Here is a 57346-nt window from a genome sequence, read left to right on the forward strand (position 1 = left end):
CGCTACGAGGCCCACCACCGCGTCTCCATCACGGACGAGGCGCTGGTCCAGGCCGCGACGCTGGCGGACCGGTACATCTCGGACCGCTTCCTGCCGGACAAGGCGATCGACCTGATCGACGAGGCCGGTTCCCGGATGCGCATCCGCCGGATGACCGCGCCGCCGGACCTCCGCGAGTTCGACGAGAAGATCGCGGGCGTGCGCCGCGACAAGGAGTCGGCGATCGACTCCCAGGACTTCGAGAAGGCGGCCTCTCTCCGCGACAAGGAGAAGCAGCTGCTCGCCGCGAAGGCCAAGCGCGAGAAGGAGTGGAAGGCCGGCGACATGGACGTCGTCGCCGAGGTCGACGGCGAGCTGATCGCCGAGGTCCTGGCCACGGCCACGGGCATCCCGGTCTTCAAGCTGACCGAGGAGGAGTCCTCGCGTCTGCTGCGCATGGAGGACGAGCTGCACAAGCGCGTCATCGGCCAGAAGGACGCCATCAAGGCGCTCTCGCAGGCCATCCGGCGTACCCGTGCCGGCCTGAAGGACCCGAAGCGCCCCGGCGGTTCGTTCATCTTCGCGGGCCCGTCCGGTGTCGGTAAGACCGAGCTGTCCAAGACGCTCGCCGAATTCCTCTTCGGCGACGAGGACGCACTGATCTCCCTCGACATGTCGGAGTTCAGCGAGAAGCACACGGTCTCCCGCCTCTTCGGCTCGCCCCCCGGCTACGTGGGGTACGAGGAGGGTGGTCAGCTGACCGAGAAGGTGCGCCGCAAGCCGTTCTCCGTCGTCCTCTTCGACGAGGTCGAGAAGGCCCACCCGGACATCTTCAACTCGCTGCTCCAGATTCTGGAAGACGGTCGCCTGACCGACTCCCAGGGCCGGGTCGTGGACTTCAAGAACACGGTCATCGTGATGACCTCCAATCTGGGTTCGCACAAGATCCAGAGCATGGAAGACAGCGACCCGGCCCTGGTGAAGCTGGCCGTGATGGCCGAGGTGCGTACGCACTTCCGTCCGGAATTCATCAACCGGGTCGACGAGATCGTGGTCTTCCACGCGCTGGACGCCAAGAACATCGGCGCCATCGCCAGGATCCAGCTGCGCATCCTGGAGCAGCGCCTGGCCAGGCTGGAGATCGGCTTGCAGATCAGCGAGGCGGGCTTGCAGAAGATCGCCGAGGCTGGTTTCGATCCGGTGTATGGCGCGCGTCCGCTCAAGCGTGCCATCCAGCAGGAGATCGAGAACCCCTTGTCCAAGGACATCCTGGCCGGCAAGTTCGGTCCCAAGGATGTGGTGCATGTGGACGTGCGCAATGGCCAGTTGAGCTTCGACAAGCAATAACTGACGGAGCTGTGGTCATCGACGGTGGAGGCGCGATTGCGCTTCCACCGTTTTTTTTCGTCCGGTGTTCATGTTCTGCGTGATTATCGTGTAACTGGACAATGGGACGGATCATTGTCATACAACTAATTTAGTTGATCAAATGTTCATGAATCCTGTCCTGGCGGCCTGCTCCGGGAGATGTTTCATGCATTGCATTGCAAAAATGATTCCCCAAGCAGTGTGAATGTGATATTTACATCCACCCAGGTAGGTGTGCCAAACAGAAAAGAACAGAGGTGCATCATGGACAGGGGGCTGCGGCCCACGCAGTGATCGCCAGGATGCCAATGCGTCCGGGCAGCAAGGATTTCATGCTCAGATTTGGAAACGCTGGCAGCAATGGTGGCAGCAATGAAGGAAGGGGGCGATCCTGAAGCAATCGTCCTTGCAACGGCTGTTCATCCTGCCGTTTATCTTCCTGATGGCCTGCCTGGTGCTGACCATAGGCTGGTTCCTCTACCGTGCCGGTGACGACGCCACCGAGGTATTGGCGCGCAATGCGCTGACCGAGGTGATGGGGCGGGTGAGCCAGTCCATCGATCACCAGACCATGGGTGCGCGTGAAAGCCTCAATGTGGTGGCGCCACCGCCGATTCCTCCGGTGGAGTCCGGGCAGGCCCCGGCGGTGCTGCCGTTCCCGACCGATCGCAAGCAGCTGGAAGAGCGGCTGTGGCTTGCCAACTCCTTGTCCTCCGATCCCAGCTACGTCTATTTCGGCGGCGTCGACGGCAGCTTTATCGGGGTCAAGCAGGAAGGGCCGACTGCCTTCATGTACAGCGTGCGCGAGCCGGAGGGCCAGAACTACGTCTACCAGCTGCGCGGACCCGGCACCGAGATGAAGCTCATCGCCACCCAGGACTACGAGCCGCGCCAGCGCCCCTGGTATCTCCAGACCGTGCAGCAGGGACATGAAACCTGGTCGTCGGTCTATGCCGACTTCCGGCTCAAGCATGTGCTGGGGATCAATCTCTCCAAGCCCATCTACGACGCCGACGGCAAGCTCATGGGCGTGGCCAACAGCAGTATCGGTTTGCAGCCGCTCAACGCGTTGTTGCGTCAATTGCCGCTGAGCGCGCATGGCGTGGCCTTCGTGACCGAGCTCAAGGGCGACATGATCGCCAGTTCGGTGGAGGAAGACCTGTTCCAGTTCACCGGCCAGCCGCCGGCGCTGCAGCGCTTCAATGCCAGCCAGAACCCATCGCCGCTGGTGCGGCAGGCCTTCGAGGAAGTCCGGCGCCACCTGGCGGCGCATCGCCCGGAACCGGGCAAGCTGGTGTTGCTGGGCGCGCGCCAGGAAGGCAGCAAGATCGAGGTGGCCTTCCGCCTGCATCATGATGAGGCCGGGCTGGACTGGCTGGCTATCAGCGCGGCGCCGCGCTCGGATTTCCTGGGGTCGGTCACCAGTGGCATCTACCAGACGCTGTTGCTGGGCTTGCTGGCGGTATTGCTGACCTTCGTGATCGGCTTCCTGCTGCTGCGCTGGGTGCTGCGCGATATCCGCAAGCTGACTGCGGCGGCCAAGAGCATCGGCAATGGCAGCCCCTTCCCGACGCTCAACATCGACCGCAACGACGAGATCGGCCAGCTGGCGCAGAGTTTCCAGGAAATGGAGCGCAACCTGCGCACCGATCGTCTCACCAACGTGCTCAATCGCGACTCCCTGATTGCGCAGATCGATTTCCGCCGGAGCAATGCCTCCGAATCCAACCCTTTGCAGTTTGCCCTGCTGTTCGTCGACCTGGATCGCTTCAAGTCGGTCAACGACGAATATGGTCATGACGAAGGGGATCGCGTTCTCATCGCCGTGGCCGAGCGCCTGCAGCACACCTTGCGTCATGACGACTCGGTGGCCCGCTTTGGTGGTGATGAGTTCGTGGTTTACCTGCACGGGGTGAGCGATGTCGAGGTGGCCCGCGGCATCGCCGACAAGATCCGCCATGCCGTCAACAAGCCCATCGACGGGCGTGATGGCAACCAGTACGTGATCGATGCCTCCTTCGGCATCTCGCTCTATCCCGATGACGGGCTGGATGTGGAGACCCTCTTGCGGGTGGCGGACTCGCGCATGTTCGACCAGAAGCGCTTGCACCGCATCCTCTCGGTCTGATGGCAACGCGCCGTGCCGCGCCGCCCCTGCTGCTGCTGCTGCTGCGGCCGGTGAGGGCTAGTCCTTGCGCAGGATCTTGTCGATGGCGGCAGTCTGGGCCACGATTTCCTGCAGGTCCTGGTTGAGCAGGCTGGTGCGGCGACGCAGGTTGTCCCAGCCCGACCAGGCGCTGGCTTCGGCCGACAGCGGTTCCTCGGGTAGCGGGCCGACCAGTTCGATCTTGCCTGACAAGGCCTTTTCTTCCGGCGCCGGTGGCGACACGGTGACGGCACCACCGCGCTTCCTGGGTTTGGGGGCCAGCAGGCGCTGTGCCTCGGCCAGGTGCTGGCTGGCTTCCAGATAGGTCTCTTCGATGATGCGGGCCACCGGCGCTTGCGGCAGGTTCTCCTGGTGCCGGCGCAGCATCAGCCGCAGCGCGGCGATATGGGCCGCCACCAGGTAGTTCTGCACGATGAAGCGGTTCAGCTCGCGCACGGCACGTTGCTTGGTGGCCGGCTCGTCCATCATGCGCACCAGTGCCGAAATCAGTGCCGCCAGGCTGTCCATGAAGCCCTTGCGGCAGACCCGATAGAAGAAATCATCCTTGACCTTGCCCTCCAGCATGTCGCGGCTGGCCGTGAGATAGCGCTGGCTGGCCTTGAGCACGTTGCGCAGCAGCTTGGGCAGGTCGCGGTATTCCCAGGCCGGCAGCACATAGCTGAAGACGGTAGCGATGAGCACGCCGATGATGGTGTCGATCAGGCGCTCGCCGATGACGCCCTGGTGGCCGGCCGGCACCAGCAGGTTCAGCAGCATGAGGATCTGGATCGAGGCGGCGATGGCAGTATAGCGGTACTTCACATAGGTGAAGGCGGGCGCGGCCACGCTGGCGGCGAACAAGACGGCCAGCTGGCCGGCCGGGTTATGGACGAAATGCAGGATCAGCATCGTCACCACGCAGCCGATGATGGTGCCGATGAGACGATCGGCCATGCGCTGCTTGGTAGCGCTGAAATTGGGCTTGAGGATGATGACGATGGTCAGCACGATCCAGTAGCCGTGCGCCATGTAGGGGAGATGGTTGGAAATCCAGAGACCGGTGGTCACCGCCAGCGCCACCCGGATGGCGAAGCGGAAGATCGGCGACTGCCAGCGCAGGTTCACCAGCAGCATGTTGAACTTGAACTTCTGCTGGGTCAGGAAGGGGGTCATGTCCGAGCCCGGCAGGATCGGTAGCGGATCGACCGGATTGCGGGTGGCCTGGTGCACCTGGCCGATGAACTCGATGATGTCGCGGATCTTGTTGTAGGTCACGCGCAAGAGCGTCAACGCTTCCGGGGAGGCCTGGCGCGGGCCGGGCAGGGCCAGTTCCTGCATCTCGAACTGTACGGCACGCAGCTCGGCCTTGTAGTTGACGGTGGCTTCGGAGGCCTTCTTGCGGGTGACCGCATAGGCGATCGATTCGATGTCCAGGGCGGCCTTGTAGGCCAGGTCGCGCAGGAAGATCATCACGTCGCTGTCGCCGAAGTCCTTGCGCAGCATGGCATAGTCGGCGTGGGTAGAGAGCACCTGCTCATAGAGTTCCAGCATCGACAGGTGGACCTGTACCAGCAGGCCATCCTGCTTGGTATGCAGGTCGCGCAGGATCAGGTCACGCGAGGCTTGCTGCTTGTCGGCCACCACGATCTGCTGGCGCACCAGCTGGTTGAACTGGCCGGCCAGGTCGTGCCGCACATCATAGAAGTCGGCCTTGATGCGCAGGTAGCGGGCCAGCTCGAAGAGCGCCTCGGCCAGCACCTGCTGCTTGATGCGGCGACGCAGGAACCACGACACCGCCATCGAATAGGCCAGGTAACCCAGGCCGCCACCCAGGAACAGGCCGGCGTGCAGGAAGGCGTCGGCAATGGGGACCTGGTTTTCCATCGACAGGGTCATCACCATGAGCGCCGCGAATTGCAGCGGCATGGTCTTCTTGCCGTAGACCACCATCATGCTGGCAAAGAAGCTCACCACCACCATCATCGCATTGACCAGCCAGGGAACCGGCGCGCACAGGCTGATGACCAGCATCACCACCGTACAGAGCAGCACGCCGGCCAGCATCTCGTTGAACTTGTGGCGCAGCGGGCTGGGCAGGTCCATCAGGCTGGTGCACAGCGCACCCAGGAACACCGTCATGGTGGTGGGCATGTCGGCCACGTTGAAGACCAGCATGGTCAGGCCAACTACCCCGATCGCGATCCGCACCCCTGTATAGAAATAATGACTGAATAGGAAAGTGCGGATGTCCAGGGCGTAATGCATGAAGACGGTGCGGCGTTGAATCGCCGGTTGGATTAGGTTGGCGCTTATTCTGTCCCTTATTCGAGGATTAAACAACCGCGCGCCGGTGCCGGCTTCAAAACAAACAAGCTGAACGAAAAAGCCACGATCGGCGCCGGTGGCCGACCCGGCGTGGCAAGGGAAAGGGGCAGGACCCGCAGGAACTCGCTGAAAAATTCAGCGTGAAGTCTTTTCACCTGACGATTTTTTACGATGCGCAATCTGCGTTTCGTATCGTGAAAAGTGCGAGTGCGCTGCATCAAAATTGTTTTTCATTCTCTGGATTTTTGTTTCGCATCGCAAAAATAGAGTCGTAAGTTACTGATTTTATTGGTATAAAAAATTTACTTTTATCTTATATAAGACATTGTTGCTCTGCGCATCGAGGCCTACTATGAAGTCATGGAATTCGACATTGAACGCGGGTTTCAACACTTCACCATTGACCACAAAGGAGATCGACATGAGCACACGTGAACAGCAAATCCAGGCCCTCGAACGTGACTGGGCAGAGAATCCGCGCTGGAAGGGCATCAAGCGCAACTACAGCGCCGCCGACGTGGTCCGCCTGCGTGGTTCGCTGCAGATCGAGCACACCCTGGCCAAGCGCGGCGCCGACAAGCTGTGGAACCTCGTGCACAACGAACCCTTCGTCAACGCCCTGGGCGCGCTGACCGGCAACCAGGCCATGCAGCAAGTCAAGGCCGGCCTGAAGGCGATCTACCTGTCCGGCTGGCAAGTCGCCGGCGATGCCAACATGGCCGGTGAAATGTATCCCGACCAGTCGCTGTACCCGGCCAATTCGGTGCCGATGGTGGTCAAGCGCATCAACAACACCTTCGCCCGCGCCGACCAGATCCAGTGGTCCGAAGGCCGTGACGATATCGACTTCTTCGCGCCCATCGTGGCCGATGCCGAAGCCGGTTTCGGTGGCGTCCTGAACGCCTTCGAACTGATGAAGTCCATGATCGAAGCGGGCGCCGCCGGCGTGCACTTCGAAGACCAGCTGGCGTCCGTGAAGAAGTGCGGTCACATGGGCGGCAAGGTGCTGGTGCCGACCCGTGAAGCCTGTGAAAAGCTCAACGCGGCACGCCTGGCGGCCGACGTGATGGGTACCAAGACCCTGGTGATCGCCCGTACCGATGCCGAAGCAGCTGACCTCTTGACCTCCGATGTGGACGCCAACGACAAGCCCTTCCTGTCCGGTGAGCGCACTGTCGAAGGCTTCTTCAAGACCCACCCGGGCATCGACCAGGCGATCTCGCGTGGCCTGGCCTATGCGGAATATGCCGACATGGTCTGGTGCGAAACCGGCAAGCCCGACCTGGCCTTTGCCAAGACCTTCGCCGAAGCCATCCACGCCAAGTTCCCGGGCAAGCTGCTGGCCTACAACTGCTCGCCGTCGTTCAACTGGAAGAAGAACCTGGATGACGCCACCATTGCCAAGTTCCAGCGCGAGCTGGGCGCGATGGGCTACAAGTTCCAGTTCATCACGCTGGCTGGCTTCCACGCGCTGAACTACTCGATGTTCAACCTGGCCCACGGCTATGCCCGCAACCAGATGTCGGCCTTCGTGGAACTGCAGGAAGCCGAATTCGCGGCCGCCACCAAGGGCTTCACCGCCGTGAAGCACCAGCGCGAAGTCGGTACCGGCTACTTCGACGCCGTGACCCAGGCCATCCAGCAAGGTCAGTCGTCGACCACCGCGCTGCATGGCTCGACCGAAGACGAACAGTTCTTCGACGACAAGGCCAAGAAGGCTGCTTGATATCGTCGTACCGGATGTGTGTGTGATGTGACGCCGGCCCGCATCCTTGCGCGGGCCGGTGGGGGTGATCCCCCGACTTGCGACCGTACCTCAAAAGGGTACGGTTTTTTTTTGACCGGTCGGCTTAGCGCGTCTGGATGCGGCCGTCGCGCAGTTCGAAGACGGTCTGGCCCAGGGCGTCGACATCGGCCGGATCGTGGGTGATGAGCAGCATCGGCACTTGCAGGCGGGTTTGCAGCTGGGCCAGTTCGTCGCGCATGCGTTCGCGCAGCGACAGATCCAGTGCCGAGAAGGGTTCATCGAGCAGCAGGATGTCGGGTTCGGCTACCAGTGCCCGCGCCAGTGCCACGCGTTGTCGCTGCCCGCCCGAGATCTGGGCCGGATGGCTGTGGGCGATGGCTTGCAGTTCGAAGGCTTGCAGCCATCTGGCGACGGCCGGATGGTCGGCCGGGCGGCGCATGTTGAAGCAGCCGCGTGCCAGGCCGAAGGCGATGTTCTGGGCCACCGTCAGGTGCGGGAAGAGCGCGTAGTCCTGGAACAGGTAGGCGACATTGCGCTCCTGCACGCGCAGGTCGATGCCTTGGTCGGCATCGAAGAGGGTGCGGCCATTGAGGCGGATGTGGCCGGCGTCGGGCGTCATCAGCCCGGCGATGGCTTTGAGCGTGAGGCTCTTGCCCGAGCCGGAAGGGCCGTAGAGCACGATGCGCTGGCTGTCGGAGGCGAAGGCGATGTCGAGATCGAAGACGCGATCACCGGCGCGCAGCTGCTTCTGGATCTGGAGTTCGACGCTCACGGGCGGTACGGATAGGGAAGGCAAGATTCTGTGCAGTCTAACGGATCTGGAGCCGGCTGCGATCCGGTACCAGCCGACCGGCCAGCATCAGCAGTACCACGCAGGTGATCGAGGTGATCACCACCAGCAATGTGGCTGCGCCATCGTCGCCGGCCTGCACGGCTTCATAGATCGCCACCGACAGGGTTTGCGTGCGCCCGGGCAGGTTGCCGGCCACCATCAGGGTGGCGCCGAATTCGCCCAGTGCGCGGGCAAAAGCCAGCAGCACGCCGGCCATGATGCCGCGGGTGGCCAGCGGCAGGCTCACGCGAAAGAACACGCCTGCTTCGGACACGCCCAGCACCCGGGCGGCGTTTTCCAGTTGATGATCGACACTTTCAAATGCCGCCCGCGCGGCCTTGAGTACCAGCGGGAAGGCCACCACGGTCGAGGCCATCACCGCGCCTTGCCAGGTGAAGACCAGCTGGATGCCCATGCTCTCCAGCCAGGCGCCGAAGGTACCGCGACGACCGAACAAGACCAGCAGGTAGTAACCCATCACGGTGGGGGGCAACACCAGCGGCAGGGTCAGCACGGAGTCGATGAAGTCACGCAGCGGCGAGCGCCAGCGTGACAGGCCGTAGGCTGCCGCCACACCCAGTATCAGGTTCAGGAGGGTCGCCAGGCCGGCGACCTTCAGTGACAGCAGCAGGGGCGTCCAGACCGGGTGCATGGTCAGGCAGTGCGCCGGTTCAGGGCTTCAGGAAGCCGTAGCGCGCCAGTACGCCCTGGCCGGTCGGGGAGAGTACGTAGGCCAGGAACTGGTCGGCCAGCTCCTTTTGCTGCGTGCCCGTGGTGATGGCGATGGGGTAGGTGGCCGGCGTATCGGAGGGGATGCGTACGGCGACCTTGACCTTCTCTGGCATGACGGCGGCATCGGTGGCGAAGACGAAGCCGGCATCGACTTCACCACGCGCCACGTAGTCCAGGCTGGTGCGTACGTTCTCGGCCATCACGCCCTTGGCCTGGACCTGGCTCCATAGGCCAGCCTGTTCCAGCGCGGTCTTGGTGTAGCGGCCGAAGGGCACCGAGGCCGGGTTGCCCAGGGCGATGCGCTTGTAGTCGGGGCGGGTCAGCTCGTTGAGGCTGGCCGGTTGCAGCTTGGCGTCATGCGGCACGATCAGCACGATCTGGTTGGCCGCGAAGTTCTTGCGCGAGGCTGCGGTCACGGCCTTTTCGCTGACGGCCTTGTCCATGGCGGTCTGGTCGGCCGAGGCGAACACGTCGGCTGGCGCACCGCGCACGATCTGTTGCATCAGGATGTCGGAGGCGCCGAAGTTGGTGATCACTTTCACGCCTGGATGCTGCTGCTCGAAGGACTGCGCCAGCTCCTTGAAGGCATTGGTCAGGCTGGCGGCGGCCGAGACCACCAGGTCGGTGGCCTGGGCGGTACCGGCGGAAAACACCAGCGTGGCGGCGAAGGCGGCACCGAGGGCAGCTTTCAGGCGGGATTTCTTCAACATCGATGATCCTTGCGAGCGAGGGGGGGGAAGTGAACCGTCGAAATATACGCAAGGATATAACGAGCGTCAACCAAGCAGCGTCAACCGCGTGCACGAGTCTGGCCGCTGCCGGGCGGCCCTTGTACAATCACGCGCATGAACGATTCCAAGACCCTACGCGTGCGCGTGATGCAGGGCGAGACCATCGCCTTCGGCCCGGGGAAGGCCGATCTCTTGCAAGCCATCGTGCAGACCGGCTCGATCTCGGGTGCTGCGCGCGAGATGCAGATGTCCTATCGCCGCGCCTGGCTGCTGGTCGAGGAAATGAACCGTTGCTTCGCCAGTCCGCTGGTGGCGACCGCCACGGGCGGTGCGCGCGGTGGCGGAGCGGTCGTGACCGAGCTGGGGCAGGAAGTGCTGGCGCGCTACCGGCGCATGCAGAAGAAGGCCGCCGCCAGCATCGCTGCCGACCTGGGTCACCTGCGCTCGCTGATGGCCAGCGCCGAGTAGAACAAGAGAGCAAGACAAGAGAGCAAGAGGACCCGACGTCGATCATGCATGAACTCTGGATCAAATACCGCCTGCGGGTACTCAATGCCTGCCGCGTGTCGGAACATCATTCCATGCTCCTGTGGGGGGCGCTGGCCGGCTTCGTCGGCGCGCTGGCCACGATCGCCTTCCGTGAATGCATTGCGGTGCTGCAGATCTGGCTGACCGGCCACGATGGCAGCTTCGTCGATATCGCCAAGGGACTGCCCTGGTACGTGCGCGTGCTGTTGCCGACCTGCGGTGGCGTGGTGGCCGGCCTGTTCCTGGTGTGGGCCAAACGCACGCCGGCCGGCAATGGCGGTGACTACATGGAGGCGGTGGCCATCGGCGATGGCGCCATTCCGGTACGCAACACGCTCTTGCGCAGCATCTCGTCGCTGGCCACCATCGCCTCGGGTGGCTCGATAGGACGGGAAGGACCGATGGTGCAGCTGTCGGCCCTGTGTGCATCGCTGGTGGGCAAGTTCTCGCACTTTCCTGCGTCGCGCCTGCGCCTGCTGGTGGCGTGCGGTGCGGCAGCGGGGATCACCTCGGCCTACAACGCGCCGATCGCGGGGGCCTTCTTCATCACCGAGATCGTGCTCGGCTCGCTGGTCATGGAAAGCTTCGGCCCCATCGTGGTGGCCTCGGTGGTGGCCAATATCACCATGCGCGAGCTGCCGGGGTATCGGGCCTCCTACGAGATGCCTTATTTTCCCGAGATCGCCGGCTGGGAAGTCCTGCTGTTCCTGGTGCTGGGTGTGCTGGCCGGGGTCCTGGCGCCGCAGTTCCTGCGCGTGCTGGAACTGGGCAAGCTGGCCTTCGGCAAGCTCCGGCTGCCGCTGCCGGTGCGCCTGGGCGTGGGGGGCGTGCTGGTTGGCCTGATCTCGGTGCAGGTGCCCGAGGTCTGGGGTAACGGCTACAGTCTGGTCAATTCGCTGCTGCATACCACCTGGGTCTGGCAGGCTGTGCTGACGGTGCTGGTCATCAAGGTGCTGGCGACCTCGATCACGGTCGGCTCCGGCGCCGTGGGCGGGATCTTCACGCCCGTGCTGTTCGTCGGGGCTGCCATCGGCTACCTGTTTGGCGATGCGGCGCAGGCCGTGCTGCCCATCCATATGTCGCAGCCCTTCGCCTATGCCATGGTGGGCATGGGGGCTTTCCTGGCGGCGGCGTCCTATGCGCCACTGATGGCCATCCTGATGATCTTCGAGATGACATTGAGCTACCAGGTGGTGTTGCCGCTGATGCTGTCCTGCGTGGTGGCCTATGTGGTGGCGCGGGGCGTCAATGGCAGTTCCATGTACGAGATCACCCGCAAGCGCCATCGCGACAACGAAGAACGCCTGCGCCTGCGCGGCACCCACATGAGCGAGCTGATCCGGCCGGCCGAGACGGTCTTGCCGGAAAACGCCAGCCTGGAAGAGGTCAGTGCGCTGTTCCTCAAGTACCCGGTCAAGTATGTCTACATCATCGACGGCCAGCAGCGCTACCTGGGCGTGGTCGCGCTGCAGGACATCACGTCCTGGCTGCTCGACAAGAAGGAGCCGGCCGGGCGTGTGGCTCGCGATTTCCTGCGTCCGCATTTCCTGCATGAGGTCACGCCGGACATGTCGCTGGGCGAAGCCCTGCAATTGTTCCTCGATCACCAGGGCGAGCGCTTGCCTGTGATCGCCCATGCGGAGGATCCGCGCCTGCTCGGCGTGGTCTTCAAGACATCATTGCTGGATGCCTATTTCCGCCTGGATCGTGCTGGCGGTTGAGTAAGCAGGCTGGAGGAGGGTGCCCAGCTCGCATATCATTGCGGCGACGGCCTTCTCGCGCAGTGGGCATGGCTGCCGGGAAGATGGATCAATTCTTTGTAACAAAGCCGGACTAGTCGGACAACTGCTCATTTATCCTTGTTAGAATGCCGAACGTTTTCATCTCATCGGATACCGGTATGCCGCATCTTGTCGGTTCATCCAGTCATCCCACGTCCAACCCCATCCAAGAAGTGAACTTCCCATGCTGAGTTATCGCCACGCTTTTCACGCCGGCAACCACGCCGATGTCCTGAAGCATATGGTGATCATCCAGTTGATGCACTATCTCGGGCAGAAAGACACTGCCTACATGGTCATCGACACCCACGCCGGCGCTGGCGTCTATGCGCTCGACGGGGATTACGCCAGCAAGAACGCCGAATACGATACCGGCATCGCCAAGCTGTGGGACCGCAAGGACCTGCCGCCGGCGGTGCAGGAATATGTTGACCTGGTCAAGTCGCTCAACCCCAGCGGCAAGATGCGCTACTACCCCGGTTCGCCCTACTGCGCCGAGAAGGTCATGCGCGAGCAGGACAGGCTGCGCCTGTTCGAGTTGCATCCCAGCGAAGTGAAGGTGCTGGCAGACAATTTCCGCAAGCTGGAGGCGCACGCCGCTGCCCAGGGCCAGCGTCCGTCGGCGCGTGGCAAGCGCGTCATGATTACTCGTGGTGACGGTTTCCAGGGACTGAAGGCCCTGCTGCCGCCGCCATCGCGTCGTGCCCTGGTGCTCATCGACCCTCCCTATGAAGACAAGCGCGACTATGCCCACGTGGCCCAGGTGCTGGCCGACGCACTCACGCGATTCCCGACCGGCATGTATGCCGTTTGGTACCCGGTCTTGCATCGCAACGAATCGCGCCAGCTGCCTGAGCGTCTCAAGCGCCTGGGCGCCAAGAGCTGGCTCAACGTCACCCTGGCTATCCACGGCCCGGCGCCCGATGGTTTCGGACTGCACAATAGCGGCATGTTCATCCTCAATCCGCCCTGGACGCTGGAGCCCATGCTGCGCGAATTGATGCCTTACCTGGTCGAGGTGCTGGGCGTGGACGACAGCGCCGAATTCGTGCTGGAGTCCGGGGAAATGTAATGACAGGTTATACTTGCGTTGTGATTATTCGTGAATTTCTGAATTCGACGCGATCGGATCTGCCCGACTCCATGCCAAATCGGCATACAATAGGGGCATTGCTATCCGTCAATATTCAATGCAACGCTTGGGGTCATCAATAGAACAACCATGTCTGATCAGTCATCCGACCTCATCCCCCCGACGCACCATGCCCTGGATTTCTTCCTGGCCCGCCAGCCCATCCTGAGCCGCGAGCAAGAACTGATCGGTTACGAACTGCTGTTCCGCAGTGCTGCCTTCGGGCCGGCCAATGTGAAGGATGACGTGACGGCCACGGCGGCCGTCATCGCCCATGCTTCCGAGCTGGGCCTGTCCAACGTGATCGGCAATCTGCAGGGCTTCATCAATGTCGATGCCGCTGTGCTGATGAGCGACTTCATCTATTTCCTGCCGGCCGACAAGGTGGTGCTGGAGATCCTGGAGACGGTCAAGGTCACGCCCGAGCTGGTGGCGCGCGTGCGCGAGCTGGTCAAGTCCGGCTATGTGTTTGCGCTGGACGATGTGGTGGCCGAGTCGGAAGAGATCGAAGAGCTGCTGCCCCTGGTCAAGATCATCAAGATCGACGTGCTGGAAGTTGATCCCAGCAAGCTGCTCAAGCTGTCCGTGCATTTCAAGCGCGCACAGAAGGAGCTGCTGGCCGAGAAGGTCGAGACCCTGCAGCAATTCAATGATTGCGTCACCTTCGGTTTCGACTATTTCCAGGGCTACTACTTCGCCAAGCCGATGATCCTCCAGGGCAAGAAGCTGGAGGCCTCGAAGATGGCCATCATGCACCTGCTGACGCTGTTGGTGCGCAATGTCGACAATGGCGAGATCGTCCGCTTCATCAAGCGCGACGTGGCCCTGAGCCTGACCCTGCTGCGCCTGGTCAACACACCCGTCTACGGCTTCCAGAAATTCATCGATTCGCTGGGCCAGGCCCTGATCGTCCTGGGGCGTCGGCAATTGAAGCGCTGGTTGCAGATCCTGCTGTTTGCCAATACCGAAAAGGGTGGGGCCGACGGCATGTCGCCGCTGATGATCCTGGCGGCCACGCGCGGCAAGATGCTGGAGCTGATCGCCGCCAAGCTGCGGCCGGGACGGCGCAAGATGTCGGAGATGGCCTTCACGGTGGGCATCATGTCCCTGGTCGATGCGCTCTTCGGCATGAGCATGGACAGCGTGCTGCGCCAGATCACCGTGAGTACCGAGATCCGCGAGGCGCTGCTGCGTCGTACCGGGTTCTATGGGCTGGCCCTGAAGCTGGTCGAATGTACCGAGCAGCGCGAGCAGGACCAGGCACAGATCCAGGCACTGCTGGATGAGCTGCAGTTGTCGGCCGATGATTTCTTCGATGCCGAAAAACATGCCTTCGAATGGGGCAACAGCATCTCCAGCAACCATGTCGGCCAGCCGTCGCCCATGCTGATGTCGGCGCCGCCGGGTGGCTACGTCGATGAGGATGACGACGATTGAGCCGTGGCGGTCCTGCCGGGACCGGCCTGCATCCTGACTCCTGCAAAGGCTGCCGTATTCAACGGCAGCCTTTTCATTTTGGTGGCGCCTGTTTGCGCATGCGGGCGGCCAGGCGCCTGAACAGTCGCATCATGCGCGTCCAGGGCGACGGCGCTTGCGCCGCAAAGCGTGTGCGGAAGCGCGCCAGCAGCGACCGCATGGACTGCAACAGCCGTTGCACCTGCCGCCAGCCGGCGCTGGCATGCAGTTGCGCGGTGACGCGATCCTTCCAGTCCAGCAGCTTGTCGTGATAGCGCCGGAACCAGTCCAGCGACAGCAGGCTGCGACGGGTGAGGGCATAGATGCGCGCCACCAGGGCCGTGCCCAGCACCTTGGCGACCAGCACGATGACCAGGCCCAGGGTCGGGTGACCGTGCGTGATCGAGAACAGCGCCAGCACCTTGACCGGCAGCAGCAATACGGTCGGCGCCAGGAAGATGGCCAGTGCCGCATAGGGCGAGAGCTGCTCGACCCAGCGCTGCAGTCGCACCAGCAAGGGCCACGACGGGATATGCGCCAGCACCGCCTGGGTGACATCCCAGAGCCATTCTTCCAGCATCAGCAGCAGGGCGGCGGTATAGATCAGCGGTGCCAGCAGTCGTCGCCGCCAGCGGGCGGAGCGCCGTGGCGGTGGTGAAGATGAAGTCATCTAGGCCTTCACACCTGGCGCGCCTTGATCAGCGAGAGCCAGCGGTCGCCCCACTTGATATCGCTCATGCAGGAGGCATAGCCGGTCACGGTGCGGGCGGCGCGTTCCAGCAACTGGATGTCGGCTTCGTGCTGGCGCGCCACATGCGGGTCTTCCAGGAACAGCACGCGACGGCACTGCTGCTCCAGGATCAGCTCGGCGATCTGGGCGTCGCCACCCAGTGGGCCGGAGAGGAAGGGCTTGACCCAGTGGCGGCCGGCCTCGCCCTTGATCTTCATGGCCAGCTGGTTGAGCAGGCCGCCGGTGGTGCCGGTGGCGCAGCGGAAGGCGAACTTGTCGAGCACGTCGAAATGCTTCTCGGCCAGTTCCAGCATGCGCGACTTCATGGCGTCGTGGGCAATCAGGGCGATGCCTTCCTGGTCGAGCTTGAAGCGGTCATCGAGGAAGGCGTCGGGCGTGGCGCCGTTGGCGATGGCTTCCAGCTCGAACCATTCCTGGGCGCCGGCCAGGGTGGAGAGGAAGGGCTTGCCGTGGATCACGCACTGGCGTTTCAAGGCCACCGCCTCAGGGAAGGTGGAGGAGGGATCGACCGGGTCGATCAGGTAGATCACGGCGTCCAGGGTGCGCTCCGGATCCTCATCCACGGTGCGCGAGACCAGCTTCATCAGGCCGCCATGCCGACCATAGGGGAAGCGCACCAGATGCGGATAGCCGGGCAGCAGGTTCATCTGGCCGATGGCGTCGAGGGTGCGGCCGACCACGATCAGCTCGGGTTGCAGGCTTTCGATGCGATGGCGCGAGCCGGTCAGCAACTGGACCAGCGCCGAATCGGCGGCATCCTGGTGGGCACGGTTGGCGATGAGGCCGATGCGATAGCGGGGGGCGATGGAGGACATGGGGTCGCAGGATCAGTGAAAAAAGCCGCGAAGGGGCCGGAATGGCGATTATCGCCGAGTGCGCGGCAAAGGGCGAGTGTTGTCCCGTGTTGGATGTGAGTCGAGCCCGCTACCGAGCCCGGTACAGTGAGGGTGCGATTAATCCCCGCAACTGTACCGTCGCGGCTGCCAGCATGCGGCTACAATAAGGGCCGACCCGAATACGCCGCCCGGCGGCAAGCAACCCGGACCCACTCCAGCATGAACAAGGCTTTCGTAAAAGAATCCGATGGCGGTGACGACGATGACGACATCGCCTTGCCAGCCATTCCCGCAGGCAGCAAGAACTACATGACCCCGCAGGGGCATCAGCGCATCAAGGATGAACTGCTGCACCTGATCGACGAGGAGCGCCCGGAAGTGGTGCGCGTGGTGTCCTGGGCGGCCTCCAATGGCGACCGCTCCGAGAATGGCGACTACCTCTACGGCAAGAAACGCCTGCGCGAGATCGATCGCCGCATCCGCTTCCTCACCAAGCGCCTCGACAACGCCGAGGTGGTCGACCCGTCCGTGCATCATGGCAGCGACCAGGTCTTCTTCGGTGCCACGGTGACCTATGAAAACCAGCGCGGCGAGTCGCATACGGTCACCATCGTCGGCATCGACGAGCTCGATCCGCTCAAGGGGCGCATCAGCTGGATCTCGCCGGTGGCGCGCGCGCTGACCAAGTCGCGCGAGGGCGACGAGGTGGTCCTGCAGACGCCGTCCGGACTGGAGCAGCTGACCATCCTCGATGTGAGCTATCCCGCCCCGCAATAAGCGAGTCCACAGACAAGAATGCGCAGCCGGCATGCATTTCGCATGTGGTATGCGCATCATGGCCACCGGCCTGCCGAATCCAAACCATCCACGAGAAAACGCCATGTCCATCGTTTTTGCCAGCCTGAATCATCCGCAGCGCGTCGTCCTGGCGGCCGAGGTGCATTCGCGCCCCTTCCTGCAACTGACCCGCTCGGAGACGCTCACGCACCTGGCCGTCTATGTCCGCGAAGACGGCAACGGCAGTCGCCACGCCAGCACCCAGCATGCCTTGCTGGACGACCTGTGCGCCCATTTCGGCGTGGTCGCGCCGGGCGCCGAGGCCAAGCACTTCTACCATGACTTCGGGCGCTTTCGCCTGAAGTGGGAGTGCCATACCGAGTTCGCCACCTATACCTTCGCCCAGGCCCACGAGGAGTCACTGTCGACCGCCGACGCCTTCGCCCGCGCACCGCTGTCGCATATCCCGCAGCAATGGCTGCTGTCGTTGCAGGGCAAGCTGATGGTGGCTGCGCACGTGGTGGTGGAGCCGGGGGACGACGATCCGGCGGGCACCGCACGCCAGTTGCAGCGCATCTTCGAGGGCAAGCTGATGAGTTCCAGCAAGGTGCTGCAGGGTGGCGAGATCTGGACCGATTTCCAGATCCAGTCGGATGGTTTCTCGCGCTTCGTGGTGCGTGATATCGGCCTGCGCGAACTGCAGGGCGGGCGCCTGGCGCAGCGCATCCTGGAGATCGAGACCTATCGCATGATGGCCCTGCTGGGCTTGCCGCATGCCCAGCAGTCCGGCCCCTTGCTCAACGAGATCGAGGGTGACCTGGCGGCGCTGACGGCGGCCATGGTGCAGTCCGAGCAATCCCCCGGCGGCACCCCCGAAGAGCAGGCCGAGGACGAGCGCATCCTGCGCAAGATCACCGGGCTGGCGGCGCGCATCGAAAAGCTGTCGCTGGAGAACAGCTATCGGTTTTCAGCCTCGCAAGCCTATTTCCGTCTGGTGCAGGCACGTATCGAAGAGTTGCGCGAGCAGCGCATCGAAGGCGTGCCCACTATCGGCGAGTTCATGGAGCGTCGGCTGGCGCCGGCCATGAATACCTGCCAGGCCATCGCCCGTCGCCAGGAGGCGCTGGCCGAGCGGATCGCCCATACCAACGACCTGCTGCGCACCCGGGTGGGCATCGTGCAGGAGCAGCAGAACCGCCAGATCCTGGAATCGATGAATGCCCGCGCCGCCCAGCAACTGAAGCTGCAACAGGCGGTGGAGGGGCTGTCGGTGGCGGCCATCTCGTACTACGTGATCGGGCTGATCGGCTACGCCGGCAAGGCCGCCAAGGCGGCCGGGCTACCGATCAATCCGGATCTGGCTACGGGCCTGGTGGTGCCGGTAGTGGCGGCCTGCGTGTGGCTGGGCTTGCGGCGCATGCACAAGGGGCTGGGCCACCATTGAAGCGCAAAGACAAACGGGGCGCACCGCGGATGGCGGCGCGCCCCGTTGCAGCTGCCTGCCCGTGATCGGGGCAGGCCACTGAATGGCAGTGCGGAGATCAGACGGTCGCGTTGATCTTGGCTTCGGCGTTGGCCAGGGCTTGCTTGGCAGCCTCTTCGCCCATGGATACGCCCTCGGCGATGACCAGTTCGACATCGGTGATGCCGATGAAGCCCAGCGCGCTCTTGAGGTACTTGCCCTGGAAGTCCAGCGCTTCCATCGGGCCTTCGGAATACTTGCCGCCGCGCGAGAGGATGATGATGGCCTTCTTGCCGCTGACCAGGCCGACCGGGCCGGTTTCGGTGTACTTGAAGGTGCGGCCGGCACGGAACACGTGGTCGATCCAGGCCTTCAGGGTGGAAGGCGGTGCGAAGTTGTACATCGGCACGCCGATGACGATGGTGTCGGCGGCCAGCAGTTCATCCACCAGGGCGTCGGATTGCTTGATCAGGTCGGCTTGCTCGGCATTGCGGGCGTCGGCCGGGGTGAAGTAGGCGCCCAGCAGGGATTCGCTCAGGTGGGGCAGAGTGTTGGCAGCCAGGTCGCGGTGCACGATCTTGCCGCCGGGGTTCTTGGCCTGCCACTGGGTGGCGAAGGAAGCGGTCAGCTGGCGCGAGATGGAACCGCCGCTGCGGGCGCTGGAATCGATATGCAACAAGGTGCTCATGGTCTGTCCTTTTGGTTGTTCGGTGGGCATCGTCGCGAGGGGACGATTGCGGTGGAAAGAACAATACCCAGTTTTCATTTCTTCCAATAGATGCGAGAATCGTATTTCACTGATCCATTTTTGTTGGTAATGATGATCGTGAAAAGAAATGACAGGAAATGAAGGGTAATGACCATGCTTGACCTGAATGATATCTGGCTCTTCGTCCATGTGGTGCGCGCCGGCAGTTTTGCTGCCGCCGGCCGCAAGCTGTCCATGCCACCCAATACCATCAGCCGCCGCCTGCAGGCGCTGGAAGCCGGCATGGGGGTGCGCCTGCTGCAGCGTTCCACGCGCCAGCTCAACATGACTGCCGCCGGGCGCGAGTTCTTCGAGCGCTGCGCGCCGGGCCTGGAGGACATCGAGCACGCCAGCGCCAGTCTGACCGAAAGCCGGGGCGAGCCTTCCGGCAGCCTGCGGGTGACGGCGCCGGTGGACTTCTTCGATAACTTCTCCATCGAGTGGATGCACGAGTTCATGTCGCTCTACCCCAAGGTACAGCTGGAGTTCGTGCTCAGCGATGGTCGCGCCGATCTCATCGCCGAGGGCATCGACCTGGCCTTCCGTGGTGGCGTGCTGCCCGATTCCAGCCTGGTGGCCAGGAAGCTGGTGGAGAGTCATCGCGGCCTGGTGGCCAGTCCGCGCTACCTGGAGCGGCATGGCACGCCACGGACCCTGTCGGACCTGATCGGCCATGCCTGCCTGGCCGCTTCACAAGCGCCGCAGCATACCACCTGGAAGCTGGAGGGGCCGGAAGGGCCGGAAAGCGTGCGCGTCAATCCGCGCCTGTGCGTCAACACGGCCCAGGGACAGTTGCGGGCGGCGCGCGCGGGTCTAGGGGTGGCGCTGCTGCCGACCATGCTGGCCTCGGAAGACTTGCGTAACGGTACCCTGGTCCACATCCTGCCGGACTACCAGCGCGACGCCATGGGCCTGTATGCGGTCTATGTCCATCGTCGCCAGTTGCCCAGCGCGGTCTCGGCGCTGATCGAATTCTTCGCCGACAAGCTGGAGCGCGGCATCGCCGACAAGGGGGCGCAGGTATGCCAGGAGCATCTGGCGCGCGAACTGGCGGCCAAGGAAACCAAGGCACTGGCCGAGCGCAAGCAGGGTGTTGGAGAAAGAGGCCGGCAGCGCGAGAAAGTGTCGGCCTGAGGCCATCGGTGACTGCGCTGCGCATCGCCCCGGAAAACAAACGCCCGCATGATGCGGGCGTTTGTTATTGACGACTGGCAGATACGCCGATCAACCCCGTTCGCGCAGGATGCGGGCGACGCTGTCGATCTTGCGGATGCCACGCATGGTGCGCGCCAGGTGCACGCGATCCTCGACCTGGATGGTGAAGCGCAGATACTTCATCGAGGCATTGCCGCCTTCGTCATCCATGCTCACCGAGACGATATTGGCATCGGACTCGCCGATCTCGGCCGCGATGCGCGCCAGGGTGCCGCGCTCGTTGTGGATCAGGATGGTGATGCGGCAATCGAAGCGACGGTTCAGGTCGTGGCCCCAGGCCAGCTCGATCCAGCGGTCTGGCTCCTTCTCGTGCAGGCGCTTGGCGGTCTCGCATTCCTGGGTATGCACGATCAGGGTCTGGTCGGGCTTGAGGTAGCCGGTCAGGCGGTCGCCCGGGATCGGCATACAGCATGGCGACAGCTGGGCCGACGCTCCTTCGCTGCCGGTGATGACCACCGGATCGGGCTTGTTGGGCAGCATGTGGCCTTCGGGATCGAGCTGCGGCACGCTCAGCCCGGTATCCATCATGGTCATGATGTGACGCGCCACCAGCGGGGCCATGCGGGTGCCGATGCCGATCTCCGCATACAGGTCTTCCATGGTCTTGGCGCTGGACTCGTTGAGCAGGCGCTCGACGATGTGCGAGGGCAGTTCCGGCTCGATACCCAGGGTGTGCAGGGCATTGCCCAGCAGGCGCCGTCCCACTGCTTGCGATTCGATCCGGTTGGCCGTGCGCAGGCGATGGCGGATCGCCGAGCGTGCCTTGCCGGTGCGCACATAGCCCAGCCAGTTGGGGCTGGGGCGCGAGGTTGGCGAGGTGATGATCTCGACGATGTCGCCGTTGTGCAACTCCGAGCGCAGCGGCGCGGGCTCGTGGTTGATGATGGCCGAGGTGGTCTGGTCGCCGATGTCGGTGTGGATGCTGTAGGCAAAATCCAGCGCCGTGGCGCCGCGCGGCAGGGCGATGATCTTGGACTTGGGCGTGAACACGTAGACCGAATCGGGGAACAGGTCGACCTTGACATGCTCCAGGAACTCGGCCGAATCGCCGGTCTGCTTCTGGATATCCAGCAGCGATTGCAGCCAGGCATGGGTGCGTTGCTGCAGGTCGGTCAGGCTGCCTTCGTCATCCTTGTAGAGCCAGTGGGCAGCCACGCCCGATTCGGCCACGCGATGCATGTCGCTGGTACGGATCTGGAATTCCACCGGCGTGCCATAGGGGCCGATCAGGGTGGTGTGCAGCGACTGGTAGCCATTCAGTTTGGGAATGGCGATGTAGTCCTTGAACTTGCCCGGCATGGGCTTGAACAGCGAGTGCAGGGTGCCCAGTGCCACATAGCAATTGGCAAAACTGTCGACCACCACGCGGAAGCCATAGACGTCCAGCACCTGGGAAAAACTCAGGTGCTTGTTGCGCATCTTGCGGTAGATGCCGTAGAGGGTCTTTTCGCGGCCGTCGACCTGGGCCGGGATGCCGGCGGCGATCAGGGTGCTGGTGACCGACTCCATGATCTTGGTGACCACTTCGCGGCGGTTGCCGCGGGCGGCCTTGACGGCCTTGAACAGGGTACGGTGGCGCAGCGGGTACAGGTGCGCAAAGGACAGCTCCTGCAGCTCGCGGTAGATATTGTTGAGGCCCAGGCGGTGCGCGATGGGCACGTACACTTCCATGGTCTCGCGGGCGATGCGGCGCTTCTTCTCGGGCGGCATCGAGCCCAGGGTACGCATGTTGTGCAGGCGATCGGCCAGCTTGACCAGGATCACCCGGACATCGCGTGCCATGGCCAGCAGCATCTTGCGGAAATTCTCGGCCTGCGCCTCGACCTGGCTCTGGAATTCGATCTTGTCCAGTTTGGACAAGCCATCCACCAGGGAGGCCACGGAGGCGCCGAAACGCTCGATCAGCTCTTCCTTCTTGACGCCCTGGTCTTCCATCACATCGTGCAGGAAGGCCGCCATCATGGCCTGGGCATCCAGCTTCCATTCGGCGCAGATCTCGGCCACCGCCAGCGGGTGGGAGATATACGGCTCGCCGGACTTGCGCATCTGGCCCAGGTGCATCTCATCGGCGAAGCGATAGGCTTCCTTGACCTTCTTCAGTTCGGCTGGGGTCAGGTACTCTTCGAGCTTGGGGATCAGATGCGCGAACGTCGCCACGCCACTGTGGGCAGTGGCAGGGGCGACGTCGTTGGGAGCGGCGCTGCGACCCGGTGTGGAACCGGCTGCGCGTTTGGGGCTAGGTGTGGCTGATAAGGTGGTGTCGGTAGTGGTGAGGCTCATACTTGACCGTTATCAGCTTCATGGACGGACCAGGATCAGGCCGGGACTTTCTTCAGCATTTCAATGCCGACCTTGCCGGCGGCGATCTCGCGCAGGGCGGTCACGGTCGGCTTGTCCTTGGCGTCAACCTTGGGGGTGTGGCCTTGCAGCAGCTGGCGGGCACGATAGGTCGCCGACAGGGTCAACTGGAAACGGTTGGGGATCTGCTTGAGGCAATCTTCGATAGTGATGCGGGCCATGTGAACTCCTGAATGACGGTCTTGCTGGATGGATTGAAAGGTCCGGTGCCCGGCGGGGGCTCCGCTTGGCTCAGCTCGCGTGAATACCCAGTTGCGTGAACAGGTAGGCGTTGCGGGCGGCTTGTTGCGGGAAGCGGCAGCGGGCTGCCTGGACGATCGCTGTCAGCTCCGATAAAGCGACGGCAAATTCTTGGTTGATAATAACATATTCGAACTCCGGCGAGTGCGCGATTTCGCCGCCGGCAGCCAGGATGCGGCGCGTGATGACGTGCGGCTCATCCTGGCCGCGCTTCTTGAGGCGCTCTTCCAGGGCGGCGATCGAGGGCGGCAGGATGAAGATGCCGATCGCATTGGTGAACTGCTTCTTCACCTGCTGCGCGCCTTGCCAGTCGATCTCCAGCAGCACATCGGTGCCATTGGCGATCTGGTCGGCGATCATCAGGCGCGAGGTGCCGTAGTAGTTGCCATGGACCTCGGCCCATTCCAGGAATTCACCCTCGGCCTGGCGCTTGAGGAAGTCATCCACGCTGGTGAAATAGTATTCACGACCATGTTCCTCGCCCGGACGCGGCGCGCGGGTGGTGTAGGAAATGGACAGCTTGATGGCCGGTTCCTGCTTGAGCAGGGCGTTGACCAGGGTCGATTTGCCGGCGCCGGAGGGGGCGACGACCATGAAGAGGCTGCCGGAGGTGGGGGTTTTGGCTGGCATGAATTTCTCGCTACTTTTGTTTCGAAGTGTTGGTGCTGGCAAGTCGCCGTCGTTCGCTGCCGTGGCGGCGCACGGACTTGGCCTGGTGGTGACTGGAGTGATTTCCGCAGGGTGGGCGGGGCATCAGGATGCGGAGTAATAGCATTAAAACTGCCGGGATGCCAGATTTTTCCGGGGGTAACGGGGTTGGCGCGGCCAGGGTGCTCACGACGGGTGTCGGCATTCTTTACATGTTCTTTACATATATTTCGCGTGTGGTTTGTAAGTTATTGAAATTATTGGATAAATGATCCTGGCATACAATGTGCTTTATCTTGGCAAACAATCAACTGAAGAAAGTTCGCCTTGAAAAAAATTTCCATTATCGCCGGTCTCGCCCTGTTTGGTGCTGTTGCCGCCTCTGCTCACGCTACCGCCATCAACGCCTCCGACCTGACTGCAGCGACCACGGTCAACATGTCCGGCGCCGGCACACCAGCCGCTGGTGCTTTCACCTATCAGGGACTGACCTTCAGCGAGGCTAGCACCGGTAGCGGTGGCCCGGGCTGGCGTAACCTGGTCCAGTATGGTTTGGGTTTTACTGATAACGCCGGCATCAGCAACATCACCATTGCACTCAATGCTGCCTATTCGCTGGTGGGCTTGAACGTCTACGTCGGCCCGGCGACCTATCTGGTGTCGTTCTATGACGCAGCATCCAATCTGGTCGGTTCCGAGTCGGTCAGCGTGCGGGGACAGTCGGTGTTCGCTGGTTGGCAGTCCGCAGGCGGCATCGCGTCCATCAACATCCTGGAAACCTCGGGTGACAATGGTCAAGTCGGTGGCTTTGACCAGGTCAGGTTCCAGAACGCCGTCAATGTTCCTGAACCCGCCAGCCTGGCATTGCTGGGCCTGGGTCTGGTTGGCCTGGGTGTGAGCCGTCGCAAGAGCAAGAAGCAGTAAGTTTCGTTTCTGCTATCTGAATAAAGAGGCCGGCTAGTCCGGCCTCTTTTTTTTCACCGCGTATCAGAGGCTTGAATGGTAGAGCAGTATGCTCATCTCCGTCCGCGCGGATGGCTTACTCCAGGTTCTGCACTTGCTCACGCATCTGGTCGATCAGGAGCTTCAGTTCCATGGAGGCATCGGCCAGTTCCTTGACGGCGGCCTTGGAGCCGACGGTATTGGCCTCGCGGTTGAGCTCCTGCATCATGAAGTCCAGGCGCTTGCCGACCTGGCCACCCTTCTTGAGGATGTGGCGGGTCTCGCCCAGGTGGGCCGACAGGCGCGCCAGTTCCTCGGCGATATCGATGCGGATGCCGTAGAGCGTCACTTCCTGGCGGATGCGTTCGAGCGACTCTTCGCGCGTGGCCACCGGGACGCTGGCGCCTTCGGTCTGCAGGGCCAGGCCCAGTGCTTCGGTCATGCGTTCGGTGGCTTTCTGCTGGAACTGGGCCACCAGCTGCGGCACCAGTGGCGTGATGCGGGCGACGATGGTTTCCATCGCATCGACCCGGGCCAGGATCACTGCCTGCAGCGCCGCGCCTTCGCGGGCGCGGGTGTCGACGAAGGCATCCAGGGTCTGCACCATGGTGGCGATGATGTCGGTCTGCAGGGTTTCCTGGCTGATCTCGGCTTCTTCCATCACGCCCGGCCAGCGCAGCAGTTCATTGATCGACAGGGGTGCCGCATCGGGGAACTGGGCGCGCAACTGGTCCTGCAGGGTGGCCAGCTGGGTCACGACGTTACCGTTGATGGCCTGGCTGTTGCCGCTGGCGACCTTGCGGCCGAAGGACAGGCGGCATTCCACCTTGCCGCGCACCAGGCGGCCCATGATGGCTTCGCGCAGGGATGGCTCGACCGCGCGCAGGTCGTCGTTGATGCGGAATTGCAGGTCGAGGAAGCGCGAGTTGACGCTCTTCATTTCCAGGGTGACCGTGCCGGCGCTGGTTTCACGGGTGGTGACGGCGTAGCCGGTCATGCTGTAGATGGTCAATTGGGGCTCCGTATGCTGGCGCATGCTGTGGTCATGGCGCTGGCGGGTTGGGATCGGGTTGCAGGTCAAGCGGGGCAGGACAGGGCGGGTTCGACAAGAGCAAACCACGGTAGCTGCGCCTATCCATTACAATGCCGGTCTTGAACGTTCCGGCAGCCGCCTGTGCGGTCTGCCCGGGGCTTGGCCCGGTCGGACCCCGCATTTTAAAGAAGATTGGCGGCGCCGCGCTATCAAAAACATCAAATCGGGCGTTTTTCCCCGGATCTTCGCCCATCTATCCAGCCTGATCGCAGATCACCGTCAACACAGTCAAGAGACAAGGATTCCCATGACAGCCTCCCATCGCCCCAGCGGCCGCAGCGTTTCGCAACTGCGCGAGGTGCGCATCACGCGCCAGTACACCAAGCACGCCGAGGGTTCGGTGCTGGTCGAGTTCGGTGACACCAAGGTATTGTGCACCGCCTCCATCGAGGAGAAGGTCCCCGGTTTCCTGAAGGGCCGTGGCCAGGGCTGGCTCACCGCCGAATACGGCATGCTGCCGCGTTCCACCCATACCCGCATGGACCGTGAAGCCGCCAAGGGCAAGCAGTCCGGCCGCACCCAGGAAATCCAGCGCCTGATCGGCCGCGCCCTGCGCGCCGCCTTCGACCTGGAAGCCTTCGGCGAGCGCACCCTGCAACTGGACTGCGACGTCCTGCAAGCCGATGGCGGCACCCGTACCGCCGCCATCACCGGCGCCATGGTGGCCGCCTATGACGCCTTCTCGGCACTGAAGTCGCGCGGCCTCATCGAGACCATCCCGGCCAAGCACTTCGTGGCCGCCATTTCGGTAGGTGTCTACCAGGGCTTACCGGTGCTGGACCTGGACTATCTGGAAGATTCCGACTGCGATACCGACATGAACGTGGTCATGACCGAAGCCGGCCATTTCGTCGAAGTGCAAGGCACGGCCGAGGGCGCCGCCTTCGATCGCGCGACGCTCAACAGCCTGCTGGACCTGGCCCAACAGGGCATCGCCACCCTCAATGGCCTGCAAAAGCAGGCATTGGGCCTGTAACAGCGGTCATCCAGCGAGCAGAGTAGAGATATGGATCACAAGCAAAAGATCGTCATGGCGTCCAACAACGCCGGCAAACTCAAGGAATTCGCCAGCCTCCTGGGCGATATCGGCCTGGACGTGCGTCCCCAGGGCGAGTTCGACGTGCCCGAGGCGGAGGAGCCCTTCGGCACCTTCGTCGAGAATGCCCTGACCAAGGCGCGCCACGCCGCGCGCCTGACCGGATTGCCGGCGCTGGCCGATGACTCCGGGGTCTGCGTGAATGCGCTGGGCGGCGCGCCCGGCGTCTATTCGGCGCGCTATGCCGGTGAACCCAAGTCGGATGCGGCCAACAACGCCAAGCTCATCGCCGACCTGCAGTCTCATGCCGACAAGTCGGCCTATTACTACTGTGTGCTGGTTTATGTGCGTCACGCTGACGATCCGCAACCGGTCATCGCTGATGGCGTCTGGAAGGGGGAGATCGTGGCGCAGGCGCGCGGGGAGGGTGGTTTCGGCTACGACCCGTATTTCCTGTTGCCGGAGCTGGGCAAGACGGCCGCCGAACTGAGCGCGGCCGAGAAGAATGCCGTGTCGCATCGCGGCCAGGCCCTGCGTGCGCTGGTCGAGAAGTTGAAATGATTCCCATCAAGCCCGTTCCCTCCCAGGCGCCGGCCGGGGCCGCTGCATCCGGCCCGGCCCAGGCGGCGCTGGCCTTCCTCAAGCCAGGCAGCCTGCAACTGACGGCCTTGCCGCCCTTGTCGCTGTATGTGCATTTCCCCTGGTGCGTGCGTAAATGCCCGTATTGCGATTTCAATTCGCATGAGGTCAAGGACGGTTTTCCCGAGCAGCAATACCTGGATGCCCTGCGTGCCGACCTGGAGCAATCCCTGCCGCTGATCTGGGGCCGCAAGATCACCACCATCTTCATCGGTGGCGGCACCCCCAGCCTGCTCTCGGCCGCCGGTCTGGACCGCCTGCTGTCGGACCTGCGCACCTTGCTGCCCTTCGACAGCGATATCGAGATCACGATGGAGGCCAATCCTGGCACCTTCGAGGCCGACAAGTTCCGCGCCTATCGCGACAGCGGCATCAACCGCCTGTCGATCGGCATCCAGAGCTTCAACAGCCATCACCTGCAAGCCCTGGGACGCATCCACGACGGCGGCCAGGCCCTGAAGGCAGTCGAGATCGCCCAGGCCAACTTCGACAACTTCAACCTGGACCTGATGTATGCGCTGCCCAACCAGACCCTGGAGGAAGCCCGCACCGACATCGCCACCGCCATCGGCTTTGCGCCACCGCACCTGTCGCTCTATCACCTGACGCTGGAGCCCAATACGCTGTTCGCCAAGTTCCCGCCGCCGGTGCCGGACGACGACACCAGCGCCGACATGCAGGACATGATCGCCGAGCTGACGACGGCCGGTGGTTATACCAACTACGAGGTGTCGGCCTATGCGCGGCCCCAGCGACGCGCCCGCCACAACCTGAACTACTGGCGCTTCGGCGACTACCTGGGCATTGGCGCGGGGGCGCATTCCAAGCTGTCCTTCCCGCACCGCATCGTGCGCCAGATGCGCTACAAGCATCCGCAGACCTATCTGCAGCAGATGCAGGCCGGCAGCCCCATCCAGGAAGAAGCCGAGATCGGCCGCGATGCGCTGGGCTTCGAATTCATGCTCAATGCCCTGCGCCTGACCGAGGGCTTCCCGCCCAACCTGTTCGCCGAGCGCACCGGCATGGGCCTCAACCAGATCGAGAAACAGCTCGATCTGGCCGAGAAAAAAGGAATGTTGTATAGGGATCACGCTTTGATCCGGCCAACTGACCTGGGACGCCGTTTTCTGAATGATTTACAGGAAATCTTCCTGTCAGATTAAAGCTTTGTTGCAAGCTTGCTGTTATCAGGTATATTTAGAAAAAATTTAATTTTAATTAAGTATTCTGCTGGGAAACTTCTTAACGGTTTTTCAACATGACAGAGCGTCTCGGCAATTCCACGGGCCGCGCCAAGATAAAAATATGGCTGTTCAGGATAAAAGCGTTCCTTTTCCTCTCGTGTTTCTGCAGCCTGTCGCTGACGTTCATCACGTCTGGACCGCGCTGTCTTTGCATGTATCACCGACGGTCGAGGATGGCAGTGCGCTGCTTTCCCGGCTCTTCAACGAATTCGACCTGCATGACGCCCTGGGCGGTCTGACCTGCATCATTCCGGTGCGCGACCCCGCGGTCTTCGCCCCCGAATTCAAGCAGGAGATCCCGCAGGGCCAGCTCGCATTGCGGGTGCCGGTGGAACACTGCGTGGACCCCGGCAAGATCGATGCCCTGGACTGGCTCTACAGCCGCGGCTTTGCCATCATCGCCGATGGCTTACCGGCGCAGGGCGCCAGTGTCTTCCCGTTCGTCGAATCGATCGCACTGGATGCCAGCATCGGTCGCCTGCCGGAAACCGGGCAATGGCTGCACCGCCTGCGCGGACCGCATCTGGCCGAGAACGTGGCCGATGCCATGCAGTTCGATGCCTGCCGCATGGAGGGCTTCCGCTGGTTCTCGGGCGACTATGCCCTGCATCCGGATAGCCGCCTGTCGCAAAAGAACTCGATTTCGCGGGCACGTCTGCTGAAGCTGCTGGAACTGGTGGCGCGCGATGCCGATGCCAATGAGCTGGAGTCCCTGTTGAAGCAGGATCCGGCCCTGTCGTACCAGCTCTTCAAGCTGGTCAGTTCGGCGGCCTTCGGTTTTTCGGCGCACATCACCAATTTCACCCAGGCCATCAACCTGCTGGGCCGACGCCAGTTGCAGCGTTGGCTGCAACTGCTGCTCTATGCGCGCTTCCCTGGCGACGAATCGGCCAATCCCTTGTTGCCGCGCGCGGCAGCCCGTGCGGCCATGATGGAGTCGATGGCCATACAGATCGACTGTACCCAGGAAGAGCTGGATCGTGCCTTCATCATCGGCATGTTCTCGCTGCTCGATATCCTGCTCGGCATGCCTCTGACGGACATCATCGAGCCGCTCAAGCTGCCGGTGGACATCGTCAACGCCCTGGTGCACCGCACCGGTCGCCTGGGCAAGTTGCTCGACGTGGTCGAGCGCTCCGAGGACGGCCGTATTCCCTTGCGCCATAGTGACCTGGATGCGGCCGGACTGGACGCCCTGGTTTATTGCCGCTGCTTGATCCAGGCCTTCAATTGGGCCACTCGCGTCAGCACCGAGGCGTGATAGAGATGATTTCTTCTGTCGGCACCGACGATCTGGCATGCTGTTCGGCATTGCTGGACGCCATGCAGAACCTGCAAGGTATGGCTCTGCATGCGGCGCTGGGAGGAATCGCATCCGGTTTTCTCAAGCGCCCGGGTGGGCGCTTCGCGCTCAATCCGGCCATGGAGAAGACGGCGGGGCTGCTGCAGGAGGTCGAGTTCGAGGGTACGCGTTTCGGTTATTTCCTCTTTCCCACGCTCACGCGCCCCTACAGCGAACTTGAGCGCGCCCGCCTGGCCATGCTGGCGGCATTCGCCGGCCGGCTCATGCAGCGCCGCGCCGAGACCGACAAGCGCGCCCGGTCGCTGGACCAGATCGAAGTCAAGCTGGAGCAGCAGGCACAGATCCTGAATCAGATGCATGAATCGGTGATCACCATGGATCCGGCCGGCTTCATCACCAGCTGGAACCGTGGCGCCGAGCAACTGTTCGGTTACTCCGCCCTGGAGGCCATCGGCCGCAATGTGCTCTTCCTCTATGAAAATGAGGATGAGGAAGACTCCCTGCACGACATGTTCCTGGAGCAGGGCGGTCGCGAGATGGAAGTGCGGCGCCGCAAGAAGTCCGGCGAAGTCTTCTGGGCCAGCCTGTCGCTGTCGGTCATGCGCGACCAGCATGGGCATCCGATCGGCCTGATCGGTTATCTCAATGACATTACCGAGCGCAAGAACGCCGAAAAGCTGATCCATCACCTGGCCTACTACGATGCGCTCACCGGCCTGCCCAACCGCACGCTGCTCACGCGCACGGTCGACCAGGCGCTGCTGGAAGCCAAGCACGAGAACATGCACGGCTGCGTGATGTTCATCGACCTGAACCGCTTCAAGCCCATCAACGATACGCTGGGCCATGTGGCCGGCGACATGTTGCTGGTCGAAGTGGCGATCCGCCTGCGCCGCGCCTTGCGCGAGCAGGATGTGGTGGCGCGCCTGGGGGCCGATGAATTCGCGGTGGCGCTGTTCGACATCGACAAGGACTATCACCCCGGTTTCGTGGCACAGCAGCTGCTGGCGGTGTTCGACGATCCCTTCTTCATCGATGGCCATGAATTGCGGGTCGGCGCCAGCATCGGCGTGAGCATGTACCCGGAAGACGCCAGCGATACCGAAACCCTGCTGCGCCTGGCCGACATTGCCATGTACCGGGCCAAGCAGGGCGGTGACAACAATGAAGGCGGCTACGTCTATTACAGCGAGGAGATGAACCGCAACACGCTGGACCTGTTGCGCATCGAGACCGGACTGTTGCACGCCTTCGAATACAACGAACTGCTGCTGTACTACCAGCCCAAGGTGGACATGAACACCCTGGCCATCACCGGTGCCGAGGCACTGGTGCGCTGGCAGCATCCGGAGCGTGGCCTGCTGCTGCCGGGCGAGTTCATCCCGATTGCCGAAGAGACTGGCCTGATCGTGCAACTGAGTGACTGGGTGCTGGACGCCGTATGTCGCCAGGCGCGCTCCTGGAAGGAAGCCGGCCTGGCGCCGATCCGTATCGCCCTGAACGTGACGGCGCGTGAATTCACCCGGTCCCTGCCTGACCGTGTGCGCGCCGCCTTGAGCCGGCACATGCTCAGCGGTGACTGGCTGGAGCTGGAGATCACCGAAAGCATGCTGATGCACAGCACGGATCGTGTCATTTCCATCATGGAGAAGATCTGCAGCCTGGGCATCACCATCTCGCTGGACGATTTCGGCACCGGCTATTCCAGCCTGTCCTACCTGAAGCGTTTCCCCATCAATACGCTCAAGATCGACCGCTCCTTCACCATGGGCATCCCCGACGATACCAATGACTGCGCCATTGCCAGCGCCATCATCGGTATCGCCAAGCAATTGCGCCACAAGGTCATCGCCGAAGGGGTGGAGACCGAAAAGCAGTTCAACTTCCTGCGCGAAGCCGGTTGCAACGAGCTGCAGGGCTATATCTTCTCGCGTCCGGTGCCGGCACCCGACTTCCACGCCATGCTGCTGGAGGGGCGCAAGCTCGACGTGACGGGCGAATCTTCCCGGGTCTCGCAGGACAGCGCCGAGGCCTGAGACGCTTGGCTTTTTCGTGTCAGCTTCTGACGCGGCATTTTCCCTGATTTTGATTGCTCACCGTTTTTTCCGCTCCTATGCTGGAGGTGGTCTTGCGCACTTTTCCCGCGACTTTACTTGTTGATGCCCAGAATCTTTTTGGCACAGGTGAAGAATTCTGTCGATTTTCCGTGGTCGGAATCGGGGCAATCACTTTATCGGCATGAAAACCGCCTATCCTCGACAATTTTTTCACCGTCACTATCACTATCAATACAAAAGGAGAATGATCATGAAGCGATACATCGCCCTGGTTGCAGCCCTGGTAGCCGGATCCGCGTGGGCGGCCTCGGATGCGCAGATCAAGGTGCCGCTCAACCTCGTCAATGCCCAGGGTATCGCCGGGCCGGCCGGCGAGGTGACCATCATCGAGACGGCGTATGGGCTGGTGTTCAAGCCCTCCCTGAGCGGCTTGCCCAGCGGCATCCATGGTTTCCATGTGCACCAGAACCCGTCGTGCGACCCGCTCAACAAGGACGGCAAGATGGAGCCCGCGCTGGCTGCCGGTGGTCACTGGGATCCGGAAAAGACCGGCAAGCATGAAGGCCCCTACGGCGAAGGGCACCTGGGCGACCTGCCAGCCCTGTATGTGAATGCGGAAGGGCGTGCCGACTATCCGGTACTGGCGCCGCGTATCAAGACTTTGGCCGAGGTGCGCGGGCATGCCCTGATGGTGCATGTGGGCGGCGACAATCATTCCGATCATCCGGCGCCGCTGGGTGGCGGGGGTGTGCGGATGGCTTGCGGGGTGATCCAGTAATTCTGCTCTGGCCTATTGGGGGGATGTGCATCGACCTTTTCATAGCGGTGCGACGCTGCGCACGTGCAGCCAGCGGCGGTAGGCAGCGCGCGCGGCATAGTCCAGCAGGAAGCCCAGGAACCCGACCAGCACGATGGCGGCCATCAGTTCCGGATAGGCCAGCCGGTCGCGCGTATCAAGGATGAAGTAACCCAGGCCGGCCGACACGCCCAGCATCTCGGCCGGCACCAGCACGATCCAGATGATGCCGATGGCCAGTCGGACACCGGTCAGGATGTGCGCGGTGATGCCCGGCAGGATCAGCCGCAGCACCGTCTCGCTGCGGGTGGCCGACAGGCTGCGCGCCAGCAATAGCCAGTTGGGATCGAGCTGGGCCACGCCGGCGGCAGTGCTGAGCATGACCGGCCATAGCGCCGCGAAGGCCAACAGGAAATACACCGGTGCATCGCCCACCCCGAACACCATCACCGCCAGCGGCATCCACGACAACGGCGACACCATCCGCAGGAACTGGAACAGCGGCGAGGCCGTACGCGAGAACAACGGCGAGGTCGCGATCAGGATGCCCATCGGCACGCCGCCGACAATGGCCAGCAACAGGCCGATGGCCACGCGTTTCAGACTGACCGCGATGTGATGCCAGACGTAGCTGTCCTGGAGCATGGCCGCCAACGCGTGGGCCGCTTCCTGCGGCGCGAACGCGCCGGCAATGGGTACCGCCGGGCGGAGTGCCAGCACGCCCAGGTACCATGCACAGATGGCCACCAGAAAACCGGACAGGGGCAAACCTAAGCGCTTCCCCATGATCAGGCCGCGATCACTTCCGAGCGCAGCAGGCTGGCCGGCAGGCCGAATACGCCGGGGCCGCCGACCTCCTGGATGGCGCGCCTGACGAAGCGGTCGTCGACCAGGTCGCCTGCCACGAAGCGCGGATCTAGCCCGGACAGGAAGCGATTGTCACCCTCGATCCGGGTCTGCAGCAATGCCTTGACCAGTTCCTCGGTGTAGGACGGGAAAGGATATGGCTGGAAATCGATACGGCGCTGCTGCCAATCCCTGTGATGGATGATGCCGCTGCGCTCGTAGGCCGAGTAATCGGTGGCCGCCAGCACCTTGGTCAGTACCTGCAACGGGTGCGGCGTGTAGCGGTGCTCGTCGGTATTGGAAAGCAGCTTGGCGGTGTCGGTCTGGTTATTGCGGGTCCACAGCTGTGCCTTGACGATGGCGCTGGTGACGCGCTGACTCCACTCGGGACGTTCGACCGTGTCGCGCTCGGACAAGAAGGTCACGCAGCACGCGTGGTTCTTCCAGACGTCGCCCGAGAAGCGCAAGATCTTGCCGATGCCGGCAGTCTCTGCCGCGGCGTTGAAGGGTTCGGCCACGATGTAGCCGGCTATGCTCTTGCTGGCCAGTGCCGAGACCATTTCGGCTGGCGCCAGCACCACCAGGTTCACCTCGTTAGGCCTGACCGAGGCATCGCGCGCGCGGGTCACCGGTTGCAGACCGTTGGCGCGCAGCAGCTGCTGCAGCAGGATGTTATGGATCGAATACCAGAATGGCACGGCTACCGTGCGCCCACCGAGGTCGGCTAGTTTGTCGATGCTCTTATCGACGGTCAGCGCCGAGCCGTTGACGTGGTTCCATGCCACCACCTTGGCCGGGAAGCGGGCGCCGTAGCGGACCCATAGCGTGGCCGGCGAGAGCAGATGGATGGCATTGACCTGGCCGGCCACGAAGGCTTCCACGATCTGCGCCCATGAACGGAACAGTCGTGGCGGTTCGGTGCGCAGGCCCTCGGCCTCAAACAGCTTGCGCCCGTGTGCCACCAGCAGCGGCGTGGCATCGGTGATGGGCAGGTAACCGATGCGTACTGGCTGATCGTCGCCCTTGAAGGCCTGGGCGCGCGCATCGTTGGCCATGAGCAGCGGTGCCGCGGCCGAGGCGGTGGCCAGTGCCGACATTTTCAGGAAGTCCCGGCGCGACATGCCGCAGTCGCAATCAGCGCTTGTGCAGAGATGGAGCTTGTCAGCGGACGTAGTCGAGGGGCTTGCGGGTTTCATTGGCGTTCTCCGATGAGGCAGGCTGGGTGATGTTGTTATGGCGCTGGCGCAAGGCCGCCAGGATCTCGAGCTTGAGCGCGGCAAAGGCTTGCGGGGCGGCGTCGCGCGGACGGGAGATGGGTACTTCCCATTCATGAAGGATGCGCCCGGGGCTGCCGCTCATGAGCACAATGCGGTCGGCGGTGAGGATGGCTTCGTCGATGTCGTGCGTCACCAGCAGCACCGCCGTATGCCAGCGTTGCACCAGCCCGGTCAGCAGCAGTTGCATCTCGGCGCGGGTGATAGCGTCCAGCGCTGAAAACGGTTCGTCGGCAAACAGCAGCGCCGGCTGGCGCGCCAGCGCCCTGGCGATGGCCACGCGCTGTGCCATGCCACCGGAGAGCTGGGCAGGAAACGCGCGCGCATGTTCACTCAGACCGACCGCCTCGATGGCTTGCGCCACGCGCTGGTGGCGTTGGTTGGCCGACAGCGCCGGCTGATGTTTGAAATCGAGGCCGAAGCCAACATTGCCGGCCACATCCAGCCAGGGCAGCAGGCCTGCTTGCTGGAACACCAGCGCGCTGCGCGGATGGGGGGCGTCCAGCGGCTCGCCCAGGAAGCGGCGCTCGCCGTGGTCGGCGCTGATCAATCCGGCCAGTACCTTGAGCAGGGTCGACTTGCCGCAGCCGCTGGCGCCCAGCAGGCTGACAATCTCACGCGGGCGCACCGCCAGGTCGATGCCGGCCAGCACCGGCTTGCCGGCATAGCTGACATCGATGCCGCGCGCCTCCAGCAGCGGCGCACCGTCGTGTGGGAACGTGCCGCTCATGCGCGGGTGACATGGTGGCGTTGCAGCTCTGCCTGCAACTGGGTGAGACTGGGTGTGACCACCGGCACGAAGGCCGCCTCGGTCCAGCGGCGCAGGAAATCGTTGTTGTCTGGTGCCAGGTAGGCGCTGCCTCCTTTGGCCTGCAATTCAAGTCCGACTGCTTGCTGCGCAATTTCAGCCAGGCGAATGCGCAGACGGAACAGCGGCGCGGCCTGCGTCTGGAAATGGTCATTGGCGACGCCGTCGAGCAGTTGCGCCACGGTCGTCTGCAACTCTTGCTGGAGTGCGCAAATGGTGTCGACCAGCGCCCCGCGCCGGCTCTCGGATCGTATCAGTGCCTGGCGCAGGCTGGCGCGCGACAAACCGATGGACATGCCGCATTGCAGGCTCAGGAACGCCGGACGCACCTGTGGCAGGTAGCGGCCTGCGTCTTCGTGCAGCACGTCGGCAGCGTCGATGGCAACGTTCTCGAGCGCGATGGCGGCAGTATTGCTGCCGCGCAGTGCGATCAGGTCGAGGTCGTCGCTACGTTCGACACCGGGCAGGGCACTGTCGAAGGCAATCACCATCGGGGCTCGCTCGGCCGTCGTGGCTACCGCCGCGGCGGCCACGAAGCCGGCCCGGCGCAAGTTGGTGACCCAAGGCAGCTTGCCGTGCAGGCGCCAGCCGTTGGCACGGGCCTGGGCGGTGACCTGTAGCGACTCGATGCCGCCCAGGAATTTCATGGCGTTGGACAGTCCGCTGGCACCGGCACGCTCGCCGGCCAGCAGCGATGGCAGGTGTCGCTCGGCCAGTGCGCGGTTGGGGCTTTGCAGCAAGTACTGGATAAAGCTGCGTTGACCCCAGAAGGCGAAGGCGGCTGCCATCGAATATTCGGCCACGTCGGCCACGGCCTGCGTGGCGTCGCGCACATCCCCGCCGGCGCCGCCTTGCGCCTCCGGCACCCCGATGGAGAACAGGCCGGCGCGCGCCAGGCGCGGCACCACCTCTTCGCTGACGGCGTCGTTGCGGTTGAGATCGTCGGCATGGATCGCCAGCCATTGGGCCAGATCGGCATCGAGCTGGCTTGACGGAGGTATCAGGGAAGAGGTCTGCGGCATTGTCAGATGGCGCCTTCGAGATAGGGTTGCAGTTCGGGATTGACCGGTGTGCCGGCCAGGCTGTTGGCGAAGTTGCACAGCGTGGCCAGACTGATGCCGAGCAGCACCTCCAGTGCCTGCGCCTGGTTGTAGCCGGCACTGGTGAAGGCATCGTAGTCCTGCTGGACGACCTTGCCGCGTGTGGCAATGGCAGCGCCGGCAAAGCGGCGCAGGGCTTCCAGGCGGGCGTCGTCGAGTGGCGTGCCGTGTTGCAGGGCCCGCACACTGTCTATGGAGATGCCGGCCTTCTTCAGCGCCACGGCGGTATGTCCGGCCACGCAGAAATCACAGCCGTGGATGCGCGCGGCAGTGATCTGCACCACTTCGCGTTCGGCCAGTGTGAGGCTGCTGCGGGCGTTGATGCCAGCTACGGTGAGATAGGTTTCCAGCGCCACCGGTGCATTGGCCAGTACGCCGATGAGATTGGGCAGGAAGCCGTTGGCCGCGATGGCGCGCTCGACGAAAGGCTGGCTGGCCTCGGGTGCGGAGGCGAGGGTGTGCAAGGTCAGGCGCGACATGGTCGATTTCCAGGAAGTGGTGGTGCGTCGATTATCGCCAGCGCACCGTACCGGCTCCAGTCGCAGGTGTCTTGATTTTGTGCTCGAACGTCTTTAGTTGAGCTGGGCAGTGAGTGAGTCGGCGTTGCTGCTGCCATGGTCGTTGACGCGACGAGCGCGTCGGTAGGCGCCCGGCTGCTCGCCGATGACCTTCTTGAAGGCGCGCGAGAAGGCAGCGTGTGAGCGATACCCGACGTGTTCGGCGGCCTGGTCGATGGTGTCGCCGGCGTGCAGTTTTTGCGCGGCGATCTTCATGCGCAGCGCCAGCAGGAACTGGGCGGGTGGTTGCCCGCAGGCATCCACGAAGTGCTTGCAGAAACGTGCACGCGACATGTGCGCCAGGCGCGCCATTTGATCGATTGACCAATCCTCGCCAGGGGCTTGCAGCAGGTGCTCCAGCAAGACCGCGAACTCCGGGCGCTGGGCCACTGCCAGCAGGCCGGCGGCGATGTCGTGGCGCTGTGCCACGTGGCGGATCACGTAAAAGAACAGCGCCTCGACCAACCGCGCGATGAGCGGCGAGGGTGAGTCGGGATGGGTCTTGGGCTCGTCCAGGATCAGGTCGAATAGGGCGGCAGCGGCGCGCAGGCGAGTGTCTTCGGCGCGGATCACCAGGTGCGTGGGGAAGGAGTTGAGCATCAGCGTGCCGGCCGGCCCGTGGAAATCGAAGAAGCCGCAGGCCAGCCCGGTCTCGCCGGCCACGATGGTGTCGAGTACCTGCATTTCGGCGCAGCCGAAGCCCGTCTCTGGGTCGGCGCTGGGACTGAGGAAATGCGGAATGTCACGCAACATGAAGACGGCGTCGCGCGGGCCCAGTTCGACCGGTGCGCTGTCGCGCAGGTGCAGGTAGCAGCGACCTCCCAGTACCAGGTGGAAGCTGCCCAGGCCACGTCCCGAGGTGGAGGCGCGCCAGCGGCCGCAGTACTTGCCGACGTGGAAGACCGTGGTGTCCAGTTCCAGTCCGTTGAGCAGCCAGTGCACCAGGCGATCGATATCCATTGTTGACTTTGTTCATGTTCGGGCAGGGCGCATGTTGGCCGCGCCACTGCACCGGCAACGGTATCGTGCCGATGCTTAACCTTAAGCGGCAGCCCGGCAGCGGCGAACTAATTTTTCCGCAGATGCTTATGCGTTCGACGTGCTTTATCCGGCGTGCTTTATTCCAACGCCACCACCGCGTCGCGCACGGCGACCTGGCGCGAGATATGGCCGCCCATGTGAAAGAAGTCGGCCACGGCTTGCTGGGACTGCACCACCGCCGGCGTGAGCGGATGGTGCGCACCCCACGGCTGGCGCTTCAGCGCGCGCACCCAGGAGCTACTGCATCAATGCGAACTGCGGATCGGGTACCGTCCACGCATCCACCAGACCGCTCTGGAAGGCGCTGCTGGCCTCACTGTATTGCAGGTGACGGATGTCCACGTCCTGTTCGCTCAGACCGGCCTGTTCTACAGCTTGATCAACAGGTACTGGCCGCCTGATCCCTTGGCAGCAGCGATCTTCCTGCCGCGTAGGTCGGCGCACCTTGCGCACTGGCGAGGCAGCCGGCACGATCTGGCCGTAGTTGTCGTTATAGGCGGCGGAGTAGCCGATGTAGCGGATATTGGGCCCCGCTTTTAACTGAGATATTTGTTGAGTCGTTTAGCTGCGTTGCGCAAATGTGTTTCTGCTGCCGTTGCTGCAGCACTCGGATCACTATCTTCAATAGCCTGCAGGATTGCCTTGTGTTCGTCCTGTACGGCCTGAATCAAGTTGTTGTAATTGGTCGCAGTGTTGCTACGTGCTTGGCGGATCAGCCTGCGAACATGCCTTTCCAAGTATTCGTTGAGCATGCAGAAATGTGGGTTCTTTGTTGAATCAACGATTGCCTGGTGAAATGCAAAATCTTCCTCATCACCGAGTTTGTCATTGATGATGGCGTATTCCATACCTACCAATGCTTTTTTGATTTTTTTGAGATCTTCAGGTGTACGGCGAAGCGCGGCATAGCGGGCGGCCGCAGTTTCGAGTGCTACTAGTAGTTCGATGACGTGTTCCAGACCCTCTGCATCATTGAGTGCTGTAGCCTCAAAACGAAATGCCTGACGGGAGCCGCGCTCGTTGACGAACGCGCCGCGCCCCTGTTGGGCATTGACGATGCCTTCGGACTTCAATTGCGAAAGTGCTTCTCGGACAACGGATCGGCTTACGGAGAATTTCTCACCCAGCTGTTTTTCACTGGGTAACTTGTCGCCAGGTTTAAGTCGTTGCTCGCGGATTTCTTCGTTGATCCATTCAACGATGTCTTCGGTGAGCGATTGAGCCGGTGGGCGTGAAATTACAGTTTTCATGGGTCGAGTGGACCTTGTTTTAATTAATGTACAGGCCGCCGTTGACCTGCAGCGTCTCCGCCGTAATGAAGGAGGCCAGCGGCGAGCATAGGAAGGCGATCGCTCCAGCCACTTCTTCGGCACTGCCCAAGCGGCGCAGCGGTGTGTTCTGCAGCAGGGCTTGTTCGTTCTTGGCCAGCAGCGCTTTGGTCATCGGCGTGGAAATGATACCCGGAGATAGTGCATTGACTCGTGTTTTCGGCGCAAGCTCAAGCGCCAGGCTGCGCGAGAAGCTGATCACCGCGCCCTTGGCCGCCGAGTAGTGGGCGTGCGCGTAGCTGCCGCGCTGGGCTGCCACCGACGCCAGGTTGACGATGGAACTGCCCTCGCGCAGATGGGGGATGACCGCGCGGCAGATATGGAAGGTGCCGTCCAGGTTGATGGCCATCAGGCGCCGCCAATCCTCGTCGCTCATGTCTGCCACCAGCTTTTCCGGATAGATGCCGGCCGAGTGCACCAGGTGGTCGATGCCGCCGTGCTGGCGCGCGCAGGCGTCGGCCTGGTCGCGACAGGCCTGGGAGTCGGCCACGTCCAGCCGGTGCAGGCTCACGCGCGCGGCCGGGGCGATGGCGCGCACTTCTTCGCGCAGGCTTTCCAATGCCGCCATGTCGATATCGGCCAGCGCCAGGTGGGCGCCATGGCGCGCCACCAGTAGCGAGGTCGCGCGAGCGATGCCGCCGCCGGCGCCAGTGATGAAAAAGCTTTGTCCTTCAAATGAAATCACATCGTCTCCTCTGATATTGGCTCTGTAGCCGGATTGCGTGGTCGCTCCCAATGCCTTGATGGGAAAGGCTTTCCGGTCGTTGATCAGGTTCATGCAAGCAGCGGGGCGGGGTGGGCGAGGATTGTTGACATCACAAAAACTGCTCTGTAGAATCGCCCCACAACTTGTCTGACATGTTTGAAAGTTTATCAGACATCTTAAAAAAAACCTATTGAAGTTCGGCGAAAATGCCGACCGATTCCAGAACAAGAGCGCCGCCCGCGAGGCAGGCGCCACCCAACGAAGGAGACATCGTGAGCCAGGCAACAGGCAAGGGTAGGAACGAAACGCAGTGGCCGACACCGGCCATCGACGGGCATACCAAAGTAGTCGGCATCGTGGCCGACCCGATCGGGCAGGTGCGCACGCCGCAGGCCTTCAATGCCCTGATGGCGGCGCGCGGTATCAATGCCGTGGTGGTGCCACTGCAGGTGGCGCCGGGAGGATTCGCCGCCGCCGTCAAGATCTTCGCCCAGGTGCGCAGTATGGCCGGCCTGGTGGTCACCATCCCCTACAAGGAAAGCATTCTGCCGCTGTGCGATGAGCTCACCGATGCCGCGCGCCAGGTAGGCGCGGTCAACATCGTGCGCTTCGTGCGCGGCGCCGATGCAGATGCGGATAGCGTGCGCATGATCGGCAGCAACCTGGACGGCGAAGGTTTCGCGGGAGGCCTGCTGGAGCAGGGACATGCGCTGGCCGGGCGCGAGGTATATCTGGCCGGCGCCGGCGGCGCCGCCAAGGCGATCGCGCATGCGCTGGCCGGGCAGGGAGTGGCCGCCATCGGCATCCATAACCGCAATCCCGAGCGCGCCGCCCAGCTGGTGGCCGAGCTCCAGCGCTACTACCCGCAACTGCGCGCCTACGTGGCGCCGGCGGTGCCGCGCGACTGCACGCTGGCCATCAACTCTACTTCGCTGGGCCTGGCCGAGGGCGACCCCTTGCCGTTCCCGGTGGACCAGCTGCCGCCTGGCGCGCTGGTGGCCGAGGCGGTCATGAAGGTCGAGCTCACGCCCTTGCTGGCCGCCGCCCAGGCGCGCGGCCTGACGGTGCACTATGGCCGCCACATGATGGAAACCCAGATCGAACGCATGGCGCAGTTCCTCGGCTTGCTCTGAGGGCGCGCTGCCATATGAGGAAGGGAGCCGCGCCGGCTGGCTCTCAATCGGAACCCAGGCGCCGGTAGCGCAAGACCCGGGTTCCTACAACCATAACGGAGATGATGCATGACCATGAAGCAAATCGGATTGTCCCTGTCGGCGCTGGCCATGGCCGCCACCGCCACCGCTGCCCAGGCCGCCGCACCGCTGAAGATCGCGCTGGTGGAAACCCTGTCCGGCCCGCAAGCCTCGACCGGCCTGCTGTACCGCGCCGCGGTGAAGTATGAGATGGACCGCATCAATGCCGCCGGCGGCTGGAACGGCGCGCCGATCCAGCTGGCCGAGTATGACAACCAGGGCGGCCCCGCGGGCGCCTCCGACAAGGTCAAGGCCGCCATCGCCGGCGGCGCGCAGATCATCATCCAGGGTTCTTCCTCGGCGGTGTCGGGCCAGATCACCGAAGACGTGCGCAAGTACAACATCCGCAACGTCGGCAAGGAAGTGCTGTTCCTGAACATGGGCGGCGAGGCGCTGGAGCTGACCGGCGACAAGTGCCACTTCTATCATTTCCGCTTCACCACCAACGCCGTGATCCGCGTCAAGACCCTGGTGCCGGCCATGAAGGAAGCCAAGGAGCTGGGCACCAAGGTCTACGCCATGAACCAGAACTACTCCTGGGGCGCCGACATGGACAAAGCCATCAAGGACTACGCCGGCACCGGCGGCTACACCGTGGTCGAGAGCACCCTACATGACGTCAACAAGATCCAGGACTTCTCGCCCTACGTGGCCAAGATCAAGGCCAGCGGCGCCGACACGGTGTTGACCGGCAACTGGTCCAACGACCTGCTGTTGCTGATGAAGGCCACCCGCGCGGCCGGCCTGAAGGTGCGCTTCGGCACCGTGTTCCTGGACCAGCCGGGCAACATCGGCAACGCCGGCGACACCGCCCTGGGCCACTTCATCTCGCATGCCTTCAACATCGAGACCAACAAGGCCACCGAGCAGTTCGCCAACGACTACAAGGCCAAGACCGGCCACTTCCCGACCTTCATCGAGCCGCAGACCGCCTTCGGCATGCAGATGCTGGGCGAGGCGCTCAAGCAGGTCAAGCCCAGCGGCGACAAGGTCAACGTGACCGAACTGGCCAAGGCGCTGGAGAAGGTCAAGATCGAGACACCCATGGGTGAAACCTCGATCCGCGCCGCCGACCACCAGGTCATGCTGCCCATCGTCGTATCGCGCGTCGAGAAGAACGTGAAGTACAAGATCGACGACACCGACATGGGCTTCAAGGTGATCAAGAAGTTCAGCGCCGAGGAAGCCGTCAACCCGGTCCAGAGCAGCTGCAAGATGCAACGTCCCTCCTGATCGGCTAACCGCGCCGGCGCCGCGAATGGTCGCGGTGCCGACATGACGCCGGGCGGTGTTCCGCCCGGCACGGGGACTGTCGTCCCGTCTTCCTGGAAAACGCTATGGAATTCTTTACCGTATCGCTGATCAACGGCACCATCTACGGGCTGTTGCTGTTCATGGTGTCAGCCGGCCTGACCCTGATCTTCGGCATGATGGGCGTGCTCAATTTCGCCCATACCTCGTTCTACATGGTAGGCGCCTACCTGGCCTACACCCTGCAAAAATTCATCGGCTTCTGGCCGGCGGTGATCGTCGCGCCGCTCATCGTGGGCGCGCTGGGCATTATCGTCGAGCGCTGGTTCCTGCGCCGCGTGCACAAGTACGGGCACGCCCACGAGCTGCTGCTGACATTCGGCCTGTCCTTCATCATCGCCGAACTGATAAAGTTGTTCTTCGGCAACTACCCGGTCAACTATCAGGTGCCGGCTTCGCTTTCCTTCGCCGCCTTCCGCCTGTTCGGTACCGACTATCCCTTCTACCGCCTGCTGATGGGCCTGGTTTCGCTGCTCATGTTCGGCCTGATCTACCTGCTGCTTTCGCGCACCCGCATCGGCATCGTGGTGCGCTCGGCGATCTATCGCCCGGCCATGGCCGAGACGCTGGGCCACAACGTGCCGCTGGTGTTCATGGGCGTGTTCGGCGTGGGCGCGGCGCTGGCCGGCCTGGCCGGCGCGATCGCCGGCGCCTTCTACACCACCAATCCCAACATGGCTCTGGAGCTGGGCGTGCTGGTGTTCGTGGTGGTCATCATCGGCGGCCTCGGGTCGCTGGAAGGCGCGATGCTGTCGTCAATCCTGATCGGCCTGATCTCGTCCTTCGCCGTCGGCGTCGACATCAGCCTGGCCGATGCGCTGACCTATGTCGGCGCGGGCGACTGGGCGCGCGAGGTGGGTGGCCTGCTGACGCTGAAGGTCTCGTCGCTGGCCGCCACGATCCCGTTCGCGCTGATGCTGCTGGTATTGCTGGTACGCCCGTCCGGGCTGATGGGGGAAAAGGAGTGAGCATGATGAACGAATCCACCAACAAGGCCTTGCCCGCCGTGCCGCTGGCCCAGCCCACCGGTGCCGGCGCACTGGCGCCGCGCCTGCTGCTGCTGGCCATCGTGCTGCTGCTGGTAGCGGTGCCTGGCCTGCTGTCGCAAGCGCTGGTCAACGCCGCGATCCAGATGCTGATCGCCGCGCTGTTTGCCACCGCCTTCAATGTCCTGGCCGGGCAGGGCGGCATGCTGTCCTTCGGCCACGCCGCTTACTTCGGCATCGGCGCCTTCGCCACCTTGCACGCAATGAACGCGCTGGGCGGCGCCGGCTTGCTGCCCACGCCGCTGCTGCCGGTGTTCGGCGGCCTGGGCGGTTGCGCCCTGGGGCTGGTGGCCGGCTGGTTCTCGACCCAGCGCAGCGGCGTCTATTTCTCGATGATCACGCTGGCCCTGGCCGAGCTGCTGCACGCGTTGGCGCCGCACCTCACCGGCGTCTTCGGCGGCGAGGCGGGCGTGTCGTCGATGCGCATGCCGGCCTGGGGCGTGTCCTTCGGCGAACCCTTCCATGTCTATTACCTGACCCTGGCCTGGGTGCTGGCCTCGCTGTGCATTCTGTACTTCTTCACCCGCACACCGCTGGGCCGCCTGACCCTGGGCCTGCGCGAGAATGCGCATCGCCTCAAGTTCCTCGGCTACAACGTGCACTCGGCGCGGGTGATGGTGTTCATGATCTCGGCCTGCTTCTCGGGCGTGGCCGGCGGACTGCTGGCGATGAACAACGAAGCTGCCAACTACGTGCTGTTCGACGTGCGCCTGTCCTCCGAGGTGGTGCTCAACGCCTACATCGGCGGCACCGGCGTGTTCTTCGGCCCGGCGCTGGGTGCGGCGGTGATGACCTTCTTCGGCTACGCCGTCTCCGACCTGACGCGCTCCTGGCTGCTGTACCAGGGACTGATCTTCGTGGTGGTGATGATGTTCATGCCCAATGGCCTCTCCGGCGTGGTGCTGTGGTGGCAGCGCAGCCAGCAGGGCAGTGCCGTGCTGGCGCGCTACGTGCTCGGCTGGGCCATCGGCGGCTTGCTGTGCGCGGCGGCGGTGGTGTTCGCGGTCGAGCTGCTGCAGCGCGCGCTGGGCGCCGACTACCAGTCGCTGCTGGTGGCGGGCCAGCCGTGGCCGGCCATCGACCTGTTCGGCCGCGCCTGGCTGCCGGGAGCATTGTCGACCTGGCTGCTGCCGCTGGCGCTGGTGATTGTGGGCGGCGTCGCGCTGCGCCGCGTGAGCCGCGCCTGGGATGAACTCAATGACAAGGAGGGCGCATGACTGCCGTCACCCAGACCAACCACGTACCCGCGCTGACGCTGCGCCAGGTCAACAAATCCTTCGGCGAGGCGCACATCATCCGCGGCGTCGACCTCGAGCTACGCACCGGCGAGCGCCACGCCTTTATCGGCCCCAACGGCGCAGGCAAGTCGACCCTGTTCCACCTGATCTCGGGCCAGTTCAAGCCCAGCGCGGGCGAGATTCTGCTGGGCCAGTCGCCCATCGGCGGGCTGGCGCCGGAGCGCATCAACCGCATGGGCCTGGCGCGTTCCTTCCAGATCACTAACATCTTCTCCAAGCTCTCGGTGTTCGAGAACCTGCGGCTGGGCGTGATGCAGCGCTTTGGCATGCAATACACGCTGTGGCGCCCGATCGCCGGCTACCGCAAGGTGACCGCACTGGCCGAGCAGCTCATGGAGCAGGTGCGCCTCACCCGTCATCGCGACACCTTGGGCGGCGAGCTCTCCTACTCGGAGCAGCGCTCGCTGGAGATCGGCATGACGCTGGCCTCCGACCCCAAGGTGTTGCTGCTGGACGAGCCCATGGCCGGCATGTCGCGCGAAGAGACCGACTACACCGCCGAGCTGCTGCGCGAGCTCTCCGCCGGGCGCACCCTGATGATCGTCGAGCACGACATGGACGTGGTGTTCTCCCTGTGCGACCGCATCAGCGTGCTGGTCTACGGGCAGGTGGTGGCCACCGGCACACCGGAAGAAATCCGCAACAACAGCCAGGTGCAGGAAGCCTACCTGGGCACGGAGGTATCGGCATGAGCGCCACTGTCACCACATCCGCGGCGCCGCTGCTGCAAGTCAGGGAGCTGCACGCCCACTATGGCAAGAGCCACATCCTGCAGGGCGTGAGTTTCGAGGTCGGCCGCAACGAGGTGATCAGCCTGCTGGGCCGCAACGGTTCGGGCCGCTCCACCACTGCGCGCGCCATCATGGGCCTGGTGCCGCCCACCGGCGGCCAGGTCTTGCTGGATGGCCGCGACCTGGCCGGGCAGCGGCCGTTCGCGGTCTCGCGCGCCGGTATCGCCTTCGTGCCGGAAGAGCGCGAAGTGTTCGCCAACCTCAGCGTGGACGAGAACCTGCAGATGGGCATGCAGCGCGCTCGCGACGACGCGCCGCAGTGGACGCTGCAGCAGATGTTCGATTTCTTCCCGCGCCTGAAGGAACGTCGCAACACCCGCGCCGGCAACCTCTCCGGCGGCGAGCAGCAGATGCTCACCATCTGCCGCTCCCTGCTGGGCAACCCACGCCTGATCCTGATCGACGAGCCCACCGAGGGCCTGGCACCCAAGATCGTGACGGTGGTGGGTGAGGCGATCCAGGAGATCCACCGGCGCGGCGTGTCGGTGGTGCTGATCGAACAGAAGCTGACCATCGCCCTGAAGATCTCCACCGGCGTGTGCCTGCTGGGCCACGGCCACATCGTCTTCAAGGGCAGTCCCGATGAACTGAGCGGCAACCCGCAGCTGCTCAAAGACTGGCTGGCGGTATGACCGGCGCACCGAGAAAAGACACCATGAGCGACCAAGAGATCGACGCGCACGCATTGCATGCCAGCGCCAAATACAAGCAGTTCCCCGACCTGGCCGGCCAGGTCGTCTTCATCACCGGCGCCGGCAGCGGCATCGGCCGCGCCATGGCCGACGCCTTCGCCGCCAACGGCGCCCACTTGGCGCTGCTGGACATCAACGACGCCTCGCTGGAGGCGGCCCGCGCCGAGCTGCACCGCACCTTCCCGCAGGTCGAGGTCGAATGCCACGTGGCCTCGATCGTCGACGACGTCGCGGTGGAGATGGCCGTAGCCGCCGCCCACGCGCGCTTCGGCCGTATCGACGTACTCCTGAACAACGCCGGCATCTCGGCCAACAAACCCACGCTGGAACTGGCGCCGGAACAATGGCGCCGCGCCATCGACATCAACCTCAACGGCGTTTTCTACTGTGCCCAGGCCGTCGGCCGCCGCATGGTGGCGCAGGGGGGCGGCGTGATCCTCAACACCGCATCCATGTACGGCACCGTGGCCGCGCCCGAGCGCGCCGCCTACTGCGCCAGCAAGGCGGCGGTGGTGATGCTGACCAAGGTGATGGCAGTGGAGTGGGCGCCGCAGGGCTTGCGCGTGAACGCGCTGGCGCCCGGCTACGTGCGCACCGCGCTGGTGGAAGAACTGGTGCAGAGCGGCCGCATGGACCTCGACGCACTGACCCGCAGAACTCCCGCGCGGCGCCTCGGCCAACCGCATGAGATCGCCACGTTGGCCTTGTTCCTGGCCTCCGAACACGCGGCCTTCATCAACGGCCAGGCGGTCGTCGCCGATGGCGGCTGGTCGGCCTATAGCTACGTTTGATCCTTCGCGCCGGCTGTGCTGCTCGCACGGCCGGTGCCAGAACCCATTTCTTCTTTGGAGATTGATCTCATGTCAGACCACATTGCACTCGCCCCAGCCGCACCCTGGGTCGAACTGCGCACCACCGACGCCGACTGGGCAGCCGCCGACCCGGCGCTGCTGGGTACGCTCCTGTCCCACATGCACCTCATCCGCGCGTTCGAAGAGACCGTGCTGGAACTGGCCATGGATGGCCTGGTGCACGGCCCGGCCCACTCCAGCGTCGGACAGGAAGGCGGCGCTGCCGGTTCCATCGTGCCGCTGCTGGCGGCCGACCAGGTCAACGGCTCGCACCGCGGCCACCACCAGTTCCTGTCCAAGGCGCTGGGCTACCTGACCCCCGGCGGCATCCATCCCGGCGCCGAACTGACGCCCGAGATCGAGCAACTGCTGCAGCGTACCCTGGCCGAGATCCTCGGCCTGGCCCAGGGCTTCTGCCAGGGCCGCGGCGGTTCCATGCACCTGCGCTGGCAAGAGGCAGGCGTGCTGGGCACCAACGCCATCGTCGGCGGCGGCGTGCCGCTGGCGGCCGGCGCCGCCTGGGCGCACAAGCATGCCGGCACCGAGAACGTGGCCGTGACCTACTTCGGCGACGGCGCCGTCAACATCGGCTCGGTGCTGGAAACCATGAACATCGCCGCGGCCTGGAAGCTGCCGCTGTGCTTCTTCATCGAGAACAACGGTTACGCCGTTTCCACCACCGTCGACGAAGCTACGGCCGAACCGCGCCTGTCGGCGCGCGGCGCCGCCTTCAACATCCCCAGCTGGAAGGTCAACGGCATGGATCCGCTGGCGGTGCACCTGGCCATGAGCGAGGCGCTGGCACACATGCGCGCCGGTAAGGGGCCCACCATCATCGAGGCCGACGTCTACCGCTTCTTCCACCAGAACGGCGGCTTCCCCGGCAGCGCCTTCGGTTACCGCAGCCGCGAGGAAGAACAATCCTGGCGCCAGCGCGACCCGCTGGACCTGCTGGGTGCGCGCATGCAGCGGCGCGGCCTGATCGACGAGACCGGCATCCTGGCCTTGCGCACCCGCATCAAGGACTCCATGGCGCGCGCCGTGGCGGCGCTGACCGAAGCCGATCCGGGCAAGGCCGGCAAGAAGCGCATCCGCCCTGAACTGTGGCCCAGCCCCGACTTCCGCGACGTCGGCGTGCGTGGTGATCTCTCCGAACTGCAAGGCGCGCGCACCGAGGAAGAGCAGGGCTTCGGCGGCAAGCTGGAGCAGCGCAAGTTCATCGACGTGGTGGCCGATGTGATGGACCGCCGCATGGCCGTGGACGAGCGCGTGGTGGTGATGGGTGAAGACGTGCACCGCCTGAAGGGCGGCACCAACGGCGCCACCCGCGGCCTCAAGGACAAGTACCCCGAACGCACCCTGGGCACACCCATCAGCGAGAACGCCTTCTGCGGCCTGGGCGGCGGCATCGCCATGGACGGCCGCTTCCGTCCGGTGGTGGAGTTCATGTACCCCGACTTCATGTGGGTCGCGGCCGACCAGGTGTTCAACCAGATCGGCAAGGCGCGCCACATGTTCGGCGGCGACATCGAAGTGCCCTTCGTGCTGCGCACCAAGGTGGCGATGGGCACCGGCTACGGCTCGCAGCACTCGATGGACCCGGCCGGCATCTTCGCCACCAGCCCCGGCTGGCGCATCGTCGCGCCGTCCACCCCGTTCGACTACGTGGGCCTGATGAACGCCGCGCTGGCCCTGAAGGATCCGGTGCTGGTGATCGAACACGTAGACCTCTACAACAGCACCGGCACGGCGCCGGTGGACGACTTCGACTACCAGACCCCGTTCGGCCGCGCCGCCGTACGCCGCCAGGGCCAGGAGCTGACCGTGCTGACCTACCTCTCGATGGTGGCGCATTCACTGGAAGCCGTGCAGCAGACCGGCATCGACGCCGAAGTGGTCGACCTGCGCTGGCTGGACCGTGCCAGCATCGACTGGGACACCATCGGCCAGAGCATCCGCAAGACCAACAACGTGGTGATCGTGGAGCAGGGCGCCCAGGGCACCTCTTACGGCGGCTGGCTGGCCGACGAGATCCAGCGCCGCTACTTCGACTGGCTGGACCAGCCGGTGCAGCGCGTCACCGGCGGCGAAGCATCGCCCAGCATCTCCAAGGTGCTGGAGCGCGCGGCCGCCGCGCGCACGGAAGAAACGGTTGCCGGCCTGCAGCAGGCGATGCGCGATAAGGGCGCCGCCCCCGGCGCGGCCTGAACAACGAAAGGAATTGCCATGAGCATCAACATGATCGTCCCGCTGGAAGTGGGCATCGCCTGCCGCGACCTGCCGGCGCTGCGCCGCTTCTACGAAACCACCATGGGCTTCAGCTTCGTGAGCGAGATCACGGTATCGGCCGAGAAGTCGGCGCCTTCCGGCCTCTCGGCCGACGGCTACACCGTGGTGCGCCTGCAGACACCCTACGGCGAGCGCGTCAAGCTGCTGGCCCCGCACACCCCGCCGCCGGCGCAGGTTGCGCCGGCCTACATCCTGGACCGCCCCAACGCCGCCTACCTGACCTTCATCGTGGCCGATATCGACGCCGCCATCGCCAAGCTGCTGGCTGCCGGCATTCACTTCATGACCGGCGAGCGTCGCGTGGAAGCGCGCCCCGGCGTGTACCTGGCGTTCTGCCGTGACCCCGAGGGCAATGTGCTGGAGCTAGTGGAGTACAGCGACATCGGCGCCTACCGCCCCGACCTCAAGAAAGCGGGGAACTGAGATGGCCAAGCTGATCAAGATGCCCGAGATCGCCGCCAACGCCACCTCGGCGGTGATCGTCCAGTGGTCCAAGGCCGAGGGCGAGGCGATCAAGGCCGGCGAATGCCTGGCTGAGATCGAGACCGACAAGGCCGTCATCGAATACGACGCCGACACCAGCGGCGTGCTGGGGAAGATCCTGGCGCCGGCCGGCAAGGATGTGGAAGTAGGCGCGCCCATCGCGGTGCTGTTCGAGGCCGGCGAGAAGGATGTCGATATCGCCGCCTTGCTGGCGGCGGCGGGTGTGGCAAGCGTGGCAGATGCCGCGCCGGTCGCAGCGCCTGCCGAGGCCGCACCGGCAGCCGTGACTGCGCCTGCCGCGCCAGCACCTTCGTCTACCAACACCGGCGGCCGCATCTTTGCCAGCCCGCTGGCGCGCCGTCTGGCGCAAGAGCGTGGCCTGGCGCTGGAGAAGATCAAGGGCAGCGGCCCGCACGGCCGCATCGTGCGGCGCGACGTCGAAGCGGCTGGGCGTCCAGTTTCCACCGCATTGCCAGCAGCTTCGGCAGCGCCAACCCAGTCCGCGCCGGAGGTGGGATCACCCTTCATCGAAATCCCGCACAGCGGCATGCGCAAGACCATCGCGCGCCGCCTCACCGAGAGCAAGTCCAGCATCCCTCATTTCTATCTCAGCGCCGATTGCCGCATGGACAAGCTGCTGGCCCTGCGCGCCGAGATCAACGCCGCCGCCGCGCGCAAGATCTCGGTCAACGACTTCATCGTCAAGGCCGTGGCCGTGGCGCTGCAAGCCGTGCCGGAGATGAACGTCAGCTGGACCGACAGCGCGCTGCGCAAGTACGCCCAGGCCGACATCTCGGTGGCAGTGTCCACCGAGGGCGGCTTGATCACGCCGGTGGTGCGCGGCGCCGGCGGCAAGACGCTCTCGGCCATCAGCGCCGAGATCGCCAGCCTTGCCGCGCGCGCCCGCGACGGCTCCCTAGCACCCGAGCAATACCAGGGCGGCAGCTTCACCGTCAGCAACCTGGGCATGTTCGGCGTGCGCGAGTTCTCGGCCATCATCAACCCGCCGCAGGCCGCCATCCTGGCTGTGGGCGCCACCTTGCAGCAGCCGGCCGTGGTGGATGGCCAACTGGCCGTGGCGCAGGTGATGAAGGTCACGCTGTCGGTGGACCACCGCGCCGTCGATGGCGCGCTGGCCGCGCAGTGGCTGGCGGCTTTCCAGCGCTGCATCGAAAACCCGCTGAGCGCATTGATCTGAGGTGAGCCGTGAGCAAACTAGAGCAGAGTGAGTACGACCTGGCCGTGGTCGGCGGCGGTCCCGGCGGCTACGTCGCCGCGATCCGTGCGGCGCAGCTGGGCATGAAGACGGTGCTGGTGGAGAAGGCCCAACTGGGCGGCGTCTGCCTGAACTGGGGCTGCATCCCGACCAAGGCGCTGCTGCGTTCGGCCGACGTCTTGCGGCTGGTGCGCGAGGCCGCCAAGTTCGGTGTGCAAGTGGGCCAGCCCAGCGCCGACCTGCCCGCCATGGTGGCGCGTTCGCGCGCGGTGGCGGCGCAGCTGAACAAGGGCGTCGACTACCTGATGAAGAAGAACAAGATCACGGTCGTCAACGGCACCGCGCGCCTGGCTGGGCGCGGCAGGCTGGAAGTGCGGGGCGCGGACGGCAAGTCGCAGCTCTCGGCGAAGAACATCATCCTCGCCACCGGCGCCCGCGCCCGCATGCTGCCTGGCCTCGTGCCAGACGGCGACAGCGTGTGGTCGTATCGTGAAGCGCTGGTGCCGCGCCAGGCGCCGCGCCGCCTGCTGGTGATCGGCGCCGGCGCCATCGGCATCGAGTTCGCCAGCTTCTATCGCGCCCTGGGCGCGGAAGTCAGCGTGGTCGAAATGGCCGAGCGCATCCTGCCGGTAGAAGACGAAGACATCAGCGCCCACGTCGCCGACGCCCTGCGCAAGGAAGGCATGCGGCTCTACACCGGCTCGCGCATCGCCGCCACCGCCAAGCGCCGCGCCGGCGAAGGCAACGAGTGGCACATCACGCTCGACGGCAAGCACCAGGAAACCCTGGTGGCCGACGTCGTGCTGGTGGCTGCCGGCATCGTCGGCAACGTCGAGGAGCTGGGGCTGGAAGGCACGGCCGCGAAGGTCGAGCGCACCCACATCGTGACCGACGCCTTTGGCGCCACTGGTGAGCCCGGCGTGTACGCCATCGGCGACGTCGCCGGCCCACCCTGGCTGGCGCACAAGGCCAGCCACGAAGGCGTGGCCTGCGTCGAGAAGATCGCTGGCCTGCACCCGCACGCGCTGGACGCCTCCAAGATCGCCGCCTGCACCTACAGCCATCCGCAGGTCGCCAGCGTCGGCCTGACCGAGGCGGCGGCGCGCCAGACCGGCCGCAAGATCCGGGTGGGCAAGTTCCCGTTCGCGGTCAACGGCAAGGCGATCGCGCTGGGCGCCACCGGTGGCTTCGCCAAGGTGGTGTTCGACGAGGCCAGCGGCGAGCTGCTCGGCGCCCACATGGTCGGCGAAGAAGTCACCGAGATGATCCAGGGCTATGCCGTGGCGCGCGAGCTGGAAAGCACCGAGGCCGAACTGATGGCCACCGTCTTCCCGCACCCGACCCAATCCGAAGTGATGCACGAGGCAGTGCTGGTGGCCTACGAGCGCGCGCTACATATTTAAACGGAGGAGTATTGTGCTGAAACTTGATCAACCTAATTTGCTGCGTCAGCAGTGTTTTATCGATGGCGAATGGAGCGATGCACTGGATGGCACCACCATTGCCGTCACCAATCCCGCCACCGGCGAGACTATCGGCACCATCCCCAAGATGGGCGAGAAAGAAACAGCACGCGCCATCGATGCTGCTAACGCCGCCTGGCCCGCTTGGAAGCAAAAAACCGCCAAGGAGCGGGCCGGGATTCTACGTCGCTGGTTCGATCTCATGGTCGCTCACACTGACGATTTGGCGCGCATCATGACGGCCGAGCAGGGGAAGCCTTTGGCCGAGTCGCGTGGTGAGATCGCTTACGCCGCTGCGTACCTTGAATGGTTTGGTGAGGAGGCCAAGCGTGCCTACGGAGACACCATTCCCGGGCCTGCACGGGATCGCCGCATTGTGGTGATCAAGGAGCCAGTAGGCGTCTGCGCCGCGATCACCCCCTGGAATTTTCCGGCAGCAATGATTACGCGCAAGGTGGGAGCTGCATTGGCGGCCGGCTGCCCCATTGTGGTCAAGCCCGCGACACAAACGCCATATTCAGCTTTGGCATTGGCTGAGCTGGCTCGCCAGGCGGGCGTGCCGCGAGGGGTATTCTCAGTCATCACCGGATCAGCCACGGCAATCGGCGGGGAAATGACTGCCAATCCGTTGGTGCGTAAGCTATCGTTTACGGGATCGACTGAGGTGGGTCGCCTGTTGATGGCGCAAAGTGCTAATACGATCAAGAAAATATCAATGGAGTTGGGGGGCAATGCGCCGTTTATCGTCTTCGACGACGCCGATTTGGACGCAGCAGTAGAGGGGGCCATCGCTAGCAAATTCCGTAACACCGGCCAAACCTGCGTGTGCGCAAACCGTATCTACGTACAAGATGGTGTCTATGATGATTTTGCGCAGAAGTTGACTGCGGCTGTGGCCAAACTCAAGGTGGGCGACGGTATGGACGATGGTGTCACTCAAGGGCCGTTAATTGATGAGGCTGCCGTAGCAAAAATAGAAGAGCACATTGCTGATGTCTTGTCCAAGGGCGGACAGGTGATCTCCGGGGGGAAACGTCACGCATTGGGGCATACCTTCTTTGAGCCGACGATTGTGCGTGAGGCCCGTGCTGATATGTTGGTAGCCAAGGAGGAGACATTCGGTCCCTTGGCCCCGCTGTTCCGCTTCTATTCCGATGAGGAAGTTGTTGGATTGGCCAATGATACCGAGTTTGGATTAGCCAGTTACTTTTATACTCGAGACATCGGTCGTGTTTGGCGTGTAGCGGAAGGCTTGGAATATGGCATGGTTGGTATCAACACCGGGCTCATTTCCAATGAAGTGGCGCCATTTGGGGGCGTGAAGCAATCAGGCCTGGGACGGGAAGGGTCTCATTACGGACTAGATGACTATATGGTGGTGAAGTACCTCTGCATGGGAGGTATCTAGTATCTTGATCCAAATGTAGAAGAAATCTGTATCAAGAATAGAGGGCCGTTGGCTGAAAGCCAATGGGCAGCTGGGCTTTAAATAAAAGGCTGAGTTCTGCATTGTGCAGAACTCAGCCTTTCTATTTGACTTTGCGGAGGGAGCACTGAAAGGATGTAATGACCCAGCGGAACCTGCGCACTTTATGCAGTTGCAAAAAAATCAGTTACTGAGATATCGGCACAAACGACGCTCTTACCAATTGACGCCTACAGCGACCCAGTTGAGCCGGCCATAATTCATAGGTTGTCTTATGGGTAGAAATGAAAAACGGGCCGCGAAGGCCCGTTTTATCAATGTTTTTGGCGGAGACGGAGGGATTCGAACCCTCGATACAGGTTTAAGCCCATATGCTTCCTTAGCAGGGAAGTGCCTTCGACCACTCGGCCACGTCTCCACACTGTAGGCTGTTACTGCGTTGCCTCAGCGAAGACCGAGATAATATCTTCTCATTTGCATTCGGTCAACAGGAGTCTTGCAAATAATCACTCTTTTTTAACCGATACTTGTCTTGCTGATGGCGTGCGCTTTCTTGCTTGCTTACTTGGCGCTGTCCAGGTCAAAAGCCTTGTGCAGGGCGCGTACGGCCAGTTCCATGTACTTTTCGTCGATCAGCACCGAGATCTTGATTTCCGAGGTGGAGATCATCTGGATGTTGACGCCTTCTTCGGACAGGGTGCGGAACATCTGCGATGCGATGCCCACGTGGCTGCGCATGCCCACGCCCACCACCGAGACCTTGGAGACCTTGGTGTCGCCGTTGATGGCGGCTGCGCCGATGTGCGCCTTGACGCTGCTGTTCAACACTTCCACAGCCTTGGCGTATTCGCCGCGCGGGACCGTGAAGGTGAAGTCGGTCTTGCCTTCCACCGACTGGTTCTGGATGATCATGTCCACTTCGATGTTGGCGTCGGCCACAGGGCCCAGGATCTGGTAGGCGATGCCCGGACGATCCGGCACGCCCAGCACGGTGATCTTGGCTTCGTCACGGCTGAATGCGATGCCGGTAATGGTTGCTTGTTCCATGTTCTTGTCTTCCTCAAACGAAATCAGGGTGCCGGAGGCGGCTTCTTCGGCCAGCGGCGTGAGCGGGTCGGTCAGCGAGGACAGCACGCGGGTCGGCATCTTATAGTTGCCAGCGAATTCCACCGAGCGGATCTGCAGGACCTTGGAACCCAAGGATGCCATTTCCAGCATTTCCTCGAAGGTCACGGTCTTGAGGCGACGGGCGTCGCTGACCACGCGCGGGTCGGTGGTGTAGACGCCGTCGACGTCGGTATAGATCAGGCATTCTGCCGCCTTGATGGCCGCTGCCACGGCCACTGCCGAGGTGTCGGAGCCGCCACGGCCCAGGGTGGTGAGGTTGCCGTCGGCGTCCACGCCCTGGAAGCCGGTGATGATGACGACCTTGCCAGCGTTCAGATCCTTGCGCACCTTGGCATCATCGATGGAGCGGATGCGCGCCTTGGTGAAGGCGGAGTCGGTCTTGATCGGCACTTGCCAGCCGGCATAGGACACGGCCTGCTTGCCCAGCGCCTGCAGGGCGATGGCCAGCAGGGCCACCGACACCTGCTCGCCGGTGGAGGCCAGCATGTCCAGTTCGCGACCGTCGGGCTGGGCCATGATTTCCTTGGCCATGCCCAGCAGGCGGTTGGTTTCACCAGACATCGCCGAGGGCACGACGACGATCTGATGGCCTGCGTCGTGCCATTTGGCAACGCGCTTTGCGACATTCTGGATGCGCTCGATCGAGCCCATCGAGGTGCCGCCGTATTTGTGAACGTATAAAGCCATAGGGATAAAAAAGTGTGGCCCGACTTTGACCAACAATCGCTAGCTAGGCCGGAAGGAACAAACCCTTGACTCTACATGCGGTGCGCCAAAATCTCAAGGAAAAGCTTGAAATTCCGGGCGTTTCCGCGGGATTTTGCATGGCGCGATGCAGCAAAAATGGTCGGTGAAGAGGGCTTGTATGCATTTCTTCTTGCACCCATGGCGTGGGAATGCGAAATGCTTGCAGATTTGCGTGGTCTGGCGAGAAAAGGCGAGCGGGGGAGATGGGCGGCGGGGAGGAGGGGCACCAACTGTCATGCGCCGTCTTCATTGCATTGATGCGGGAGGGGCGACATGGCAGGTGGTGCTGCGGTACTGGCGACTGCGGTACTGCGGGTGCGCCGGTGAGGCGCTACAACATGCTACTGGAGGCTGGCACTGCAGCCGGGCGGTTCTGGCGCCTTAGGCGGAACGCTGGCTCGGCACAATGCTGGCCGCGGCCGATCAGGCGCCGCTGTAGAGCGAATCTTGCTTGCCGCTGGCTTGCTGCACTTGCTCTTGCACCTGGGCGCGGCTCAGGTGCGAAACGGGTTGACGCACGATGGGGTATTCGTTGCGCGAAGCGATTTCACCGTTGGCACGGGCACGTTGCAGTTCAGCCTTGACGTCAGCGCGGGTCTGGGTCGAATGGAACGGGGTTTCCGGGGGATACGGTGCCTCGGCCAGGGCGGCGCCAGCAGCGGCTAGCAGGGAAGCGGCAACGACGATATTCTTGATGTTCATGATCTTGTCCTATGTTTTGTCTGGTAAGTTGAGTTTGCTCCGTCGGGCCGGTGAGGCATGGCGCTCCTTGTGGGCTCGTCTGCTCAGGG

The 57346-nt window shown here is 63.5% G+C and carries 51 protein-coding genes and 1 tRNA gene; 29 read left to right on the forward strand and 23 right to left on the reverse strand.

The window, feature by feature from the left end:
- On the forward strand, positions 1-1326 hold a 1326-nt coding region (locus tag ACIPHN_RS22560; protein WP_400440452.1), incomplete at its 5' end, for an AAA family ATPase.
- A 463-nt stretch (positions 1327-1789) separates the two neighbouring features.
- The gene (locus ACIPHN_RS22565; RefSeq protein ID WP_400440676.1) at positions 1790-3475 is read left to right on the forward strand and encodes a diguanylate cyclase domain-containing protein; all 1686 of its coding nucleotides are present in this window, start codon (positions 1790-1792) and stop codon (positions 3473-3475) included.
- 57 nt (positions 3476-3532) lie between these two features.
- On the opposite strand, the gene ACIPHN_RS22570 is transcribed toward ACIPHN_RS22565, so the two are convergent.
- A complete protein-coding gene (locus ACIPHN_RS22570; RefSeq protein WP_400440455.1) occupies positions 3533-5758 on the reverse strand; it encodes an FUSC family membrane protein in 2226 nt (741 codons plus the stop codon).
- Between the two features lie 481 nt (positions 5759-6239).
- Here ACIPHN_RS22570 and aceA point away from each other — a divergent pair, with 481 nt between their 5' ends.
- The gene (gene aceA / locus ACIPHN_RS22575; RefSeq protein WP_400440457.1) at positions 6240-7544 is read left to right on the forward strand and encodes an isocitrate lyase; all 1305 of its coding nucleotides are present in this window, start codon (positions 6240-6242) and stop codon (positions 7542-7544) included.
- 124 nt (positions 7545-7668) lie between these two features.
- Here aceA and ACIPHN_RS22580 read toward each other — a convergent pair whose 3' ends face one another.
- The 3 genes from ACIPHN_RS22580 to modA are packed head-to-tail and all read right to left on the reverse strand — an operon-like array spanning position 7669 to position 9839.
- Positions 7669-8337 (reverse strand): sulfate/molybdate ABC transporter ATP-binding protein, encoded by a 669-nt coding sequence (locus ACIPHN_RS22580; protein WP_400440460.1) that lies wholly within the window; start codon positions 8335-8337, stop codon positions 7669-7671.
- 37 nt (positions 8338-8374) lie between these two features.
- Positions 8375-9049, reverse strand: coding sequence for a molybdate ABC transporter permease subunit (gene modB / locus ACIPHN_RS22585; protein WP_400440462.1), 675 nt, complete (start codon positions 9047-9049; stop codon positions 8375-8377).
- Positions 9050-9068: 19 nt separating this feature from the next.
- The gene (gene modA, locus ACIPHN_RS22590) at positions 9069-9839 is read right to left on the reverse strand and encodes a molybdate ABC transporter substrate-binding protein (RefSeq protein ID WP_400440464.1); all 771 of its coding nucleotides are present in this window, start codon (positions 9837-9839) and stop codon (positions 9069-9071) included.
- Between the two features lie 135 nt (positions 9840-9974).
- Between modA and ACIPHN_RS22595 the strand changes: the two genes are divergently transcribed.
- The 4 genes from ACIPHN_RS22595 to ACIPHN_RS22610 all read left to right on the forward strand — a co-directional run bounded on the left by ACIPHN_RS22595 (position 9975) and on the right by ACIPHN_RS22610 (position 14738).
- Positions 9975-10328, forward strand: coding sequence for a winged helix-turn-helix domain-containing protein (locus tag ACIPHN_RS22595; protein ID WP_400440467.1), 354 nt, complete (start codon positions 9975-9977; stop codon positions 10326-10328).
- Positions 10329-10372: 44 nt separating this feature from the next.
- Positions 10373-12109 carry a ClcB-like voltage-gated chloride channel protein gene (locus ACIPHN_RS22600; RefSeq protein ID WP_400440470.1) on the forward strand — a complete coding sequence of 579 codons (1737 nt, stop codon included), beginning with the start codon at positions 10373-10375 and terminating at the stop codon, positions 12107-12109.
- 244 nt (positions 12110-12353) lie between these two features.
- A complete protein-coding gene (locus ACIPHN_RS22605) occupies positions 12354-13241 on the forward strand; it encodes a 23S rRNA (adenine(2030)-N(6))-methyltransferase RlmJ (protein WP_400440473.1) in 888 nt (295 codons plus the stop codon).
- Between the two features lie 150 nt (positions 13242-13391).
- Positions 13392-14738: an EAL and HDOD domain-containing protein gene (locus tag ACIPHN_RS22610; protein WP_400440475.1), complete on the forward strand. Its 1347-nt coding sequence runs from the start codon at positions 13392-13394 to the stop codon at positions 14736-14738.
- A gap of 73 nt (positions 14739-14811) precedes the next feature.
- On the opposite strand, the gene ACIPHN_RS22615 is transcribed toward ACIPHN_RS22610, so the two are convergent.
- Both ACIPHN_RS22615 and ACIPHN_RS22620 read right to left on the reverse strand, forming a co-directional pair.
- Entirely contained in the window at positions 14812-15426 is a 615-nt protein-coding gene (locus ACIPHN_RS22615; RefSeq protein WP_400440478.1) for a hypothetical protein, read from the reverse strand.
- 8 nt (positions 15427-15434) lie between these two features.
- On the reverse strand, positions 15435-16322 hold the full coding sequence (locus ACIPHN_RS22620) for a methylglyoxal synthase (protein ID WP_400440481.1): 888 nt from the start codon (positions 16320-16322) through the stop codon (positions 15435-15437).
- Positions 16323-16562: 240 nt separating this feature from the next.
- Between ACIPHN_RS22620 and greB the strand changes: the two genes are divergently transcribed.
- Complete coding sequence (gene greB, locus ACIPHN_RS22625) at positions 16563-17120, forward strand: transcription elongation factor GreB (RefSeq protein WP_400440484.1); 558 nt, start codon at positions 16563-16565, stop codon at positions 17118-17120.
- Positions 17121-17223: 103 nt separating this feature from the next.
- A complete protein-coding gene (locus ACIPHN_RS22630) occupies positions 17224-18564 on the forward strand; it encodes a DUF3422 family protein (protein ID WP_400440487.1) in 1341 nt (446 codons plus the stop codon).
- A gap of 97 nt (positions 18565-18661) precedes the next feature.
- On the opposite strand, the gene ACIPHN_RS22635 is transcribed toward ACIPHN_RS22630, so the two are convergent.
- A complete protein-coding gene (locus ACIPHN_RS22635; protein WP_400440489.1) occupies positions 18662-19270 on the reverse strand; it encodes an FMN-dependent NADH-azoreductase in 609 nt (202 codons plus the stop codon).
- A 174-nt stretch (positions 19271-19444) separates the two neighbouring features.
- On the opposite strand from ACIPHN_RS22635, the gene ACIPHN_RS22640 reads away from it, so the two are divergent.
- Positions 19445-20464, forward strand: a complete 1020-nt coding sequence (locus ACIPHN_RS22640) for a LysR family transcriptional regulator (RefSeq protein ID WP_400440492.1) — start codon at positions 19445-19447, stop codon at positions 20462-20464.
- Between the two features lie 90 nt (positions 20465-20554).
- Here ACIPHN_RS22640 and ACIPHN_RS22645 read toward each other — a convergent pair whose 3' ends face one another.
- The 3 genes from ACIPHN_RS22645 to gmk all read right to left on the reverse strand — a co-directional run bounded on the left by ACIPHN_RS22645 (position 20555) and on the right by gmk (position 23773).
- A complete protein-coding gene (locus tag ACIPHN_RS22645; RefSeq protein ID WP_400440495.1) occupies positions 20555-22825 on the reverse strand; it encodes a RelA/SpoT family protein in 2271 nt (756 codons plus the stop codon).
- 35 nt (positions 22826-22860) lie between these two features.
- The gene (gene rpoZ, locus ACIPHN_RS22650; RefSeq protein ID WP_198984408.1) at positions 22861-23064 is read right to left on the reverse strand and encodes a DNA-directed RNA polymerase subunit omega; all 204 of its coding nucleotides are present in this window, start codon (positions 23062-23064) and stop codon (positions 22861-22863) included.
- A 70-nt stretch (positions 23065-23134) separates the two neighbouring features.
- Entirely contained in the window at positions 23135-23773 is a 639-nt protein-coding gene (gene gmk / locus ACIPHN_RS22655; protein ID WP_400440498.1) for a guanylate kinase, read from the reverse strand.
- Positions 23774-24118: 345 nt separating this feature from the next.
- Between gmk and ACIPHN_RS22660 the strand changes: the two genes are divergently transcribed.
- The gene (locus ACIPHN_RS22660; protein WP_400440501.1) at positions 24119-24715 is read left to right on the forward strand and encodes a PEP-CTERM sorting domain-containing protein; all 597 of its coding nucleotides are present in this window, start codon (positions 24119-24121) and stop codon (positions 24713-24715) included.
- A 115-nt stretch (positions 24716-24830) separates the two neighbouring features.
- On the opposite strand, the gene ACIPHN_RS22665 is transcribed toward ACIPHN_RS22660, so the two are convergent.
- Positions 24831-25745 (reverse strand): YicC/YloC family endoribonuclease, encoded by a 915-nt coding sequence (locus ACIPHN_RS22665; protein ID WP_400440679.1) that lies wholly within the window; start codon positions 25743-25745, stop codon positions 24831-24833.
- A 328-nt stretch (positions 25746-26073) separates the two neighbouring features.
- Between ACIPHN_RS22665 and rph the strand changes: the two genes are divergently transcribed.
- From rph to sodC, 6 genes are all read left to right on the forward strand, one after another.
- The gene (gene rph / locus ACIPHN_RS22670; protein WP_400440504.1) at positions 26074-26802 is read left to right on the forward strand and encodes a ribonuclease PH; all 729 of its coding nucleotides are present in this window, start codon (positions 26074-26076) and stop codon (positions 26800-26802) included.
- A gap of 30 nt (positions 26803-26832) precedes the next feature.
- Entirely contained in the window at positions 26833-27423 is a 591-nt protein-coding gene (rdgB, locus tag ACIPHN_RS22675) for an RdgB/HAM1 family non-canonical purine NTP pyrophosphatase (RefSeq protein ID WP_400440507.1), read from the forward strand.
- Positions 27420-28664: a radical SAM family heme chaperone HemW gene (gene hemW, locus ACIPHN_RS22680; protein ID WP_400440510.1), complete on the forward strand. Its 1245-nt coding sequence runs from the start codon at positions 27420-27422 to the stop codon at positions 28662-28664. The genes rdgB and hemW overlap by 4 nt, the downstream gene beginning before the upstream one ends.
- Before the next feature lie 142 nt (positions 28665-28806).
- Positions 28807-30006 carry an EAL and HDOD domain-containing protein gene (locus ACIPHN_RS22685; RefSeq protein ID WP_400440513.1) on the forward strand — a complete coding sequence of 400 codons (1200 nt, stop codon included), beginning with the start codon at positions 28807-28809 and terminating at the stop codon, positions 30004-30006.
- A gap of 5 nt (positions 30007-30011) precedes the next feature.
- A complete protein-coding gene (locus ACIPHN_RS22690; RefSeq protein WP_400440515.1) occupies positions 30012-32084 on the forward strand; it encodes a putative bifunctional diguanylate cyclase/phosphodiesterase in 2073 nt (690 codons plus the stop codon).
- A 271-nt stretch (positions 32085-32355) separates the two neighbouring features.
- On the forward strand, positions 32356-32883 hold the full coding sequence (gene sodC / locus ACIPHN_RS22695) for a superoxide dismutase [Cu-Zn] SodC (protein ID WP_400440518.1): 528 nt from the start codon (positions 32356-32358) through the stop codon (positions 32881-32883).
- Between the two features lie 39 nt (positions 32884-32922).
- On the opposite strand, the gene ACIPHN_RS22700 is transcribed toward sodC, so the two are convergent.
- The 9 genes from ACIPHN_RS22700 to ACIPHN_RS22740 all read right to left on the reverse strand — a co-directional run bounded on the left by ACIPHN_RS22700 (position 32923) and on the right by ACIPHN_RS22740 (position 40540).
- Positions 32923-33687 (reverse strand): ABC transporter permease, encoded by a 765-nt coding sequence (locus ACIPHN_RS22700; RefSeq protein WP_400440521.1) that lies wholly within the window; start codon positions 33685-33687, stop codon positions 32923-32925.
- Positions 33688-33689: 2 nt separating this feature from the next.
- Positions 33690-34868: an ABC transporter substrate-binding protein gene (locus ACIPHN_RS22705; protein WP_400440524.1), complete on the reverse strand. Its 1179-nt coding sequence runs from the start codon at positions 34866-34868 to the stop codon at positions 33690-33692.
- A 40-nt stretch (positions 34869-34908) separates the two neighbouring features.
- On the reverse strand, positions 34909-35751 hold the full coding sequence (locus ACIPHN_RS22710) for an ABC transporter ATP-binding protein (protein ID WP_400440527.1): 843 nt from the start codon (positions 35749-35751) through the stop codon (positions 34909-34911).
- Positions 35748-36851, reverse strand: a complete 1104-nt coding sequence (locus ACIPHN_RS22715; protein WP_400440529.1) for an acyl-CoA dehydrogenase family protein — start codon at positions 36849-36851, stop codon at positions 35748-35750. The genes ACIPHN_RS22710 and ACIPHN_RS22715 overlap by 4 nt, the downstream gene beginning before the upstream one ends.
- Positions 36852-36853: 2 nt before the next feature.
- Positions 36854-37408: a carboxymuconolactone decarboxylase family protein gene (locus ACIPHN_RS22720; RefSeq protein WP_400440532.1), complete on the reverse strand. Its 555-nt coding sequence runs from the start codon at positions 37406-37408 to the stop codon at positions 36854-36856.
- 93 nt (positions 37409-37501) lie between these two features.
- Complete coding sequence (locus ACIPHN_RS22725; RefSeq protein WP_400440535.1) at positions 37502-38446, reverse strand: cupin domain-containing protein; 945 nt, start codon at positions 38444-38446, stop codon at positions 37502-37504.
- Positions 38447-38604: 158 nt separating this feature from the next.
- Positions 38605-38757, reverse strand: coding sequence for a hypothetical protein (locus tag ACIPHN_RS22730; protein ID WP_400440536.1), 153 nt, complete (start codon positions 38755-38757; stop codon positions 38605-38607).
- 306 nt (positions 38758-39063) lie between these two features.
- Positions 39064-39777, reverse strand: a complete 714-nt coding sequence (locus ACIPHN_RS22735; RefSeq protein ID WP_400440539.1) for a FadR/GntR family transcriptional regulator — start codon at positions 39775-39777, stop codon at positions 39064-39066.
- Between the two features lie 19 nt (positions 39778-39796).
- Entirely contained in the window at positions 39797-40540 is a 744-nt protein-coding gene (locus tag ACIPHN_RS22740) for an SDR family NAD(P)-dependent oxidoreductase (protein WP_400440542.1), read from the reverse strand.
- Between the two features lie 293 nt (positions 40541-40833).
- On the opposite strand from ACIPHN_RS22740, the gene ACIPHN_RS22745 reads away from it, so the two are divergent.
- The 12 genes from ACIPHN_RS22745 (at position 40834) to gabD (ending at position 54662) form a co-directional block, all read left to right on the forward strand.
- Positions 40834-41694, forward strand: coding sequence for a shikimate dehydrogenase family protein (locus ACIPHN_RS22745; RefSeq protein ID WP_400440545.1), 861 nt, complete (start codon positions 40834-40836; stop codon positions 41692-41694).
- Positions 41695-41808: 114 nt separating this feature from the next.
- Positions 41809-43047: a branched-chain amino acid ABC transporter substrate-binding protein gene (locus ACIPHN_RS22750; RefSeq protein ID WP_400440682.1), complete on the forward strand. Its 1239-nt coding sequence runs from the start codon at positions 41809-41811 to the stop codon at positions 43045-43047.
- A 104-nt stretch (positions 43048-43151) separates the two neighbouring features.
- Positions 43152-44093, forward strand: coding sequence for a branched-chain amino acid ABC transporter permease (locus tag ACIPHN_RS22755; protein ID WP_400440547.1), 942 nt, complete (start codon positions 43152-43154; stop codon positions 44091-44093).
- Positions 44094-44095: 2 nt separating this feature from the next.
- Positions 44096-45388: a branched-chain amino acid ABC transporter permease gene (locus ACIPHN_RS22760; RefSeq protein WP_400440550.1), complete on the forward strand. Its 1293-nt coding sequence runs from the start codon at positions 44096-44098 to the stop codon at positions 45386-45388.
- On the forward strand, positions 45385-46161 hold the full coding sequence (locus ACIPHN_RS22765; protein WP_400440553.1) for an ABC transporter ATP-binding protein: 777 nt from the start codon (positions 45385-45387) through the stop codon (positions 46159-46161). Before ACIPHN_RS22760 ends, ACIPHN_RS22765 begins: the two co-directional genes overlap by 4 nt.
- Complete coding sequence (locus ACIPHN_RS22770; protein WP_400440556.1) at positions 46158-46892, forward strand: ABC transporter ATP-binding protein; 735 nt, start codon at positions 46158-46160, stop codon at positions 46890-46892. Before ACIPHN_RS22765 ends, ACIPHN_RS22770 begins: the two co-directional genes overlap by 4 nt.
- Before the next feature lie 23 nt (positions 46893-46915).
- Positions 46916-47743: an SDR family NAD(P)-dependent oxidoreductase gene (locus tag ACIPHN_RS22775; RefSeq protein WP_400440558.1), complete on the forward strand. Its 828-nt coding sequence runs from the start codon at positions 46916-46918 to the stop codon at positions 47741-47743.
- Positions 47744-47812: 69 nt separating this feature from the next.
- On the forward strand, positions 47813-50011 hold the full coding sequence (locus ACIPHN_RS22780; RefSeq protein WP_400440560.1) for a thiamine pyrophosphate-dependent enzyme: 2199 nt from the start codon (positions 47813-47815) through the stop codon (positions 50009-50011).
- Positions 50012-50029: 18 nt separating this feature from the next.
- Entirely contained in the window at positions 50030-50515 is a 486-nt protein-coding gene (locus ACIPHN_RS22785; protein ID WP_400440563.1) for a VOC family protein, read from the forward strand.
- A 1-nt stretch (position 50516) separates the two neighbouring features.
- Positions 50517-51773, forward strand: a complete 1257-nt coding sequence (locus ACIPHN_RS22790; RefSeq protein ID WP_400440565.1) for a pyruvate dehydrogenase complex dihydrolipoamide acetyltransferase — start codon at positions 50517-50519, stop codon at positions 51771-51773.
- A gap of 8 nt (positions 51774-51781) precedes the next feature.
- Positions 51782-53194, forward strand: coding sequence for a dihydrolipoyl dehydrogenase (lpdA, locus tag ACIPHN_RS22795; protein WP_400440568.1), 1413 nt, complete (start codon positions 51782-51784; stop codon positions 53192-53194).
- A gap of 13 nt (positions 53195-53207) precedes the next feature.
- Entirely contained in the window at positions 53208-54662 is a 1455-nt protein-coding gene (gene gabD, locus ACIPHN_RS22800) for an NADP-dependent succinate-semialdehyde dehydrogenase (RefSeq protein ID WP_400440571.1), read from the forward strand.
- Positions 54663-55004: 342 nt separating this feature from the next.
- Here gabD and ACIPHN_RS22805 read toward each other — a convergent pair.
- The 3 genes from ACIPHN_RS22805 to ACIPHN_RS22815 form a co-directional block, all read right to left on the reverse strand.
- Positions 55005-55098: transfer RNA gene (locus tag ACIPHN_RS22805), tRNA-Ser, on the reverse strand.
- 143 nt (positions 55099-55241) lie between these two features.
- Entirely contained in the window at positions 55242-56495 is a 1254-nt protein-coding gene (locus tag ACIPHN_RS22810) for an aspartate kinase (protein ID WP_400440574.1), read from the reverse strand.
- 483 nt (positions 56496-56978) lie between these two features.
- Positions 56979-57257: a DUF4148 domain-containing protein gene (locus ACIPHN_RS22815; RefSeq protein WP_400440577.1), complete on the reverse strand. Its 279-nt coding sequence runs from the start codon at positions 57255-57257 to the stop codon at positions 56979-56981.
- Positions 57258-57346: the final 89 nt, after the last annotated feature.

Source organism: Herbaspirillum sp. NPDC087042, from assembly GCF_044745245.1.
GTDB lineage: Bacteria > Pseudomonadota > Gammaproteobacteria > Burkholderiales > Burkholderiaceae_D > Herbaspirillum.

Bases quoted from the DNA above. Each gene is read 5' to 3' on its own strand.
- ACIPHN_RS22565 (WP_400440676.1), top strand. From the start codon at position 1,790: ATGGCCTGCCTGGTGCTGACCATAGGCTGGTTCCTCTACCGTGCCGGT.
- ACIPHN_RS22570 (WP_400440455.1), bottom strand. From the start codon at position 5,758: ATGCATTACGCCCTGGACATCCGCACTTTCCTATTCAGTCATTATTTC.
- aceA (WP_400440457.1), top strand. From the start codon at position 6,240: ATGAGCACACGTGAACAGCAAATCCAGGCCCTCGAACGTGACTGGGCA.
- modB (WP_400440462.1), bottom strand. From the start codon at position 9,049: ATGCACCCGGTCTGGACGCCCCTGCTGCTGTCACTGAAGGTCGCCGGC.
- modA (WP_400440464.1), bottom strand. From the start codon at position 9,839: ATGTTGAAGAAATCCCGCCTGAAAGCTGCCCTCGGTGCCGCCTTCGCC.
- ACIPHN_RS22595 (WP_400440467.1), top strand. From the start codon at position 9,975: ATGAACGATTCCAAGACCCTACGCGTGCGCGTGATGCAGGGCGAGACC.
- ACIPHN_RS22600 (WP_400440470.1), top strand. From the start codon at position 10,373: ATGCATGAACTCTGGATCAAATACCGCCTGCGGGTACTCAATGCCTGC.
- ACIPHN_RS22605 (WP_400440473.1), top strand. From the start codon at position 12,354: ATGCTGAGTTATCGCCACGCTTTTCACGCCGGCAACCACGCCGATGTC.
- ACIPHN_RS22610 (WP_400440475.1), top strand. From the start codon at position 13,392: ATGTCTGATCAGTCATCCGACCTCATCCCCCCGACGCACCATGCCCTG.
- ACIPHN_RS22615 (WP_400440478.1), bottom strand. From the start codon at position 15,426: ATGACTTCATCTTCACCACCGCCACGGCGCTCCGCCCGCTGGCGGCGA.
- ACIPHN_RS22620 (WP_400440481.1), bottom strand. From the start codon at position 16,322: ATGTCCTCCATCGCCCCCCGCTATCGCATCGGCCTCATCGCCAACCGT.
- greB (WP_400440484.1), top strand. From the start codon at position 16,563: ATGAACAAGGCTTTCGTAAAAGAATCCGATGGCGGTGACGACGATGAC.
- ACIPHN_RS22630 (WP_400440487.1), top strand. From the start codon at position 17,224: ATGTCCATCGTTTTTGCCAGCCTGAATCATCCGCAGCGCGTCGTCCTG.
- ACIPHN_RS22635 (WP_400440489.1), bottom strand. From the start codon at position 19,270: ATGAGCACCTTGTTGCATATCGATTCCAGCGCCCGCAGCGGCGGTTCC.
- ACIPHN_RS22640 (WP_400440492.1), top strand. From the start codon at position 19,445: ATGCTTGACCTGAATGATATCTGGCTCTTCGTCCATGTGGTGCGCGCC.
- ACIPHN_RS22645 (WP_400440495.1), bottom strand. From the start codon at position 22,825: ATGAGCCTCACCACTACCGACACCACCTTATCAGCCACACCTAGCCCC.
- rpoZ (WP_198984408.1), bottom strand. From the start codon at position 23,064: ATGGCCCGCATCACTATCGAAGATTGCCTCAAGCAGATCCCCAACCGT.
- gmk (WP_400440498.1), bottom strand. From the start codon at position 23,773: ATGCCAGCCAAAACCCCCACCTCCGGCAGCCTCTTCATGGTCGTCGCC.
- rph (WP_400440504.1), top strand. From the start codon at position 26,074: ATGACAGCCTCCCATCGCCCCAGCGGCCGCAGCGTTTCGCAACTGCGC.
- rdgB (WP_400440507.1), top strand. From the start codon at position 26,833: ATGGATCACAAGCAAAAGATCGTCATGGCGTCCAACAACGCCGGCAAA.
- hemW (WP_400440510.1), top strand. From the start codon at position 27,420: ATGATTCCCATCAAGCCCGTTCCCTCCCAGGCGCCGGCCGGGGCCGCT.
- ACIPHN_RS22685 (WP_400440513.1), top strand. From the start codon at position 28,807: ATGGCTGTTCAGGATAAAAGCGTTCCTTTTCCTCTCGTGTTTCTGCAG.
- ACIPHN_RS22690 (WP_400440515.1), top strand. From the start codon at position 30,012: ATGATTTCTTCTGTCGGCACCGACGATCTGGCATGCTGTTCGGCATTG.
- sodC (WP_400440518.1), top strand. From the start codon at position 32,356: ATGAAGCGATACATCGCCCTGGTTGCAGCCCTGGTAGCCGGATCCGCG.
- ACIPHN_RS22700 (WP_400440521.1), bottom strand. From the start codon at position 33,687: ATGGGGAAGCGCTTAGGTTTGCCCCTGTCCGGTTTTCTGGTGGCCATC.
- ACIPHN_RS22705 (WP_400440524.1), bottom strand. From the start codon at position 34,868: ATGTCGCGCCGGGACTTCCTGAAAATGTCGGCACTGGCCACCGCCTCG.
- ACIPHN_RS22710 (WP_400440527.1), bottom strand. From the start codon at position 35,751: ATGAGCGGCACGTTCCCACACGACGGTGCGCCGCTGCTGGAGGCGCGC.
- ACIPHN_RS22715 (WP_400440529.1), bottom strand. From the start codon at position 36,851: ATGCCGCAGACCTCTTCCCTGATACCTCCGTCAAGCCAGCTCGATGCC.
- ACIPHN_RS22720 (WP_400440532.1), bottom strand. From the start codon at position 37,408: ATGTCGCGCCTGACCTTGCACACCCTCGCCTCCGCACCCGAGGCCAGC.
- ACIPHN_RS22725 (WP_400440535.1), bottom strand. From the start codon at position 38,446: ATGGATATCGATCGCCTGGTGCACTGGCTGCTCAACGGACTGGAACTG.
- ACIPHN_RS22735 (WP_400440539.1), bottom strand. From the start codon at position 39,777: ATGAAAACTGTAATTTCACGCCCACCGGCTCAATCGCTCACCGAAGAC.
- ACIPHN_RS22750 (WP_400440682.1), top strand. From the start codon at position 41,809: ATGAAGCAAATCGGATTGTCCCTGTCGGCGCTGGCCATGGCCGCCACC.
- ACIPHN_RS22755 (WP_400440547.1), top strand. From the start codon at position 43,152: ATGGAATTCTTTACCGTATCGCTGATCAACGGCACCATCTACGGGCTG.
- ACIPHN_RS22760 (WP_400440550.1), top strand. From the start codon at position 44,096: ATGATGAACGAATCCACCAACAAGGCCTTGCCCGCCGTGCCGCTGGCC.
- ACIPHN_RS22765 (WP_400440553.1), top strand. From the start codon at position 45,385: ATGACTGCCGTCACCCAGACCAACCACGTACCCGCGCTGACGCTGCGC.
- ACIPHN_RS22770 (WP_400440556.1), top strand. From the start codon at position 46,158: ATGAGCGCCACTGTCACCACATCCGCGGCGCCGCTGCTGCAAGTCAGG.
- ACIPHN_RS22775 (WP_400440558.1), top strand. From the start codon at position 46,916: ATGAGCGACCAAGAGATCGACGCGCACGCATTGCATGCCAGCGCCAAA.
- ACIPHN_RS22780 (WP_400440560.1), top strand. From the start codon at position 47,813: ATGTCAGACCACATTGCACTCGCCCCAGCCGCACCCTGGGTCGAACTG.
- ACIPHN_RS22785 (WP_400440563.1), top strand. From the start codon at position 50,030: ATGAGCATCAACATGATCGTCCCGCTGGAAGTGGGCATCGCCTGCCGC.
- ACIPHN_RS22790 (WP_400440565.1), top strand. From the start codon at position 50,517: ATGGCCAAGCTGATCAAGATGCCCGAGATCGCCGCCAACGCCACCTCG.
- ACIPHN_RS22810 (WP_400440574.1), bottom strand. From the start codon at position 56,495: ATGGCTTTATACGTTCACAAATACGGCGGCACCTCGATGGGCTCGATC.
- ACIPHN_RS22815 (WP_400440577.1), bottom strand. From the start codon at position 57,257: ATGAACATCAAGAATATCGTCGTTGCCGCTTCCCTGCTAGCCGCTGCT.